The sequence below is a fragment of the Flavobacterium aciduliphilum genome, assembly GCF_003268855.1.
Classification (GTDB): Bacteria; Bacteroidota; Bacteroidia; order Flavobacteriales; family Flavobacteriaceae; genus Flavobacterium; species Flavobacterium aciduliphilum.
Map to the genome: position 1 here is coordinate 1 of NZ_QLSZ01000014.1, position 55,214 is coordinate 55,214.

Here is a 55,214-nt window from a genome sequence, read left to right on the forward strand (position 1 = left end):
CAAATCAAATTTAAACAAAATGAGCCCGATTAAATATCGAGCTCACTATTATCAAAATTAATTATAAATTTGTCTAAACTTTTGGGTCCAGTCTATTTAAAGTTAAATAGCCGCTTTTTTTATCTTAAATAATCTTCTAATAATTAATCTTTATTTCAAACATTTTATCCCAGTTTTTTCCAGTTACAAAAAAAGTTTTGGTCTTTGGGTTATAGGCAATACCATTAAGTACGTCCACGTCGGCTAATTTTGTTCTTTTATTTTCTAAATCAGATAAATCAAGCATGGCTTCGACAGCTCCATTTTTTTGGTTGATTACGACAACAAAGTTTTTTAAGTAAATGTTGCTAAAAATTTTACCGTCAACCCATTCAAGTTCGTTTATGTTTTCAATTTTATTGCTCCCTGAATATACGTTTAAATAGTCTATTTGTTCGAGTGTTTCTGGATTGACTATATGAATTTTTTCAGAACCATCATTATAATATAAGTTCTTTCCGTCATTTGTCATGCCCCAACCTTCCATAGGTTTGTAATAAGGAAGTGTTTTAATTTTTTTGAAAGTATTGACATCATAGACATAACATTCGTTTTGTTTGTAGGTAAGTTGGTAGATTTTGTTGTTTAGAATTGAAATTCCTTCACCAAAAATAGCTTCTGGATATTCCACTTTTTTCAACACTTTACCCGTTTTATAATCTACTTTACGCAAACTAGAAATGCCTTTGGTTCCTGTATCATTTCCTTCACCGTTACCAGTTCCTTCATACAAAGTGTCTTTGTAGAATTCCAAACCTTCTGTATACGCTTGATGGTCGTGAGGATACGTATTTACTATAGTGTATTTAAGTACTTTTGGCGTAATATCTGAAATTAATTCAACTCTAGAAGAATCAACTTCTTTGTCTCCTTCAAAATATAGAGTAGCTTTTAAATTTTTATAACCTAATTTTTCATCAGTCAAGGGGTACGATAATTTTGTATTCCCTTTTAGAGTAGGTAAATTTTTATTGTTAATCGTGTAAACAATACTATCAATTTTTTTATTTTGTAAATTCAGCACATCCAATTCAAGGGTTTCTTTAGGCGTATATTGTGCTTTTAATTTGTTTTCGTTGAAACTAAAGAGGTTTTCGGCTGTTTTTTTGTCGCCGCAACTCATGATGGATAAAGAAGCTAATAAAATGACTGCTAATAGGTTATGTTTTTTCATTGTGAATGATTAAAATTTGCCGTTACAAATGTATTATTTAAGATGTTAATTTCTTGCAAAAAAATAAAAAGATTGTATCTTTGCACTGGCAAGTCCTACACGACCAGCTCCTGCAGAATCCTCCAGGATGGGAACATAGCAAAGGTATGTGGTTGTAGCGGTGCGATGTAGGTCGCTTGCCTTTTTTTCTTTCTGCATTTTCATATAAATCTCTTCTACATAAATGCAATTATCCTGGCAAATCGTTAGATTGAATTTGAAAGAAACATTTTCAATAGCTTATGGAGATTATTCTTTTCGTGATGCGTTGATTGTTTCTTTAAAAAAACACAATGCTATTGGATATGGTGAATGTACCGCTGTCAGTTACTATCATGTCAATTTAAATGATTTTGTACATCAGTTAAAAGCAATTCAACCCATACTAGAGAAAAAAAAAATGTGTACTCCTAAAGAGTTTTACCAAGAACTAGTAGTCCTCCCTATTGAAACTTTTCTCCTCTCTGCGCTTGATTGCGCTTATTGGGATTTGTATGGAAAACTAGAACAAAAAAATTTTTTAGAACTCAATGCGATAACGTCTAATTCAATTCCAGATTCTTCTATAACAATAAGCATAGCTGATGTGGCTACTCAAATAAAAAAAATCACTACGTCAAACTGGAGCCGATTCAAAATTAAATGTAAAGGATTTCATGAAAAGGATATACAAAAAGTGTTAGGGCTTTCTAAAGAAATCGCATTAGATACCAATGGAAGCTTTACAAAAGAAGAAAGTCAGCGATTGGAACATTTAGAATCTGCCAATCATTTTCAATATGTTGAGCAACCCATGGCAGTTGGTTTTGATAATTATTCCGTTTTGACTAGAAGTTCGAATGTAAATTGGATGGCAGATGAAGATTGCCAAACAATTGAGGATTTAGAACATTTACAACCTTATTATAAAAGTATTAATGTAAAATTAATGAAGTGTGGAGGACTAACACCTGCGCTAGAATTGATAAAGAAGGCGAAAGAAATGCAATTTAAAGTAATGATTGGATGCATGACGGAGTCTACTATCGGAATTTCAGCGGGAGCTGTCTTGGCTCCGTTATGTGATTTTGCCGATTTGGATGGAGCCAATTTAATAGCCAATGATTTTGCGATTGGTAGTAGCGTAGTAAGTGGGAAAATTGCTTTAACTGACAAGCCTGGTTTGGGAATCAAATGTATCGTTTAATGTATAATGTATTATGAAATTTCAACCAATTGTTCCTATGATTTGGACCAATGAATTACAAGAAACGGTTAGTTTTTATTGTGATGTTTTGGGTTTTTCTTGTGGTAATTATAATGATGAGTGGGGTTGGGCAGCGATAAACAAAGATGATTGTGAAATGATGATAGCCAAACCGAATATGCATATATCTTTTGATAAGCCTCTTTTTACGGGGTCTTTCTATATTAAAGTTGATGATGTTGAAACGCTTTGGAATACAGTTAAGGATAAAGTTAACATTGTGTATGATTTGGAAGATTTTGATTGGGGAATGAGAGAATTTGCTATTTATGACAACAATAGTTATATGATTCAATTTGGACAAGATTTGTAGAATAAATAAAAACATGAAGTATGAGTAAAGTGGTTTTGATAACAGGAGGATCATCCGGAATTGGTAAATCCATTGGAGAATTTCTTCATAAGAAAGGTTTTGTTGTTTATGGTACAAGTCGTCATCCAGAAAAAATTACATCTTCACAATTTCCATTAATTGCATTAGAAGTAAGAGATGTACAAAGTATTCAAAAGGCAATTACAGAGGTCATTTCAAAATCAGGGAAACTTGATATACTGATTAATAATGCTGGTGTTGGCATAACAGGGCCCATTGAAGAAATCCCTATTGAGGAAATAAAAAACAATTTTGAAACAAATCTCTTTGGACCTATTGAAGTCATAAAAGCTGTTTTACCTCAAATGCGCCTTCAGAAATCGGGAACGATTATTAATATTACATCAATTGCTGGATATATGGGATTGCCCTACAGAGGAATTTATTCTGCCTCTAAAGGCGCTTTAGAATTAATTACTGAGGCCTTGCGAATGGAAGTGAAGCCCTTTGGAATTCAAGTGACCAATGTAGCTCCAGGGGATTTTGCAACCAATATTGCTGCAGGCCGATATCATGCTCCTTTATTAAATGGTTCTGCCTACGAAAGGGCTTATGGTACTACATTGAGTATGATGGATGCACATGTACATAGTGGTAGTAATCCAGAGGAAATGGCTGAGGCAATTTATAAGATTATTCAACATCCAAATCCGAAAATTCACTATAAAGTGGGGGCTTTTTTACAGAAATTTTCTATTGTTTTAAAGCGAATACTACCAGATAAATGGTATGAAAAGATGTTAATGAAACATTATCAATTATAAGAAATTGAGAAAAGCCAATTGAATATAGATTTTCTTTAATTGAATTTGTAATTTTGCACTTTGAAAAACAAACACTTATCTAAATATATAAAGTATGAAATTTTTTATTGACACAGCAAATTTAAATGATATAGCAGAAGCACAAGCTCTCGGAATTCTCGATGGTGTGACTACAAATCCGTCTTTGATGGCTAAAGAAGGCATTACGGGTAAGGATAATATTTTGAAACATTATGTTGCGATTTGTAATATTGTTGAAGGAGAGGTAAGTGCAGAGGTAATTGCTACTGATTTTGAGGGAATGATAAAAGAAGGAGAGGAGTTGGCTGACTTGCACGACCAAATCGTCGTAAAAATACCAATGACTAAAGACGGAATTAAAGCATGTAAGTATTTCTCTGATAAAGGCATCAAAACAAATGTAACGTTAGTTTTTTCAGCGGGTCAAGCTCTTTTAGCGGCCAAAGCAGGAGCGACTTTTGTTTCACCATTTGTGGGACGTTTGGATGATGTGTCTACAGATGGATTAAATTTGATTCAAGAAATTAGAGAAATTTATGATAATTATGGTTATGAGACACAAATATTGGCCGCTTCTGTTCGTCATACTATGCATATTGTCAATTGTGCCAAAATAGGAGCAGACGTGATGACAGGCCCATTATCGGCTATATTAGGATTGGTAAAACACCCATTGACGGATATTGGTTTGGCTCAATTTTTAGCGGATTATAAAAAAGGAAATCAGTAGGAATTGATTTTTTTCGGTAATAAAAGGTCGACTTTAGCTAACTAAGTCGACCTTTTTATTTTAATTCTTTTTCAAAATTGACTTCAAACATATTCGTGAACCCATTATTTATCGTTTGATCTGGGTTTATAATCAATGTTCGATGTACTTTGGTAATGGCCCATTTATTTTTAATATCTTCAAAGTTAGAGCAACGAAGTTCTGTAATTGTACCAAAATCATATTTTTTTAAAGCTCGTACCCATTTCTCTTGATCGTCATCCAAATTTATGGCAATAAATTTATAATCTGGGTGTTTTTTGATTAAAGCCAATACTTTTTTATGAACAGCAAGTAAGTGAGAACTCAATTTTTCTGACCAAAAGAAAAGTACTGTTTTTTGTTTGATTAGTTCATTTGACGAAATAGATTTCCCTTCTTTTGTGGTAAGAAGTACTTCGGGTAATTTTTTCCCTTCGATTAGTAATTGAATCGCATTGCCAATTTTGAGAATTTCATTTTTCTTGCTGGTATCAGTCGAATATTTGTGGTAAATTTCAAGAAACGCTTTATTGTTTACCACATTTTGATCCTCCATCAAATACTTGAAAGCGATATTATTCAGTACGATATTTTTAACTTTTTGATTTTTTATAAGAGTATCTGCAATCTTAAGTTTGTTGATGTTTGTTTTTAATTCTAAATCACAATCTGAAAAGTGATTATGATAGTTTATGGCTCCCACATTATTAAGCATGTGGTCAAGATACATTACAAAAGGCGAAAAATCGGTTAATGACTGATTACTAAAATTAATTGAATTTCTAAAATCGTAATAGTCTTTAGGCAATTTCTCAGTTACATCCTCTCCGGTTCGCATTTTATGTAGAATGGGATAGATTTCTTTTTTGGTGTAATGTGGAAATTTAACTATTCCTTGTGCGTAAACATCAAAATCATCGCTCCATTTAATTTCCTCTTTTTTAGTATTGTAAAACTTTTCGTTTTCCTGATTAATTTTTGAAATGTACGCATTGAATTTGTCGAAAGGATAATCGAATGTCTCAAACATATCGTTTTTATCTTTCTCATTTCGAAGATACATCTCCATTAAGAAGTTGTTTTTTTGGTCCCCTCTACCACAAAAAATTATGGATTCATCAAAATCTTTTCCATCAATATGAACTTTAATGCTGTCATTTTTATCAAAATAGACATATTGGTATTCAGGTTCGCTTTTAAAAGTATACATTCCAGGAGTCAAGGAATCAAATTTGATAAAAAAAGTATTGTCTTTCTTTAAGGGAATAGTATCTAAAACTACATTATTCTTACAGAACAAGATAAAAGGAGTAGAAGGATTAGCTACTTCACCACCAAAATAAGCTACATAATTTTCGTCTGAAAACTCTTTTTTACAAGATGTTATCAATGAAAATAAAATTGGAAAAACTATAAAAATGCTGTTTTTAAACATTTTTTATTTATGAAAAATTATAAAACAAATGTATTTAGATGATTTCTAAAATAATGTTAAGCATTAGTTAAATATAAGTGATAACACTTTATATGTTTATCAATATAAATACAATTATCGAGGAGAAAAGTTTGAAAGTTCTGTATTGATTGAAACACAATTGCTACATTTCACTGCCATATACCATTGCTATAAAACTTTCAATTCCAATCAAAAACATAAAAATACCTGTTATCAAATAACTAACGTCTTTTTTATTTGAAGTTTTGTTAAAGTTGTTAATTATTAACCAAAAGAAACTAATGACTATCAATAAAATTGTAGACAACATATAGAAAATATATAAAATAAACAGCGTCTCCATTTTATTTTACTTTCTTTGTTACGAGTTAATACTTTCTTTGTTTTTATTGAAAATGGGGTGCAAATATAATAATAAAAAAAAAATAATCATTATACGTTTGTGTAATGTTTTTTATAAAGAATTCTGTTAGAAAAAAAAGAATTTTTAAATTTGATTTTTCATTTTTAGCCATTTATTTAACTTTATGAATTATTTAAAATTATCATTATCAATTTTCTTTGTATTTATTTTTACTAATTCTGTTTTTTGTCAGTTAATTACACATCCGGATATTGATCCAATCTTGATTCAACAAAATTATATTAAATGGCTTGATTATAATTCAGAAAATATTTTATTGTCTAGAAATTTCATTCCATTAAATGAGGAGTCACAACAAATAGAAAAGAAAACTTTTTTAGAATTATTAACAACGAGTGCCTATATTCCTTTAGTAATGCAGGCTACAGATGATAAATTATACTACAAATTATACAAGATTCAGCCAACTGCAGATAGTAGTATAAGCGCAACAATCAGTCAGATGGCTTTTGAAGAATTAACTCATTTGAACATGGAAGGGACTGTTTTTCCAAAATTTGATAGTAACGATATCAATGGACATCATATTTCAAATGAGACTTTTAAAGATAGATTTGTCATTATAAAATGTTGGTATATTCATTGTGCAGCTTGTATTAGAGAGTTTCCAGAAGTGAACGATATAGTACGAAAAACCACCAAAAGGAAGGATGTTTTCTTTTTAAGTTTGGCAGAAGATACCCCAGAACAATTAAAAATGTTTCTCAAAAAAAAACCTTTGTTATATGAAGTTGTGCCCAACATGAAACGTTATATGAATGAAACATTACAGTTGAACTCTTTTCCTACACATTTCATCATCAATAAAAAAGGTGTGATTGTTAAAGTAGTGTCTGATGTAAAAAGTTTAAAAGAGGCGCTAATTGAAAATAAGTTACTTTAATACGTTACATATTCTGAAATTTCTAAGCCATAACCAATCATTCCTACGCGCTTCGATTGAAAAGTATTTGTAATAAGTCTTAAATTAGAGACATCGATATCATGCAAAATTTGAGCCCCAATTCCAAAATCTTTAACATCCATTTTGATTTGTGGTGCTTCAGAAATGCCTTGTTCTTGTAACGATTTCAACTCTTTTAATCGATGTAATAGATCTAAAGATTTTATTTCTTGATTGATAAAAAGCATGGCTCCTTTACCTTCTTGATTGATAATTCGAAACATATCATCTAGTTTCTTTTCGGTATTATTGGTTAACATTCCAAGAATATCATTGTTGATTTGAGTCGAATTAATTCGAGTGAGAATAGGTTCTCCTTTACTCCAACTTCCTTTGGTTAAAGCAATATGTACTTGCTTATTCGTGGTTTGTAAATAGGCTCTAAGTCGGAAAGTTCCAAATTTGGTTTCAATTTCAAAATCTTCTTTTTTTATAATTAAACTGTCATGAAGCATTCTATACGCAACCAAATCTTCTATAGAAACTAATTTTAGATTGAATTTTTTTGCCACGTCAACCAATTGTGGTAAGCGTGCCATAGTTCCATCTTCATTCATGATTTCTACGATGACACCAGCCGATTTAAAACCAGCTAATCGAGCAAAGTCAATAGCAGCTTCAGTATGTCCCGTGCGTCTTAATACGCCTCCTTGTTTAGCAATTAGCGGGAAAATATGCCCAGGGCGTGCTAGATCGAAAGGTTTGGTTTGTTCATTAACTAAAGCTAAAATTGTTTTAGCTCTGTCTGATGCTGAAATACCGGTTGTTACACCATGTCCCTTTAAGTCAACAGAAACGGTAAATGCCGTTTCCATGTGGTCTGTATTATTATGAACCATAGCATGCAAGTCGAGTTCTTTACAACGGGATTCAGTCAAGGGAGCACAAATCAAACCCCGACCATGTGTTGCCATGAAGTTAATCATTTCAGGAGTTACTCTTTCTGCTGCAGCAAGAAAATCACCTTCATTTTCTCGGTCTTCATCGTCTACAACAATAATTACTTTTCCTTGACGGATATCTTCAATAGCTTCTTCAATGGTGTTTAATTGTATTTTTTCTGACATTTTTTAGTTGTGTTTTGATAGATTTTGTTCGAGGTTTTGAATAATTTTACTATTGTAAAAATACAGTAAACCATAAAAGGGTATAGCTATTAATAGACTGATTATGATTCCTGGTTCCAAATTTATTTGTGTTTTCATTGCAATCTTTTCCATTTGTTTTTGCGATTTAAAAACAAAAAATAAAAAGAGAATACACATGACCAACCAACCAATGATTACAATTGTGTTTTTTATATAAAATGCGCCTATGCCGAATAAAAAAGTAATACCATATACTAGCAAAAGCATTTTCTGTTTCACGTGGTAGGCTTCAATTTCTAGAACTGGAAGTTCCAAAATGGATTCAGCATCTATTTGTTGTATAGTGTTTTTTTCTGTATTTGGATTGGTTAAGGAGGAAAAGAACGTCTTTAAGGGTTCGGTTATGACATCAAAAGAGATCATTCCATCAATATCATTAATAGCTCTTAGGGTAAGAAAAACAGCTAATGGAGTCAAAATTAGTGAAGACATCCAAACTCCCATAAAGGCACTCATTCCGTTTTCTTGAGCCACTCGTTTTCCGAAAGTATTGACAAAGTGAAAAATAATAAAAATGGCTACAGCAAAAACGATAGGTAATCCAAGCCCTCCTTTTCTTATGATGGATCCTAAGGGTGCTCCAATAAAAAACATCAGAATACATGAAAAGGCAATCATAAATTTATCATATAATGCAATCCAATGTCCGTTGATGTTCTTTTCTTTGTTTTCCATTTCAAAAGTCGAAGCTCCTATGGATAAGATGGTGTTTTCAATGGTATTAGATGCAATTTTTAGTACTTCAATTTTCTGACTTGAATTCAAATCTTGAAATAAATCGGTTGTGGTTATTTTTTTAACGGGTTTGTTTCCATATATTGGATAAAAGCTACTAGTCGCACCCGTTCTTAGGTAGATATTTTCCACATACGATTTTAAATCTTTTTTGTAATTCTGATTTAAAGAATCAATAGTAAATCGAAGTTCATTTATATTCAACATGGTATTTGTATTCGAAATATCAATAGAATTCATGTTGTTTTGATTCAGTTTGGATAAATCAATATTGATGACATCTTTTTTAAAAGTACCTTTAGCAAATGGAATTTTTATTCGGTCTTCAATTTTGTTTGGGATAACATCTTCATAATATGTTCCGTTTGTCAAAACTAATTTGAGAGTATTTGAAGATTCACTACTAATGAGTTCTCCTTTTTCTGCTTTAATAACGGTTGTATTACCTTCACCATTTTCTAATTTCTTATGAATGGTAACTCCTTTTAGAAAATTCCCTTTTTCTCCTATTTTTTTTTCTACTTTTATAGTATAGTTGCCTATTTCACAAAATTGCCCTTCTGTAATAGCCATGGCTGGTTTTACTTGAGCAATATTTCGTCTAAAATTCATGAATTTATATTCAGCATAGGGAATCACGCTGTTTGCAAAAAAGAACGATATAACACTTAAGAAAAGGATGAATAGGGTAATGCTTCTCATCGTTCGTTGAAATGAAATTCCAGACGATTTCATAGCGGCAAATTCATAATTCTCAGCAAGACTTCCAAATGTCATGATGGAGGCAAGGAGAACAGAAAGTGGTAAGACAAGCGGAACGATTCGTGGCATAGAGAAAAGAAGAAATTTCAAAACTAATAGTCCATCTAAATCTTTTCCAGCCAATTCAGAAATAAATAACCAAACGGTTTGAAGAATAAATATAAAAAACAAAATGACAAATACCGTGGTAAATGTAATTAGGAAGGTTTTTAATAGATATTTATCTAATATTTTCACAAAAATTAATCTAATTTATTGATATAATATCCCGGATATTTATTCGCTACAAATGTAAATTGATTTTTTGATAAGGGTTGGTTTGTTTTAAAAGAATTAACAATCAGGGTGGTTTTTGTTCCATTTTTCCCCATTTCAATCAAGTTATAAATAATCTTAGTCTGAATATCAACTCCAACTAATATTTCTTTTCTTTGATCTTTATTACTTGTTGGGGTAAGTTTTATGTATTGAATTTTGCGACCTTTTACATTTTGTAAAATATCCCAAGTATATTTGTAACCGCTATTAAAAAAAGTCAACATTTTTGAGGGTGTAATGGCCTTTTCATCATTGTCATTAATACTCGAAATAGTAACTTCTTCGTCTTCAGGAACAATAGTATAGGTTTTTTTACCGTCAAAAATTTTTATAACACCCATAAAGTTCAAAACATATTTATTGCCCTGTAAAAGAACATTTCCTTTACTATCTTGATTGATGTTCTCCTTAGCATTGTTTAGAGAATATTTAAAATCGATTACAATATTAGTGTAACTTTTTATTTTAGAAGTTACTTCGTCTAAAAGAGCTTTTGCTTTTTTGTCTTGTGCAATGGAGTTACTAGTGAAAAGTAAAAAAAAGAAAGAAAGGATAGCGATTTTTTTTGTATTAATCATTGTTTTGTTCATTGTTTAAAAATTCGTCTAAGGCTACTAAATCAGGAATTAAAACACTTCTCGCTTTACTGCCTTCAAAGGGGCCAACAATTCCAGCTGCTTCAAGTTGATCAATTAACCTTCCGGCTCTGTTGTAGCCAAGTTTTAATTTTCTTTGCAATAATGATGCCGAACCTTGTTGAGCGGTAACAATTATTTCAGCTGCTTCGCGAAACATTGAGTCTCTTTCAGAAATATCAAAATCTAATTTAACACTACTACCTTCTTCTCCAAAATATTCAGGTAAAGTATAGGCCGTAGGGTATGCTTTTTGAGACCCGATATATTCTACAATTTTTTCAACTTCAGGGGTATCCACAAAGGCACATTGAATGCGGACTAAATCATTACCATTTGAGAATAACATATCGCCTCGACCTATAAGTTGATCGGCTCCACCGGTATCTAAAATCGTTCGAGAGTCTATTTTAGAGGTTACTCGAAAGGCAATTCGGGCAGGGAAATTTGCCTTAATCATACCAGTAATCACGTTTACGGATGGTCTTTGTGTGGCAATGATAAGGTGAATTCCAATTGCACGAGCCAATTGTGCCAATCGTGCAATAGGTGTTTCTACTTCTTTTCCAGCCGTCATGATTAAATCGGCAAATTCATCGACTACCAATACAATATAAGGTAAAAATCGATGTCCGAGTTCTGGATTTAGTTTTCTATTTTTGAATTTTTCGTTATATTCTTTAATATTTCGAACCATAGCATCCTTCAGCAACGAATAACGATTGTCCATTTCGATACATAAAGAATTTAGCGTATTGATAACTTTATCATTATGAGTAATTATTGCTTCTTCTGAATCGGGTAATTTGGCTAAATAATGTCGTTCAATTTTATTGAAAAGGGTTAGCTCTACTTTTTTTGGGTCAACTAATACAAATTTGACTTCCGCAGGATGTTTTTTATACAACAACGAGGTTAATACGGCATTCAATCCTACCGATTTTCCTTGCCCAGTAGCTCCAGCCATAAGTAGGTGAGGCATTTTGGCTAAATCAACCACAAAAGTTTCATTCGAAATGGTTTTACCTAATGCAATGGGAAGTTCCATTTCGGCTTCTTGAAAGCGAGACGAACCAATCACAGTTTTCATGGGAACCATTGTTGGATTTTTGTTGGGCACTTCAATCCCAATTGTGCCTTTTCCGGGTATTGGTGCAATGATACGAATTCCTAAAGCAGCTAACGAAAGTGCAATATCATCCTCAAGACTTTTTATTTTTGATATTCTGATTCCAGCTTCGGGAACAATCTCGTATAGCGTTACAGAGGGTCCAACAGTTGCTTTAATTTGTGCAATATCAATTTTATAATTACGCAAAGTTTCAACAATGTTATTTTTGTTATCCTCTAATTCTTGTTGATTTATTGTAATTCCTGTTGTAGCATACTCTTTGAGAAGATCAATAGTTGGAAACTTATAATTTGAAAGTTCTAATGTTGGATCGAAAAGCCCAAAGTCAGCGACCAATTTAGAAGCTAAATTTTCATCAACAAGGTCTTCATCTTGCGCTTTTTCAATAACAAAAGCCTCATCATTAGTTTTAATTATTTCAGGTTCTTTTTTAGAATGATCATTGAAAACAACCTCATTTTTATCACTAACAGGTTGTTTTAATGTAGGTTCTAATTCAATTTCAGAATAACTAGAAATAGTAGGTTTCAACGATTCTTTATTAATTTCAAAAGAAGATGATTTTAGTACAGGTTCTTCTAGGTCATCTTCAAGTAATTCGTCTAAATCATCGTGTGATTCATCGACAGCAAACTCCTCTAAATTATAGTTCGTATTATTTTTATCTGAAGCAGAAAAATCGGATTCATTGAGCTCTTCAGAAATGTCTTTTTGTTTTCGTTCTAAGAATGATTTTATAGTATCGGGAGATAGTTTAATTTTGAAGATAAGATACAATAACGTACCAAATAATAATGCTAAAAGTGCCCCTGTTTTTCCTATATAATCTTGTAAAAAAAGATTCATTTCAAATCCCACTGTACCTCCTAAAATGGGATGGTTTACAGCAAAAAAGCCTAATAAAATTGAAAAAATAAGAATGGCATATAAATCCCAAAACCAAGTAGTAGTTAGTTTTTTTAAGGGTAATTCGAAAATCAAATAAATACCCGTAAGAAAGAATAATTTAACAAATAAAAATGAAGCGATTCCAAAACCATCATAGATAAAAAAATTAGAAATATAAGCGCCTAATTTTCCAAGCCAATTTTCAGCCATTTCATCCCTATTGGCAAGATGATTTACAATGCTTTGATCGTTTTCTCCATAGAGTAGAAAGGATATAAAAGCAACGAGCATTCCAACAGAAGCTAAAACCAAGAGACTTCCAAAAACAAAACGATATTGTTTTTTTAGTTTGCTTGTTTTTTCATTAGAATCTTTCGAATTGGTAGTTTCTTTTTTTGATGTTTTAGCCATTTCTATAGAATTAGTTCATGGGTAAGTTGTTAAATCTTTGGGATATAGATTATACAGCCAATACAAATGGCAGTGGCAGCAGCAAAGAAAACAGCACCTGCTGCAATATCTTTAATAAAACCTATTTTTTCATGATATTCGGGATGAATAAAATCGGCAATCTTTTCTACAGCAGTATTCAATCCTTCAATACCCAATACTAAACCGATAGCTAAAGTTTGAATGAGCCATTCTTCATGAGAGATATGATAGTAAAATCCAGCAACAACCATTAATAGTGCAATGGATGATTGAACCATTACGCTATGTTCTGTTGAGATTAATTTCAAAGCTCCTTTCAAGGCAAATCCCACACTCTTAAACCGACCACTAAGAAAAGAAGTATCTTTTTTAAATTCAGACATAAAGTAGAAATTATAATGCGGCTAGGGCATGGTCATAATTAGGCTCGTCTGCAATCTCAGCCACTTGTTCAGTATAAGTGATTTTTCCTTTTTCATCAATAATAACGACTACTCTTGAATGTAACCCTGTTAGTGGACCATTGCCAATTTCTAGGCCATAATCTTTCCCAAATTGTCCCGTATTGAAATCGGAGAGTGTTATAACGTTTTCTAACCCTTCAGCACCACAAAATCTTTTTTGAGCAAAAGGAAGATCTCTTGAGATACAAAGGACTTTAGTGTTTTCTAAGACATTAGCTTTTGCATTGAATGCTCTTACAGAAGCAGCACAAGTTCCAGTATCTATACTTGGAAAAATATTTAATACGAGCTTAGAACCTAAAAAATCTGCTAATGAAGTTTCTGATAAATCAGCTTTTATAAGTTTGAAATCAGGTGCCTGAACACCAACTTTTGGTAATGTACCAACGGTATCAATCGGATTTCCTCCTAAAGTAATTTGAGCCATTCTAATTTTGATTTAATGCCCAAAATTATAAAAAAAAATCGGAAATGGGAAATTAACTCAAATACTATGCAAGAAACGAAGTTGACATGGTTAGAATAGGGGATAAAGGAATCAAAAGAGTTACTTTTAGAATTTATTTGTTAGTTAAAATCTAAAGATATAAAAATTGCTTAAAAATACTAAAAGACATTAAATAGTAATGATTACCGTTTTATTACGAAAATAAACTTATAGCCTAAAAAAAAAATAATAAATAGATTATTGATTAGTTAAATGGTACTACTTAGTTACTTTATGTAAGGTGAATATCATTGAAGCCAAAAGGAAAAAAGCCCCTGCTTGATGAGTCACTCCTAGCCAAATAGGAACATGTAAAAGTAACGTAGAAACTCCTAGCAAAAATTGAACAAAAACGATAAATATCAATGAATTGATTCCATTTTTTTGAGTTTTTGATAAAGTGTGTTTTCTACTTTTTATAAACAAGGTCAATATTAAAAAAAACACGATATAAGCAAGGGTTCTATGAACAAATTGTACGCCACTTTTTCCTTCTGTAAATCTTGAAATCCAATTGTTTTTCTCCAATAGAATACTATCGTGAAAAAATTGACCATCACTCATTAAAGGCCAATGATTATGGATAAACCCAGCATCTAATCCCGCAACAAAACCACCATATACAATTTGTAATATAATGAAAAATAATGTTACCCGTGAAAGATTACGCAAAGGGAATATGACTTTTGTTTTCTGAGGATAAATCAAATCTAAAGCCACCCAAAGGGTATATGCAAAAATAATAAATGCCCATGTCAAATGTAAAGAAAGTCTAAAATGGCTTACATCTGGGTTTTTTTGTAATCCACTCAACACCATAAACCATCCTATAGCGCCTTGTAACATTCCTAGACAAACTAAAATCAAACATTTTTTTAAAGTTTGTGGGTCTAATTTTTTCTTGATCAAGAAATAAATAAATGGAATGACAAACACAAGACCTAATATACGTGCAATAAATCTATGAAACCATTCCCAAAAATAAATAAACTTATAATCGGCCAATTGAAAATGGTTGTGCACGTTTATTAATTTATATTCAGGAAATTGCTTGTAGGCTTCAAAGGCTTGTTGCCAAGCACTTTCGGTTAAAGGAGGCAATGTGTCAGTTACTAAATGCCAATCGGTCATTGATAATCCAGAACCCGTCAAACGGGTAATTCCTCCTACAACAACCATGATAAATATTAGAATACAGCCCGAAAGAAGCCAATAGATAACAGATTTATTTTGATTCATTTGTATTAAAATTGGATTGCAAAAATAAATAACAAAGTCTAATTATTAACAGAACACATGTTAATAAATTTACAGATTACTCTACTTTTTTTAAACCTAATTTGTGCGCACGATTGAGGACAAAATCCAAAGCGGCTTGATACTCATTGGGAATATCACCTTCTAAAATAGCTTCTTTGACAGCCTCTTTCAAAACACCCACTTCTCTCGAGGGTTTTAAATTGAAAAGTTCCATGATTTCCTCTCCTGTAATAGGAGGTTGAAATTGTCTGATGTGGTCACGTTCTTCAACTTCGATAATCTTTCTCCTAACAATTTCAAAATTATGATGATATTTTTTGAATTTGGCAGGATTCTTTGTTGTAATATCTGCTTCGCAAAGTGTCATTAAATCTTCTACATCTTCTCCTGCATCAAAAACCAAGCGTCTCACTGCTGAATCAGTTACAATATCTTCCGCTAGAACAATTGGACGCGAACTCATCATCACCATTTTCTGAACAAATTTCATTTTTTGATTCAGAGGCATATGTAAGCGTTCAAAGATTTTTTTTACCATTTTTCCTCCAAGAAATTCATGTCCATGAAACGTCCAACCTTGTTTTTTATTGAACTTTTTGGTAGGAGCTTTACCTATGTCATGTAATAAAGCAGCCCAACGTAACCAAACATCCTCAGTATTTGGGCAAATATTATCAACAACTTCAAGTGTATGATAAAAATTGTTTTTGTGGGTATGGCCTTCTATTTCTTCTACATGATTTAGTGCGGTTAATTCAGGTAAAATACGATCTAGAAGTCCTGTTTTGTACAGATGTAAAAAGCCTATTGAAGGTTTGTCGGTAGCTAAAATTTTATTTAATTCATCTACAATACGTTCTCCTGAAATTATAGAAATGCGTTCATTATTTCGTGTAATAGCTTCTAAAGAATCGTTTTCAATTTCAAAATTCAATTGGGTAGCAAATCGGATGGCACGCATCATGCGTAAAGGATCATCCGAATAGGTAATATCTGGATTTAAAGGGGTCTTGATGATTCTATTTTCCAAATCATTAATCCCTTGGAATGGATCAATTAAATCGCCATAATTTATTTTGTTCAATGAAAAAGCTAATGCATTTATTGTAAAATCTCTGCGGTTTTGATCGTCTTCAAGTGTGCCTGTTTCAACCAAAGGATTACGACTGTCGTGCGTATATGATTCTTTTCTGGCGCCTACAAATTCAATATCGATTTCTTTATACCTCAACATAGCGGTACCATAGTTTTTAAATACTTGTACTTTAGGTTTATTAGGAAGTAATTCGGAGACTTTTAAAGCGAGTTCAATACCCGAACCAAGGGCAACAATGTCAATGTCTTTTTTGAAATCCCTCTGAAGCAAATAATCGCGTACAAAACCGCCTATAACATAACTTTCTATGTTAAGTGCTTCACTTGCTTGTGCTATTATTTTAAATATAGGGTTATTTAGTGCTTTGGTGTAATTCATATTTTAGCCACTGATTCACAGATTTTTTTTGTATTATTTTATGATTCTTTTGTATTCAAGTGATGTTTTGTTAAAATTTACTAGAATAGCAAGTCTATGACCTGAAACATGCAAATAATTTAAACATTGTGAAATGTGTTTTTCATGTAATGAGTCTGCAGATTTAAATTCTATGATAATTTTATCTAATACTACAAAATCTGCATAAAATTTATGATTTAGAATGATATCTTTATAATGAACCAAATACTCTTTTTCTCTTTCAAAATGAAAATTTATTTTATTTAATTCGTATTCAAAAGCATCTTTATAGACAATTTCTGAGAAGCCTTTTCCAAGATTTTTATGAACTTCAATTAAAGCTCCAATAATTTTATAAGTATCTTCTTCGTATAAAAATTCAGACATTATATTTATTTTTAATCTGTGAATCTGTGGCTATAAAACTTTATTTCCGAATAATTTTAACCTGATTGTCTAACGAAAGTTTGATAATCGTTGAAGGATTTTTACAAATTTTATCGTGGTGCAAATTTACTACATAGTCGACACCTTTAATAATGTTGGGGCTAATTTCTTTAAAAGTTTTTGGTGTTTCTTGTCCAGAAATATTCGCAGAGGTAGAAACAAGAGGGTGTTTCATACGTTCCATCAATTTGAAACAAAACGGTTCTTTCACCAAACGCACACCAAGAGTTTGGTCATCGGCAATAAGATTTGGCGCGACATTTCTGGGGTTGTCTAAAATTAAAGTAGTAGGTTTTTCAGACAAATCCAAAATCTCCCAAGCTACCTCGGGTATTTGATGAAATACGTTATACATCATTTTTTCACCATTCATTAACACAATCATGCTTTTTGAATCGTCACGTTGTTTCAATGCGTAAATTTTGGCAACAGCTTCAGGATTTGTCGCATCACAGCCTATTCCCCACACGGTATCCGTAGGATAAAGAATGATTCCTCCATTTTTTATAACTTCGTAGGCGTTGTAGATTTCTGTATTCATGGTTTTTTTATATCTGCAAAACTATATAAAATTTAATGAATAGCATTTGTGGCGTACGAATTTGAGTTTGTATTTTGTTTTCACCGCTAATAGTTATTAATAACTTCAATTATTGTGCTTACTTCTTTCTTCGTTAAAAAAGTACTAAAAGGAAGGCTAAGTGTTTCTTTGTGAATTTTTTAAGTGATTTTAAATGTAAATGATTCCATTTCGAATAACACTTTTGTTGATGAGGAGGAAAAGGCGAATGAATTAAGTTTTCAATCCCAATTTGTTTTAAATACTCTTGCAATTCATTGCAGTCAGCAGTTAGGATTAAATATAAATGCCAAATGTGTTCATTTTCTTCCTCTGGATACTGCTGAGGTAGAATGATTTTTGAATTATTTATTGAAATGCAATATTATTCGGCAATGGTCTTTGTTTATTATTTTCGTCCTCTAAATAGGGAAGTTTGATTTTAAGTATCGTGGCTTGGATTTCATCTAAACACGAATTAATCTAGTTTAATAATGCACTACGATTTAAAATATATATTTAAGTAAAGACTTCATTTCTATAGGTTATAGATTTGCAAAAATATTAAACCATAATTATAAAGTACACTATTAAGGAAACAAAATTAAAAAATAGTTAATTGCCAAATTAGTTTAGTTCTTAAATAAAATTAACTTTGTAAAAAATAGTAAAATGAGAATTGTACTTGATCCGCAAATTTTTAATGATCAAAAGTATGGCGGTATTTCCAGATATTACACTGAGATATTTTCTCGATTAGCCCAAAGCGAGGTTGTTAATATTCCTCTATTTCAAACCTCTAATGTGTATTTGAAGGAGAGTGAATTGTTGACACCCAAACAAAAAAGAAATAGTTTGATGGTGGATATAATGTTGAAATTAGGCATTAGTACTCGTTCCATGATTCGTAAAAATCAGGCTAAAATTTTTAATTCTACGCTTATTAATTGGGATTATGACGTATTTATTCCTACCTATTACGACGATTATTTTTTAGATAAAATAAAAGATAAGCCATTTGTGCTTACTGTTTATGATATGATTCATGAATTATTTCCTGAAAATTTTCAAGATAATAACTACAGTGTTTCTGCAAATAAAAAGAAGTTGATGGAAAAAGCAACTAGAATTATTGCTGTTTCCAATAATACTAAAAAAGATATTTTAAAAATATATCCTCATATAGATGCTTCTAAGATAGATGTTATCTATCATGGGGTTTCAATGAAAATTAATACCGAAATCAAAATTGCATTACCTGAGAATTATATTTTATTTGTTGGAAATAGAGCCAACTATAAAAATTTCAGATTCTTTGTTACAGCTCTTAAAGATACGCTTCTAAGTCAACCCAACTTAGTGATTGTTTGTGCTGGTGGTGGTGTATTTTCAAACGACGAAAAAGATTTTTTTAATCAATTAGGGATTTCAGATAAAATTATTCAAAAAGGTTTTAAAGAGGAAGAACTAGGCTTGTTTTATCAAAAGGCCAAATGTTTTGTATTTCCCTCGATTTACGAAGGTTTTGGAATTCCAGTACTCGAATCTATGGCTTGTGGCTGTCCCATTGTTTTAGGAAATCACAGTTCTTTTCCTGAAGTAGCTTCCAATGCAGGATTTTATTTTGATTTGAACAACCCAGTAAATTTGAAGAACAAAGTAGAATTACTATTGAATGATGCATCTTTACGTGATGAATATATTCAAAAAGGATTGGCTCAAGCAAGCAAATTCAATTGGGATAACGCAGCCCAACAATGTTTAGAAGTATACCAAAAGGCTTTAGTATAAAAATATGTATTCAACGCAATCTCCTGTTTTATTTTTAGTATTCAACCGCCCTTCAACAACCGAAAAGGTTTTTGAAGCCATTCGTAAGGCCAAGCCAAAAAGACTTTATATAGCTGCTGATGGGGCAAGAGAAGGAAATGAAAGTGATGTGATTAACAGTCAAAAAGTAAAAGAAATTGTTAGAGCCGTCGATTGGAATTGTGAAGTTAAAACCTTGTTTCGTGAAAAAAACTTAGGCTGTAAATACGCTATTTCAAGTGCTATTGATTGGTTTTTTGAAAATGAACCACAAGGAATTATTCTGGAAGATGATTGTTTACCTTCTCCTGATTTTTTCAGATTTTGTGATGTAATGCTTCATCATTATAATGAGGATGATCGAATCCGATTTGTAGCAGGTAGTAATTTTCAGAAAGGGAAAAAATTCTCTGATGGCAGTTATTATTTTTCCAATTTATCGCATGTTTGGGGATGGGCTTCTTGGAGAAGAGCATGGAAGGATTATGATGTTGAATTGAATAAATACCGAGGACAAGATAACTTTGCTGCGTTTAATACCATTTTCAACAATGAGCTTTTAGCTCATGATTGGAACGATATCATAGAACGTTTACAAAATAATCAAATTGATACTTGGGATTATCAATGGGCAATTACCAATATGTTTAATCACGGTTTGTCCGTAATGCCAAATGCTAATTTGATTTCCAATATTGGTTTTGGTGCTACAGCTACTCATACCTTTGAAAGCAATGGGTTTGATAATTTAGAATATGGAGAACTTGATAAAAATTTAGTGCATCCAACGGTTTTCTTACCTTCAAAAGAAGCCGATTTTTCTACCTTAAGTCGTGAGCATAATTTGGACTATAGAATCAAAAAAATAGCAAGAAAAGCCAAAAGAGACCGATTTAAATTTTGGAAAAAATAACAGCAGCAGATATGAAATTATCAATCATTACGATCAATTATAACAATAAACCAGGTTTAATAAAGACATTCGAGAGTGTTAAAAGTCAATCTTGGAACGAATTTGAATACATTGTTATTGATGGAGGAAGTACCGATGGAAGTAAGGAGTTGATTGAAAACAATTCCCAAATTTCTTATTGGGTTTCAGAAAAAGATTCGGGAGTTTATAATGCCTTGAATAAAGGAATTAAAGCGGCCAATGGAGACTATCTTATTTTTATGAACAGTGGCGATTCTTTTTATAATTCTGATGTTCTTAAAAATGTAATACCTAACTTTACAGGTGAAATAAGTGTGCTTTATGGTAATTCAATGTATTGTAAAGAGGATGGCTATCAAAGAGAAGAAGTTTTTCCTAAAAAATTATCCTTTTCGTTCTTTTATACTTCAGGGATCAACCATCAGGCAGCCTTTATAAAAAGAGATTTGTTTTTTAAATACTTTTTATACAACGAACAATACAAAATTTTTGCCGATTGGGAATTGTTCGTTTATGCAATATGTGCTAAAAATGAGCCTTATTTGCATCTGAATCAAATTATTTGTTATTACGATTTTACGGGGATGTCTTCCAATATGGAAACCTATCATAAGTATTTGTTTGAAAAAAAGGCAACAATAGAAAAGTACTTTCCTTTGTTTGCCGAAGATTATATTTTGATCGATGAATTTCAACATAAACGAATGAAGGATTTGGTTTATATCAAGCAATTTAAATTTCCTTGGTTTATTTTGAAGTCGGTTTCTAAATTAATTCTTATATTTTTACCAAAAAAGAAAAATAACTAGATTGTAGAAGATACAGTCTTTATTTAAGCAATATACAATATGAAAGTAGCCTTAATAACAGGAGTAACAGGACAAGATGGTGCCTATTTGGCGGAACTATTATTGTCAAAAGGATATATGGTTCACGGTATTAAAAGAAGAAGTTCTTTATTCAATACCCAACGAATTGATCATATTTATGAAGATCCTCATATTGATAATCAACATTTCCGATTGCATTATGGTGATTTGAACGACTCTACTAATTTAATCCGAATCATACAAGAAACGCAACCGGATGAAATTTATAATCTTGGAGCTATGAGCCACGTGAAAGTGAGCTTTGATATGCCTGAGTATACCGCTAATGCCGATGGAATTGGGACTTTAAGAATCCTTGAAGCAGTTCGTTTATTGGGGTTGACTCAAAAAACTAAAATCTATCAAGCTTCCACCTCTGAATTGTATGGTTTAGTGCAGGAAGTACCACAACGCGAAACGACTCCTTTTTATCCACGTTCCCCTTATGCGGTAGCCAAACTATATGCCTACTGGATTACGGTTAATTACAGAGAGGCCTATTCGATGTTTGCTTGTAATGGAATATTATTCAATCACGAAAGCCCTCGCCGCGGAGAAACTTTTGTTACGAGAAAGATAACTCGTGGTATTGCTCAAATGGCAATGGGAATGCAAGATACCCTCTTTATGGGGAATATTGATTCTAAACGTGATTGGGGACATGCTAAAGACTATGTTGAAGCGATGTGGTTGATATTGCAGCAGGACCAACCGGAGGATTTTGTTATTTCGACAGGAGTAACTACAACAGTTCGTGATTTTATAATTATGGCTTTTGCTGAGGTAGGAGTTGAATTGGAATTTTCGGGTAGTGATGTAAACGAAATTGCGATTGTAAAATCATCTTCGAATCCAGAATTTGATTTTAAAATAGGCCAAGTGGTAATTCGAATAGATCCTGCATATTTTCGTCCAACAGAAGTTGATTTGTTGATTGGTGACAATACCAAAGCGACTACTAAATTGGGTTGGAAACCAAAATATACTTTAGATATGTTAGTGAAAGAAATGATGGAGGCCGATTTAGAATTGTTTAAAAAAGAAAAGTTTTACAAAGAAAATAAATGGAATTAAATTCAAAGATATTTGTTGCTGGTCATAGGGGTATGGTAGGCAGTGCTATTTTGGCTAACTTAAAAAGTAAAGGCTATACCAATATTGTAGTTCGAACATCATCAGAATTGAACTTGATTAATCAAGATGATGTTGCGAATTTTTTCCAAAAAGAACAACCAGAATATGTTTTTTTAGCAGCCGCTAAAGTAGGAGGTATCATTGCGAATAGCACTTATAAGGCTGATTTTATCTATGAAAACTTGATGATTCAAAACAATGTCATTCATCAAAGTTTTAAAAATGGAGTGAAAAAATTAATGTTTTTAGGTTCTTCTTGTATATATCCAAAAATGGCGCCGCAGCCTATGAAAGAAGAATATCTTTTAACGGGTTTGCTTGAAGAAACCAACGAACCCTATGCCATTGCTAAAATAGCAGGGATCAAAATGTGTGATGCTTATAGAGATCAATACAATTGTAATTTTATTTCGGTAATGCCTACCAATTTGTACGGCTTTAATGATAATTATGATTTGCAAAATTCCCATGTTTTGCCAGCTTTGTTGCGAAAATTCCACGAAGCTAAAATCAATAATGATGATGAAGTTATGGTATGGGGTACCGGAAGTCCATTGAGAGAATTTTTGCACGCCACAGATATGGCAGATGCTTGTGTGTATTTGATGCAACAATACAACGATAAAGGATTTGTAAATATTGGCTCAGGAAAAGAAATTTCAATTAAGGATTTAGCTTATTTGGTTAAAGACATTGTTGGATATCAAGGTAGAGTCACTTTTGATACTTCAAAACCTGACGGAACACCTAGAAAACTTATGGATGAATCCAAGTTGACTCAATTGGGTTGGACAGCATCAATTACTTTGGAAGAGGGAATTAGAGGAGTATATCAAGAGAAATTTTTAAACTAATTATTGCCCGCATTTTCTATAAAATAATTTGAAATGTATAAAAAAATCAAAGTTTACTTTAAAAACAAAAACTTAGAGAAGAAACTCAAAAAAGACAATAAGTTTTTCGATTATCAGATTAACACTCATATTACTTCTGCTAAAACAGTTTTAATTATTGATGATAAACTTCCTGAATTCGATAAAGATTCAGGCTCTAGAAGATTAAATATTATTATTGATATTTTATTGCAAAATCAAGTTAGCGTATTTTTAATTGGCGATTTCAAAGAATACAAATATAAAACAGATTATGTTGCGTATTATAGAAACAAAGGTGTGGTGGTTTATGAACCATCATTAGATGAATCGGGAAAATTAATTACTAAAGAGCTCTTTATTGCTACCATCAGTGATGGTTTAGACTTCGTTTGGCTGCACCGACCACTGATCTTTAAAAAGTACTATACTGTCATAAAAAAGTACAATGCTAAAGTGAAGATTGCTTTTGATATGGTCGATTTTCATTATTTGAGAATGAAAAGAGAGTCAGAATTAAAAAACAACAGTAAGTTGCTAGTAGAGGCCAATAAATTTCTTGAAATTGAATTAAATAATGCTCGTTTGGCTGATGAAATTATTGTAATTTCAGAAACTGATAAAGCCAACTTTGCGGCATACTTTCCTGAGGTGTCCAAAATGAAAGTCATTAGTAATATCCACAATTTTATTAATGATAATCATAATTTTAAAAGTTTTGACGAGCGAAAAGGATTGCTTTTCGTTGGAAGTTTTGATCACTTGCCTAATGTGGATGCGGTGAGCTATTTAAAAGATGAAATTATGCCTTTGATATGGAATACAAATCCTGATATTCAATTGACTGTAGTGGGAAGTAATCCTCCACAACATATATTGAATTTGAATACGGACTATTTCCGAGTATTAGGTTATGTTGAGGATTTAACAGAATACTTTAACACGTCTCGACTATTTATTGCCCCTTTGCGATATGGAGCAGGAATTAAAGGGAAAATAGGGCAAAGTATGGAGTTCGGATTGCCTTTAGTTACCACAGATGTAGGTGCAGAAGGATTTGATTTTGGAACTCTTTATCATACTATGGTGACCAATCATAGCGAATCCTTTGCACAATTAGTGGTGAACATGTATACGGATAAAACTTTATGGAATTCGGTTAGTGAGAATTCTAAAAAAGTATTGGAACCATTCTCGCTTTCACAAACCACTCGTACCATTATGAGTATCTTGAATTAGTTTTTTAATTCAAATACTCGATCAACCCATGCTTTAATAGTGTATTTGTTGTATATTTCGTCCGACAAAGGCTCATAATTCGATTCGAAAAACTCCTTTGGAATTATTGGATTATTTTCATCCAATATGAATACGTTATTTGGAGAGTAAAAATCATAGTCCTTTATCGATTGATTGCTGGTGATGATTTTTTTCTGATAAGCCAGGGCTTCAAATATACGGAAACTCAACCCGTTTTGGTTTTTTCGAATCAAATCCAAAAAGATTTTCGATTCCTCCAATTCCTCCAATAAATCATTTAAAAAAATATTTTCAGTTGTAAATTCAATATTAGAATTGATGTTTTGTGGACGTTTTTTTCCAACAACAATAAATTTGAATGAGATGTTGTGGATGGAACAATAATCTGCTACCTTATTCATTAATCCCAAACGTTCGTCAATGGAAGAAATAATAAACAAATCATTGCGGTACACTTTGTTTGGGTTCAACTCTTTTTTGTTGAGATAAATATAGTTGCTAATAAGCTCAAAACCGAACTTTTTAGCGTCGTTTTGATCAAATGTGTATATTTTGTCAAACAAATCAACTAAATGGTTTATAGGGAACCTATTGGTACTGTCATAGATATAAGTGAGATATTTGTTGCAGCTTTGTTTGATTTTAAGATGTGCTTTTTTGCTAATTCGATCTGGTCTGATGGTCAAAATGATGTCTTGGTGACCATATTGATTCAAATGGTGCAAGATAAATTCTTCAGTTTTTTCTCTTTTTATATTTTTTCCTAAAAAAACTTTACTGAAAAAGTTACTCATTTTTTCTCCAAAAGAAGCATAACGATAGTAATATTTGGAAATGTCAATATGATGAGCCTCAATCCCTCTGGACTGTAATTCCTTTATAATATTTGCATCAAAATCAAAATAATCAAAACTAATCAGGGTGATTTTCATAGTAGTTATGATTTAATAACAGCATTTAATTCGGCTAACATTTGCTTTGCAATAACCTCTTTAGTAAAATTTGCTTTCAGATGTTCGTAGCCATTTGTTACCAATTCATTTCGTAAACTAGGATTGGAAAGAATTTTTATTACCGCTTCAGCAAAATCTGAGGCGTTTTCTTTTTCACATAATAATCCCGTTTTGTTTTCTATAATAACTTCAGGTATTCCACCTGCTCGTGTAGCTACAACTGGAACTTTACAAGCGTTGGCTTCTAATAATACTCCTCCAGTAGGTTCTAATTTGGAAGTAAATAGAAATAAGTCAAATTCAGGAAATAGTTCAGGTACATCTTTTCGGAATCCTAGAAATGCGAATCGCTCAGTTAAACCTTTTTGAGCAACATAGTCTTTAATTTCTTGTTCTAATTCTCCTTTTCCTATTAAAACGAATTTGCAATTTGGTAGTTTTGAAGCTAAGATTTCAGCGGTGTTTACAAAGGTTATATGGTCCTTGAAAGGAACAAAGGCTGCAATGTTTCCTATAATAATGGTATCAGCATCCCAACCTAATTCACGATGAAGTATGCCCGTTTTTTGAGTTTTTTGGAATTCAGATAAGTCGGTAGCACTTCCAACTATTGACAGACGTGTATGATCTTTTATCGCGGACAATAATATCGTTCGAACTGCTTCCGAAACGCAAACAATTTTCTTTAAAACTTTATAATTGTATTTCCATTTTCGGAAAAAGTTAGTGTCTACCTTTTTAATAAGGGTTCTAAAAAACACCATAGGAGTTTTCCAACCATAAATTAAAGAAGATAGTACACATAAGGTATGTGCGGTGCTGTTGTGAATTAATACAACGTCAATCTTTTCTTCTTTAATGATTTGGTTGATTTTTTTCATCCATTTCAAATCGTATTCAGATTTGAATTCTAAAGTTTGAAAATTATAGTTTCTTTCAGCTGCTATTTCTGATAATCGAGTGTTTGGTGTACACAAAAGTACTTGATGTTCTATTTGATCATTAAATTCATCATAATAATACACAATTTGTTGTTCATGACCTCTCCAAACATTGGAGGCTGTTATTTGTAATAATCTCATAATGAATTTTGGTTATTCTATTTTTCTATAAAGCATCCACAATTGTAAGTATCTCTTAAATACGGAAAAGGAATGCACATAAGCTAGAATAAATCCTTCTTTTCCATCTAAAATACCCAGTCGAAAGATGTATTGCCATAAAAAACGATACAACGGACGAAAGATTAAATGATACACATTGGGTTTTACTTTCTTTAAATATAAATTTTCTGCTTGTAATTTACTGTACAAATTGAGTTTGTCGTTGTAGTTATCAAAATTTTTGTAGCTAAAATGATTAACACCATTTTTTAATACACTTACATTTCCATTGGCTTTGACTTCTTCGTGAACCAAATTACCATTGTATTGACAATAATTTTTATTAAACAATCGAATGGCTTTATCATTTTGCCAACCGCCAAAATGAATGCGTTTTCCCATAAAATAAAAGTGCCTTTTTACAAAAAAAGCAACTTTTGATTTAGGATTATTTACCGTAGCTAAGATTTCTTTTTCCAAATCTTTCGTAATGACTTCATCTAAATCAAAAAAAAGAATCCAATCATTTTTAGCCTGACTTATGGCGAAATTTCGTTGATCGGAAAAATTGGTAAAAGCCCGTTCAATTACTTTTATATTCATTTCACGAGCTAAAGAAACGGTTCGGTCACTACTATACGAATCAATAAATAGAATTTCGTCTACAAAAGACAAACTTTCGATATATCGCTTTACATTTTCTTCTTCATTATAGGTAATAGCTAAGGCAGAAATTTTAGGTATCGCTGAATTTTCACTCATTTTAATATGAAATATGAGACAAATATAATATTTTTACCGCAATAGTCATTTCCTAATTTAGTATTGTGTCAAGATTGCCCATTTTAATGTATCATAATCTCTGTGCAAACGAGACAGAAAGTATTGATTTAACAGTATCAGCTTCAAAGTTTGAAGAACAATTGGCGTATTTGAAACATAAAAAATTCAACTCTTATTTTATTTCAGAATGGGATCGAATGGATCTAAAACACAAAAGAAATGTCATCATTACTTTTGATGATGTAACTGAAAATCAGTTGGAGTATGCGGTTCCTTTATTAAAAAAATACGGATTCAAAGCTACTTTTTTCATTCCTTTTGGGTATGTGGGTAAAACCGACTTATGGAATGCTGAAAATACTGTTCCTCAAAAGATTATGACTGTTGAACAATTAAAATTATTGGATGCTTCTGTTGTTGAGTTAGCGCATCATTCGTTTTTTCATAAAAAATATAGCACACAAACGGAATACGAAATTCAAAAAGATTTTGACTATAGTTTTGCTTACATCAAACAAAATGATTTAAGGGTTTATCCTGCTTTGGCTTATCCCTATGGAAATTACCCTAAAAAAGGAAAGGAGAAAGAAGAATTTTTCAAAATTTTAGAAAGAAACAATATTAAAATGGCCTTCAGAATTGGGAATAGAGTCAATAAAGTACCTTTAAAAAATAAATTTGAAGTCCAACGTATTGATATCAAAGGACAAGACAATCTTTTTCTTTTTAAGTTGAAGTTACGACTTGGAAAACTAAAATTATTTTAAATTTTTATCAAGTAAAATCATTTTTACGTAACGTGAAAATACACCATAAGCATCTATGGTTGCTACGGCTAGCCCAGGCACACCATCTAAAAAACCTTTACGAATGATGTAGGTGTGGAAAAAACGGTAAAAGGGTTTAAAAACAAGATGGAAATAACGTGCCGACTTATTTTTTTCTTTACTCATTTTGGCCTGAAACCAAGCATAAGAATCTTTCTTCTTAATGTAATGAAACAAACCTTTATACGTATAATGAATCATGAAATTTTTAAGGATTCCTGCCTCTCCTTTATGAATGAGTTTTTCATGGACATCCCCTTCAAAATAAACCGAATCGTTTTTGACCAATCGTACCACTTTATTTTCAGTGTGATATAGAAAACGATTCATGTAAAAATGTGGGAAACGGAGCTTGTAGGCATCATATTTTGGATTTTTAAGTGTTTCAAAAATCTCATGTTTTAATTTTTCGGTCACGCGTTCATCGGCATCAACAAATAAAATCCAATCTCCAGTAGCCTGTTTTATGGCTTCATTTTTCTGATTTGAAAAATTATCGAAGGCCCTCTGAATAATTTGACAATCGAATTTTTTTGCAAGAGTTAAAGTGTTATCAGCACTGAATGAGTCAATTATAATTATTTGATGCGCAAAAGATACGGCATGAAGACAATCTTCTATGTAGTTTTCTTCGTTATAGGTAGGAATTATGACCGTTATTGTTTGCATAGGAATACTTCTATTTTCCAAACGTATAAAAAAAAAATTATCTTTGCAACGTCATGCAAAAAGATATTTCAGTTATCATCAGTACTTATAATTCTCCAGAATGGTTGAGAAAAGTGCTTTATGGATATAACACTCAGACATACAGAAATTTTGAGGTAATTATTGCCGATGATGGTTCGGATGAGCGTACCCAAAAAATTATAGAAGAAATTCAAAAAGAAGTTTTTTTTCCTATATTACACGTTTGGCATGAAGACAACGGTTTTCAAAAGACAATAATATTGAATAAAGCACTTCTTGCTTCCACGACAGCCTATATTTTAATGACTGATGGCGACTGTATTCCAAGAGAAGACTTTATAGAAGAACATATTAAATACCGTGAAGAAGGCTATTTTTTATCGGGAGGGTATTACAAATTACCTATGAATATTTCTAAAAGTATTACGAAAGAAGATATTTTTTCAGGTCAATGTTTCGACTTGTCATGGTTAAAAAAACATGGTGTACATCATTCCTTTAAAAATAGCAAGCTCTACAATAATAGCTTTAAGAGTTGGTTACTCAATTATTTAACCCCAACGACTCCAAGTTGGAATGGACATAATTCTTCTGGTTGGAAATCAGATTTTTTAGCGGTAAATGGATTTGATGAACGCATGCAATATGGGGGAGAAGACCGTGAGTTTGGCGAACGTTTAATCAATTTAGGTATCAAAGCCAAACAAATTCGTTATTCTACAGTGTGCATTCACTTGGATCACGAACGTGGTTATGTTAAACCAGAAATGATTCAGAAAAACCTAATGATTCGTAAAGAAACTAAACAACAAAAAAAGACCTGGACTGAATTTGGAATTAAAAAAAAGCAATTAATCTAAATGTCTTTTTAGAAAAACGGTCAATTCAGGAAGTATCATTTCAGGTGTAAGTTTTAAATATAATTCCCTCGGATTTTTTTCGATTGATTTGTTTTGTTCATAAGACAATTCATCAATGGCATGAGGTAAAAAATCTAATAAATGCACCGATTTATGTATTATTCCGTCCTCGAAGCTACTCCAATCGTCTTTGTTAATATAAGGTGAAAAAATAGTAAATGTCGGTTTGTTCAAGGCTTTTGCAATGTGTACCGTTCCTCCTTCATTAGAAACTAACACAGCACATTGATTCATAAGTACCGCAAAATCTCGAATCGTAGGAGCATAAACATCTAAAATAATATTCGCTTTATTTTGACATAAAGTATAAATTTTGTCTGCTTCCGTTCTTTGGTTTGGAGCATAATTAAAGAGCAAATAGCAATTAAACTGCTCCGCAATAGCATCCACAATTTGAGCAACATATTCATATGGCATTGATTTTTGAGGCGTACTCCCTAGAATGCCTAACACGATAATTTTTTTGTCTTGATATTTTTCGGGTACTCGAAATTGTTCTTCTTCTGGAGTAAGAAAAATTTTAGGCTCAAAAGTAATCGTTTCAAAAGTGTCAACTTGCTGTAAAAGATGAATTCGATCTTCAATAGCTTTTCCACATGGTTTCGTTTTGTTCTCCAAAATAGCTACAGGATGGGTGTAATAACCTAAATTTCCTATTTTTTTACGACTTTTATGCCCTACAGTTTGCTTAGCGCCTCCAAATTTACAAATTAATCGACTTTGTAATTTTGAATAGGGATCAAATATAATGTCGTAATGTTCTTTTCTTACGGCAGCAATGGTACGAAGTAAATTTTTAAACTTTTTTAATTCCTTTTCATTGATAGAAATGAGTTTATCAATATTGGGATTATTTTTGATGACACCATGGGTAAAATCATAGGCCATTAAATGAATTTCACTATCAGGATATTTCATTTTATAATTGTTCGCAATCACCGAACTGATGAGTACATCGCCAATTCTCTTATTCTGGATAATCAATATTTTCTTCATACAATAATTTCTCGGTGCAAAATACTATTTTTGTATCGTTAACCCAAAAAAATATTATAGTGTTTGTAAAAATCCATTCAAAATATGCTGACCAAAGTGAGGCTGTAAAACGTTTAGTTGCAAATTTTTTGAATTCGGGAGAGTTAGTGGTGCAAGGAAGTCGTAACGCCATCAAGACTAATTTTTTGGGTGAGGAGAAAGTAAGTATTAAATTTTTTCAAAAGCCTAGTTTTTTAAAGGCAATTATGTATTCTTTTTTTAGAAGTACTAAAGCCAAACGGTCCTACGAATACGCCAATTATTTGATTGAAAATAATATTAATACTCCATTTCCTATTGCTTATGTTGAATTTAAAAATAGATGGGGGCTTTTGCAAGAGAGCTATTATATTTGCAAGCATATAGCGTACGATTTTACGATTAGAGAACTCATTCACGACCCGTTATTTCCTGATAGAACTTCTATTTTAGAACAATTTACAATATTTACATTCCAACTCCATGAAGCTCGAGTTCATTTTCTAGATCATTCACCTGGAAATACGTTAATAGTAAAAAAAGGTCATCAAAACTTTGATTTTTATTTGATTGACTTGAATCGGATGACATTTGAAAACTTATCTGTAGAAAAGAGAATGGATAATTTTAAAAAGATGTGGCTTTCCAAAGCAATGGTGAAAATTATTGCTAAAAAATATGCAGCATTACTTCCCTATGATGAGTCAAAACTTTTGGAATTACTCATGAAAAGTTCTCAAGATTTTAAAAGAAAAATTACGCGTAAAAAATACTTGAAGCGAAAAATAGGAAAGAAATAGGACATCAAATAAAAGAAAAATCCCAATTAAGGGATTTTTCGTTTTTATGAAAAATCGGATGTCTAGGTATTAAACAGCAACATCGTACTCTCTTAACGCATCGTTTAACGAAGTTTTTAAATCGGTGCTTGGTTTTCTTTTTCCTATGATGAGTGCACAAGGCACTTGATATGATCCTGCTTCAAAATGTTTGGTATAACTCCCAGGAATTACCACCGAACGTGTTGGCACATAGCCTTTATATTCTACAGGCTCACTTCCCGTAACATCAATAATTTTGGTGGAAGCAGTTAAGCACACATTAGCACCTAAAACGGCTTCTTTTTCGACACGAACGCCTTCTACAACAATACATCGCGAACCAATAAAAGCTCCGTCTTCAATAATTACAGGAGCTGCTTGTAACGGTTCCAAGACACCGCCAATACCCACACCACCACTCAAGTGAACGTCTTTGCCAATTTGGGCACAACTCCCCACGGTAGCCCAGGTATCTACCATGGTTCCTTCATCAACATAAGCACCAATATTAACATAACTTGGCATCATAATCACTCCTTTAGAAACATATGCGCCATAGCGTGCCACCGCAGGAGGAACCACACGAATTCCTTTTTCGGCATATCCCGTTTTGAGTAGCATTTTATCGTGATATTCAAAAATGCCTACTTCATGAGTTTCCATTTTCTGAATGGGAAAATACATCACCACCGCCTTTTTAACCCATTCGTTGACAATCCAACCTTTTTCGGAAGGCGTTGCCACTCGCAATGTTCCGTTATCTAAAGCATAAATAACTTCTTTAATAGCATGTATTGTTATTTCTTCTTTCAACAATTCTCTGTTATTCCAAGCGTTTTCAATTATTGATTGTAACTGTTCCATCTGTTTGTAATTTTTACAAAGATAATTCTTTTTGAATGATTTTTTCTTTTAGGAAAAGCAATTTAATGTTTACTACATTTGCAAAAAATTAAAATAAGCATGATAGCAAATCCGAAATCATCACAATACATTCTGATTCTATTTTTTTTCGTTACATGGTGCTGGTGTCAAAATAAAGAAACTAAAACGCCTTATAGTCCGCCACTATCAGCAGAGGTTATGGTAGGTACTGATCATGTTTTTTTTCAAACGATTGTTAACAAACCCATTTCAAATGATGGCAAATTGGGATATTCCTTTGTGACCGCACTCAATACAGAATATAAAGTTGGAGACGAGAGTAAGCAAGTGGATCTTATGGTTCCTATTGCTCTAAATTATAAGTTCTATAAAGGAATAGCACTTAATGCAGGTTTTGCAATGAATCCAGCTTTTGGGAATCGACCCTTTGTAGGGTTTAGATATGTCAAAGCAAATGATACTTGGGTTGTAGTGGTAGTTCCGAGTTTGTACGTTGCTGATCATAGTTATTATGAATCTTTAGCGTCATTAGAATATACTCCTAAAATTTCGAAAAACCTAAAATTATACTCCAGACTACAAGGTTTGTATAGTTTCGAAACTAGTACGGGAGCGCATGACAGAAGTTATGTCTATCTACGTTTCGGACTGAATGCTTCAAAATTTGCTTTTGGTCTAGGCTATAATTGGGATTCGTATGGTCCCTATAAAGTACTAAAATCTAATGTTGGACTTTTCTTAAAATCGACTCTTTTTTAATATGCCGAGAATTATTGCCTTAGATTACGGAAAAAAAAGAACAGGAATAGCAGTTACAGATGAGCTTCAAATAATAGCTTCCGGACTCACAACAGTAGCTTCTGATGGAATATTTGATTTTTTAAAAAAATATTTTGACACTGAAAAGGTATCGAAAGTTCTCATTGGCGAACCGAAACAAATGAATGGACAGCCTTCAGAAAGTAGTTTATTAATAGAATCCTTTGTTCAAAAGTTTAGAGAAACCTTTCCCTCTGTAGAGGTCTGTCGATGGGATGAACGATTCACTTCAAAACTGGCTTTTCAATCTATGATTGACAGCGGACTTAAGAAAAAACAAAGGCAAAATAAAGCTCTAGTAGACGAGATTGCGGCTACGATCATGCTTCAAGAATACTTAACAAGAAAGATGATTTAGTGGATAAATTAAATAATATTAAGTTAGTTGTATCCGATTTGGATAGCACATTATTGGATTCTCATCATAATTTGCCTGATGATTTCTGGGACGTTGAAGCGCAATTGCATCAAAGAAATATTTTGTTTGCAATAGCTTCTGGAAGACAATTTTATACTATTAAATCTTTATTCTCAAAGGGCTCAGACCGATTATTGTTTTTAGCAGAAAATGGGACGTATGGAAGTTATCAAGGCGTCGAACTTTTTACAATTCCTTTGACTCGTAATGAAGTTGTTGAGTTTATAAAAGTGGGACGAACTCTTTCTAAAGCCTATCTCGTCCTTTGTGGCACAAAAAGTGCTTATGTAGAAAATACCGAGGCAACTTTTCTTGAAGAAGTAAAAAAATATTACACCCAATTAGAAATTGTATCCGATTTGACCCAAGTTTCTGATGTAATTTTGAAAGTTACATTATGTGATTTTGATGCTGTTACTACAAATAGTTTTAAAAAGTTTCAGAGTTATCAAAACGATTATAAAATAGTGATCTCTGGGGCAATTTGGTTAGATATTACCAACAAGAAGGCTCACAAAGGCAAGGCGATTGAATTTATTCAAAAGAAATTCAACATCACTAGTGCTGAAACGATGGCGTTTGGCGATTATTTGAATGATTATGAAATGATGGAACAAGCGTATTATAGTTTTGCCATGAAAAATGCTCATAAAGAAATTGTTGCAATTTCAAATTTTCAAACCAAAGACGATTGTGAGCATCAAGGTGTAACCAAAACGATTAAGGAATTGTTGCTTTAAACTTTTCTTAAGTAAGAATAAGCCATGATAATAAATCGAAAAAATCACTATTTTTGCAAAAGAACCTAATTTAATACCCAAGATGATTTTACCTATTGTTGGTTACGGCGACCCTGTGTTGCGAAAAGTGGGAGCTGAAATAACTCCTGATTATCCCAATTTGAAAGAAATTATTGCCAACATGTATGATACCATGTACAATGCTTATGGAGTAGGATTGGCAGCCCCGCAAATTGGACTTCCTATTCGTTTATTTGTTATCGATACCGAACCTTTTAGCGATAGTGAAAATTTATCTGAAGAAGAACAAACATTATTAAAAGGCTTTAAAAAAACATTTATTAATGCCAAAATGATCATCGAAGAAGGCGAAGAATGGGGGTTTAATGAAGGGTGCTTGAGTATCCCAGATGTTCGTGAAGATGTTTACAGAAACGAAAAAATTATACTTGAATATTTTGATGAGGAATTTAATAAAATAACATCGTCATACGACGGATTAATTGCACGCGTAATTCAACATGAATACGATCATATTGAAGGAATTTTGTTTACAGATAAAATTTCGACATTAAAACGTACCTTGATAAAAAAGAAGTTACAAAACATTATGGATGGTAAAGCAAGACCCGATTATAAAATGAGATTTTGTAACAAAAAAAGTAGATAAGGTGTACTAAAATACAAAAAAATCCAAAATCATAAAATAGATAATTGTTGGTAATATTGGCAAAAACGGTTTGATTATTGGAATTTTATTTAGTTATATTTGCCCCCGAAAAAAAATGTAAACATGAATATAGAAAAAATTTTATCAATTTCAGGAAAACCAGGTTTATTTGAATTAAAAATCCAAACACGTTCAGGTTTTGTAGCGGAATCATTGTTGGATGGAAAGAAAATTACGGTAGGAATGAGAAGTAACGTGAGTTTACTATCTGAAATCTCAATATATACATACAGCGAAGAAAAACCATTGGCCGATGTTTTTAGAGCCATTGCCCTAAAAGAAAATGAAGGTCCTGCTATTTCTCATAAAGAAGATAACCTAGCCTTGTTGTCATATTTTAAAGAAGTTTTACCCGATTATGATGAGGATCGAGTTTATGTTTCGGATATTAAAAAAATTATCAATTGGTACAATTTGTTACAATCTAAAGGGTTGATTTCAAAAGAAGAACCAAAAATCGAAAATGCCGAAGCTATAAAAGAACAAGTAGTGGAAGAGGTAAAAGAAAAGAAAACCACTAAAAAAACGACTAAAAAATAATAGTTGGTATTTTTATAATAAAATGGAATCCTGTTATTTAATTATGTAGCAGGATTTTTTATTTTTACAAAAATCTAAATTTATGAATTCAAGAGAACAACAATTGAATGCTTTTAACAGACTGCTAGATATCATGGACGATTTACGTGCTAAATGCCCTTGGGATCAAAAGCAAACCTTTGAAACGTTAAGACATCTTACAATTGAAGAAACGTATGAATTGGGTGATGCCATTTTGAATAATGATGTAAACGAAATCAAGAAAGAATTGGGCGATTTATTACTTCATATTGTGTTTTATTCAAAGATTGGAAGCGAAACAAATGATTTTGACATAGCAGATGTTGCTCATGAAATATGTGAAAAATTAATTTTTAGACACCCTCATATTTATGGCGATGTGACAGTAGAAGATGAAGAAGAGGTAAAGCAAAATTGGGAAAAGCTAAAATTAAAAGAAGGAAAAAAATCTGTTTTGGAAGGTGTTCCTAAAAGTTTACCCGCTTTGGTTAAAGCAACTCGAATTCAGGATAAAGTAAAAGGAGTAGGTTTTGATTGGGAAGAGCCCCATCAAGTTTGGGATAAGGTTCAAGAAGAATTAGAAGAATTACAACAAGAAGTGGAAAAAAATGAGATCGATAAAATAGAATCTGAATTTGGAGACGTGTTGTTTTCATTGATTAATTATGCTCGTTTTTTAAAGATTAATCCTGAAGACGCTTTGGAACGTACTAATAAAAAATTCATCAAAAGATTTCAATATTTAGAGAAAAAGGCGAGTGAGATTGGAAAGGCGTTATCTGAAATGACTTTGGCTGAGATGGACGTTTTTTGGAATGAAGCAAAAAAACTTTGATAAGCATCTTTTTAGTCATATCGTAGCAGTTATTGACAAGTGGGGTATTAGATGATTTTATTAAGAAATCAAATTTTAATTCTATGATAGAAGGTGTCTCAACTCTTTCACAAATTACTGCTTCCGTGGCGCTAGAAAAAGCTTGGAATTGGAAAGAAGGATATATTCAAAATCTTGATAAGAATAGAAAATTGGCTACTGAAATTATTAATAATTCTTCATTATTACAAACGAGCTGTCCAGAAGCAACTTTTGTAATTTTTCCAAAAATAATCTGTGACATATCCAGTGAGGAATTTGTAAAAAAAGCTTTGGAAAAAGGAAAAGTAGCTATAGTTCCAGGAAGTGAAAGTTGGATTGGTCCAGGAGCACAAGGTCATGTAAGAATTTGTTTTTCTACGGCTACGTCGATATTAGAAGAAGGATTACATCGAATTTTGCATTCGTTTTAATTCTTTGGACGTTCTACAAATTCGAGAGCCTCTAGACTGACTTTTGATGTGAAAATCCCATAATTAACAGTTGCCTTGTTTCGTTCAATAGCGTCAATCGTTCCTACAGATTTTCCATCAATCATTCTGACACGATCGCCAACAATAGGAATCACTTTTGGTTTGTTCTCTTCCGCTATTTTTGCTTTTTGTTTCTTTTCTTTTTTTACTTTACGAATTTCTTCTACTTTAGTATTCACTTCTTTTACAATAGCTTCTACAATCTTTTCTTTTTCCTTTTTTTCTTTAACAGAAACTTTTTTCTTTTTTGAATTTTCAATTTCAATAATTTTTAAAAACTCACCAATAATAACTTTTTTATCTTTTTTAGTAAAGTAATGTTCCGAAAGATCGTCTAGTTTTTGCCCTAGATAAATGAGACGTTGATTGGAATCATATAATTCTTGGTATTTTTCTAATTTATCTTGAATGCGAGCATTAATGTGTTCCATTCGCTTGCTTTCTTCTCGTGCTTTATTTTCTTCCTCTTTTAGAATTAAAGATGTTTTTTCAAGTTTAGAACGTTCTTTTTGAAGCGTGGCTATGGTTTTATCAAAACGTACTTTTCCTTTTTCAATTTTCTTTTTCGCACGATTTATTAAACCATAAGGAATGCCGTTTTTTTGAGCTACTTCAAATGTAAACGAGCTTCCAGCTTGACCTAAAACAAGTTTGTACATGGGCTCTAACGATTTTTCATCAAAAAGCATGTTGGCATTTGACGCAAAAGGAAGTTCATTAGCAAGAATTTTTAAATTGGAATAATGCGTGGTAATGATACCGAAAGCTTCTCGATGATAAAATTCTTCAAGAAAAGTTTCGGCCAACGCTCCTCCTAGTTCGGGGTCAGAACCTGTTCCAAACTCATCTATTAAAAACAAGGTTTTGGCATTACATCGTTTCAAAAAGTAGTTCATGTTTTTGAGTCGATAACTGTAGGTACTTAAATGATTTTCAATAGATTGATTGTCTCCAATGTCAGTAAGAATTCGATCGAATAAAAAAGTTTCACTGCGCTCATGAACGGGGATTAAAAAACCACATTGAAGCATGAGTTGGAGTAGTCCTACCGTTTTCAATGAAATCGTTTTTCCTCCAGCATTTGGTCCAGAAATTACAATAATTCTATTTTCATTTTTTAATTCTATAGTTTGAGGAAATGTAGGCTCGTTTTTACTTTTATTGGTTAAAAATAAAATAGGATGGTAAGCATCTCTAAAAAAAAGTCTTTTGGTATCGGTAATCTTAGGGAGAATAGCATTAATCTTATAAGCGTACTTTGCTTTTCCAGCAATTACATCGATGTCACTCAAAAAGTTTTGATATTCCATCAAGAGTTCATAAAACGGACGAATATCATGAGTCAGTCTTCTTAATATTTTCGTAATTTCTTCTCGTTCTTCATACTCCAAATTGGATAATTCTCTTGAGTATTTCAAGGTAGTTTCGGGTTCAATATAAGCGATACTTCCCGTTTTAGAACTCCCCATTATAGAACCTTTCACTTTCTTTCTATACATAGCCAACACCGCAAGCACTCGTCTATTGTCTACAATGCTTTCCTTAATATCATCGAGATACCCAAGACTGTTGTATTGGCTTAAAGCCATACCAAAACTCTGATTTATTTTTCCGCGTACAACTGTAATGCTACGACGTAAATCGAGAAGTTCTGGAGAGGCATTGTCTTTAATGATGCCGTATTTATCGACCACTTCATCTATTTTCTGAATGATGCTTTTGGTGTAAACAACTTGATTCGCTCTAGTTTGTAATTTAGGGTAATACTCTTGAAATTTTTTTAAAAAAAGGATGAGTTGATTAGCTGTTTCAGAAAGTGTGGCAATTTTCCGAAAAGTAATAGTTTCCAAGAAGCTGTCTTCAATAGATAACATTTTCAAGTCATTAGTAAGCGTCTCAAAACCATGATTGGGAAGCGCATTATTATTCGAAAAACTTGAAAGATATTCAGAGGTTTGGAGCAAGACGTCCATCAATTCTTCTTTATCCTTTATGGGTGAAATACCTAGGGATTTTTCTTTTCCAATTTCGGTAACACATAATCCGGAAAGTGTATGTAAAACCGTATTAAATTCTAAATCTTGTAGGGTTTTGTCGTTTATCGAAATCATAATAAAAATTAGAATTTTCAAAGTTACAAAGGATGAAACTCAAAAAGCAATAGATTTTTATATTTTTGATAAAAAAAAACAATGAATGTTAAAATAGAACCGAGTTGGCATCAAATACTCAGCGAAGAATTTGAAAAGAAGTATTTTCAGGAGCTTATTTCTTTTGTCAAACATGAATATGCTTCGCAGATTTGCTACCCCAAGGGAAGTCAGATTTTTTCTGCTTTCGATTTTTGCCCATTCGATCAAGTGAAAGTAGTGATTATAGGTCAGGATCCTTACCATGGTTTTGGACAAGCAAATGGTTTGTGTTTTTCTGTTTCTGAGGGTATTCCATTTCCTCCATCGTTAATAAATATTTTTAAAGAGCTTGAGAGTGATTTGGGACAACCTATTCCAAGTTCAGGAAATTTAGAACGTTGGGCAAATCAAGGCGTTTTATTGTTGAATGCCACCTTAACCGTACGTCAATATGAAGCGGGAAGTCATCAAAATAGAGGATGGGAAACATTTACAGATACAGTAATTCAGCGCCTTTCCGATGGAAAAAAAGATGTTGTCTTTTTACTTTGGGGTGCCTATGCCAAGAAAAAAGGACAAAAGATAGATAGAAGTAAACATTTTGTTTTAGAAACGGGACATCCTTCTCCCTTGAGTGCCAACAGAGGGTTATGGTTTGGAAACAAGCATTTTAGTCGAACCAATCAATTCTTATTGGAACAAGGATTACAACCAATAGCATGGTAAAGATATGATGGGTTGGTTTTATTCAAGAAAAATCAATAACCGTTTTGTAAAGTTTGCTAATCTTGTAGAACAAACTTCTTTGCTAAAAGAGCTTAGTGAAGACGATGACATTCCAAAATATGCAACCCATTTAATTTATTTATCAAAAGCAGATCGAACCTATGAAATAGAAGAGAAAATTCTAAAATCTATTTTTTCTAAAAAACCAAATAGAGCCGATATTTATTGGTTTTTTCACATCAATCGAACTAACGAACCTTTTACACTAAACTATGAGGTTATAGAACTTCTCGATGATAAGGTTATCAAAATTGTATTAAATATAGGCTTTCGTGTTCAACCTAAAGTAGAATTGTATTTCAAAAAAATAGTACAAGATTTGATGAGTAAAAAAGAATTGAACTTACACATTCGACCCGATGGTTCTACAAAATATAATGACGAACCCGATTTTAAATTTGTTATTATTGAAAAATTCCTTTCCGCTGAAAATGAATTTGCTCTAAAAGAAGGGTTTTTATTACACTCTTATTTTTGGTTAAAACACTTATCTTTGTCCGATGCAAAGGCTTTTGGATTGGATAAAAGTGATGTGTTAATTGAAAGTGTACCCATAGTTTATCAGCCAATATCAAATTTACATTTAGAACGAAAACAAACAAACTAACAAATAAATGAAAACTAAGATAATTTTAATAGGGCTGTTCTATTCAGCACTTTCTTTTGCACAAATCGACACCACCAAAGTCAAGGTGCCTTTTGAAGGTATGGATCAAACGTGGCAGAATGGTTCCGATAGAAGAACCAATCCTTCATTATTGGCTACAAAATATTTTACAGGGAGTGTGATGCTCGATGCCAATTATACACATTCTTTTAATAATCCAAATGACAATACCGTAGTGGGGTCTACTGTTTTGGCTCGTAATAATGAAATGCAAGTTTCTAGTGCTAATTTGGGTGGCGAATTTAATTATGAAGGGGCACGGGCTAAAATTATGATGCAATTTGGAACTCGTTCAACAGTGGTACCAAGAAACGATTATAGTGTATATCGTGGGCAATACGATATGTCAAATATGTATCGCTATTTATCAGAAGCCTATGCTGGGTATCATTTCAATAAATGGTATGGTATTAATGTGGATGCAGGGATGTTTATGTCGTATATTGGTTTGAATTCCTATTATCAAGTCGAAAATTGGGAATATCAGGCTTCATTTACCTCCGATAATACGCCTTGGTTTTTTAATGGACTACGCGTACAAATGTTTCCCACAAAAAAATTAAAACTAGAAGCATGGATGATTAACGGTTGGCAAAGTTATGGACGATTCAACAGTATGCCTGGTGTAGGAGGAAATATTACATGGTGTCCGAATGAGGCTGTAAAAGTATTGACAAATGACTATTACGGAACGGATGCAGCAGGTTTACCTGGTAGGAAAAGATTTCATTCTGATAACAGCCTCCTTGTTCGCTATTACAACCAACCCAAAGCGATGGGTATTAGTAGAATGGCTTTTTCTTCCACATTCGATATTGGTTTTGAAAAAGGAGAAGGCGTAGGAGGTTTTAACGGAACAGATTCCAATCCTGCACAATATTTCTTAAGTGGCATGGTATATCATAGAATATGGTTTAATAAAAATCAATTTGCATGGACGCTTGGTGGAGGCATCATGACTAATCCGGGAAGATATTTGGTTCTTTTACCTACAGGGGATGCTAGTCCACTTCCAAATCCAAATAATCCAACTCAAACAGAAGGAACTCATCCTTTTGATACTAGTGCAGGAACTCAATTTAAGGGTTGGGATTGTTCAACTAACTTTGATTGGATGCCCAATCAGAGTATAACATTTAGAGTAGAATTTGTACATAGAGAAGCTAATGTTCCTTATTTTGCAGGAAGCGGTGGAGTAACATCGCCAACGGGTTACACTACGACAACATTGCCAACAGATTGGCAACCCGATTTAGTCAAAATGGAAAACCGAATTATTTTTGCAGTATTATTTAGAATTTAATAAGTAGGGTATCGTTTGTTTAGGTTGTTTTTCTCTTCAAAAAAGAAACCAAAAAATAGACGATACCAATTCCAAATGTATACCAAAATAGATCACTCCATAAAAAACCTTCGCCTAATATATAATGTCCTAGAGTTGTATTTCGTATGGATAAAATCCATTCGGATTTGTATAACTGTTGGCATTCGATACTGTAACAAAAAAGGAGCGCAAACCCAAATGCGGTTTTAAGACTTTTATGAATTAAAATCAAACGCATTCCAAAGTAAATCATGATGGCATACAATGTGTCGCCCGTAAATAATGGAATTATGTTTGTTTTTCGTGACAAAATTCCTAGTAGAAGGGTTGTCCAAAAAAGAAAAAAATAATAGCGTCTTTGTAAAAACATCTTTTTAACAATCGGCAACATTTACAGCTACCGCCAATCCACCCTCTGATGTTTCCTTGTACTTAGAGTTCATGTCTTTGGCCGTTTGCCACATGGTATGTATTACTTTGTCTAACGGAACTTTTACGTTTTTTGCATCTGTTTCAAGAGCCAATTCGGCAGCATGTATCGCTTTTATTGCTCCCATTGTATTGCGCTCGATACAAGGAATTTGAACCAATCCACCAATAGGATCGCAAGTAAGTCCTAGATGATGTTCCATGGCGATTTCGGCTGCCATTTGTACTTGTTCTGGAGTTCCCCCCATAACCTCACACAATGCTGCAGCTGCCATAGCCGAAGAAACTCCAATTTCAGCTTGACATCCACCCATAGCTGCAGAAATGGTAGAACCTTTTTTGAAAATACTGCCAATTTCACCAGCGACCATTAAAAATTGTTTGATTTCTTTTTCATCGGCTTGATGGTTTTCAATTACTAAATAATACATAAGTACCGCAGGAATTACTCCAGCACTTCCATTGGTTGGTGCAGTAACCACGCGACCCAATGCTGCATTAACTTCATTTACAGCTAAAGCAAAACACGAAACCCATTTGAGAATTTGTCTAAATTTTACTTCAGTTTTACGAATTGTTTCAAGCCATTCTTGTGGGGTGCTATAATTCGATAACCCGATTAAGTTTTGATGCATATCGAAAGCCCGACGACGTACATTTAAACCACCGGGAAGTACCCCTTCACTATGACATCCTATATACATACATTCAAGCATCGTCCTCCAAATGCGCATCAATTCGTCATGAATTTCACTTTCACTTCTCGTGGACTTCTCATTCTCATATACAATCTCGGATATTTTTTTGTTTTGAGCCGAACAATACGCAAGCAATTCTTCTGCATTTTGAATCGGGAAAGGGAAAGCGCATGAAGTTTTAATGGTCTTTTGGGTGTGGTTATGTTCTTCTTTTACGATAAATCCACCACCAATGGAGTAGTAGGTTGAAGTATATTCTTTGCTAGAAGTAAAGGCAGTAAATGTTATACCATTGGCATGAAAAGGTAGAAAATTTTTATTAAAAACAATATCTTTTTCAATATTGAACGGAATTAAAAACTGGTTTCCTAAGTTGAGTTGAAGAGTCGTTTTTATGGAAGTAATTATTTTGTTAATGTTTTCAATAGGAATATATTCAGGGTCTTGACCACTCAAACCTAACATTATTGCCAAATCAGTAGCATGACCTTTACCAGTTAATGAAAGTGAGCCATATAAGTCGATTTTGATATAATTTATTAAATCAAATTTGTTGTTATTTCGTAATTCTTCTAAAAACCGTTCTGCGGCACGCCAAGGTCCTAAAGTATGCGAACTTGAAGGGCCGATACCGATTTTTAACATGTCAAAAACAGAGATACATTCTTCCATAGAGTTAGTTTAGTTTGTGTGACAAATATAAATGAATAACAATAAAATATTTAATTTCAGAAACAGATAAATAAGGTTTGGATGATTTCAGAGTTCTTATCTGGTTGGACATTGCATAATTTTTAGTTTAAAATGTCATCTTGTCATATTACGTGTTTTAAAAACTGACAATTTATATAGATTTTTTCCTTGGCACAATCCTTGACATTTGGGAATTGAGCGTAAAACTCTGCTCACTCTTAGAGGAGCAATCAAAAAAAATAAATTAAGGAGATAAAAAAATGGGAAAAATTATTGGTATCGATTTAGGTACAACCAACTCTTGTGTCGCAGTTATGGAAGGTGGAGAGCCAGTGGTAATTGCTAACGCAGAAGGAAAGAGAACAACACCATCTGTCATTGCATTTGTTGACGGTGGCGAGATCAAAGTGGGAGATCCAGCTAAAAGACAAGCGGTGACCAACCCAACTAAGACTATTGCTTCTATCAAACGTTTTATGGGTAACAAATACTCAGAAAGCGCAAAAGAAGCTTCGACAGTTGCTTATAAAGTTGTGAAAGGAGATAACGATACACCTCGTGTTGATATCGACGGAAGACTTTATTCACCCCAAGAATTGTCCGCGATGACACTTCAAAAAATGAAAAAAACTGCTGAAGATTATTTAGGTCAAACAGTTTCAGAAGCAGTAATTACTGTACCTGCTTATTTTAATGATGCTCAACGTCAGGCAACTAAAGAGGCGGGAGAAATTGCAGGTTTGAAAGTAATGCGAATTATCAATGAGCCTACTGCAGCTGCATTAGCTTATGGATTGGATAAGCAAGGGAAAGATCAAAAAATAGCGGTGTACGATTTAGGAGGAGGTACATTTGATATATCAGTTCTCGAATTAGGAGACGGAGTATTTGAGGTATTGTCTACTAATGGAGATACACACTTAGGAGGAGATGATTTCGACCAAGTAATTATTGATTGGATGGCTAACGAATTCAATTCGGAAGAAGGAATTGATTTAAGATTAGACCCAATGGCATTACAACGTTTGAAAGAAGCTGCTGAAAAAGCAAAAATTGAGTTGTCCTCTTCAACACAAACAGAAATTAATTTACCTTATGTAACTGCTACGGCTACTGGACCAAAACACTTAGTTAAAACCTTAACTCGTGCAAAATTTGAACAATTATCAGAAAATTTAGTAAAACGCTCTATGGAGCCTGTTGCTAAAGCCTTGAAAGATGCGGGCTTATCAACTTCTGATATTGATGAGGTAATTTTGGTGGGTGGTTCTACTCGTATTCCTGTTATTCAAGAACAAGTAGAAAAATTCTTCGGGAAAAAACCATCAAAAGGAGTAAATCCTGATGAAGTTGTTGCGATAGGTGCTGCTATTCAAGGTGGGGTTTTAACGGGTGATGTGAAAGATGTATTGTTGCTTGATGTGACTCCTTTGTCTTTAGGAATTGAAACTATGGGTAATGTGATGACCAAATTAATAGAAGCGAACACAACTATCCCAACCAAAAAATCACAAGTATTCTCTACGGCTGCGGATAACCAACCAAGTGTGGAAATTCACGTTTTACAAGGTGAAAGAACAATGGCAGCTGATAATAAAACGATTGGTCGTTTCCACTTAGACGGCATTCCGCCAGCACCAAGAGGTGTACCTCAAATTGAAGTAACTTTTGATATAGATGCGAATGGTATCATCAAGGTATCTGCAACAGATAAAGGAACAGGGAAATCGCATGATATTCGTATCGAAGCGTCTTCAGGATTGACACCAGAAGAAATTGAAAGAATGAAGAAAGATGCCGAAATGAATGCAGAAAGCGATAGAAAAGCCAAAGAAAAAGCGGATAAATTGAACGAAGCAGATAGTATGATTTTCCAAACAGAAAGTCAATTGAAAGAGTTAGGTGATAAATTATCAGACGAACACAAATCGGGTATTGATAGTGCTTTGACCGAATTAAAAGCTGCGCATCAATCACAAGATTTAGATGCTATTCAAAAAGGTCTTGATGCCGTAAATGCGGCATGGAAAACAGCTACAGAAGCTATGTATGCACAAGGTGACGCTGGTCAAGCTCATGATGCACAACCTCAAGCTGATGCTAGTGGCGACCAAACTCAAGATGTAGATTTTGAAGAAGTAAAGTAATAAAATGATCTAGCCCTAAAATAATTTAGGGCTAGATACTTACAAAAAAATCCTAAGAGAATATCTTAGGATTTTTTTTGTGGGGAGAGCAGGATTCGAACCTGCGAAGACTTAGTCAGCAGATTTACAGTCTGCCCTCGTTGGCCGCTTGAGTATCTCCCCCCGCCGTTTCAGGTTGCAAATATAACAACACTTTTTAGGTTTCCAAATTTATTTTTTGGTTAAATGTAGCTTACTCTTTTAATGCTTTGGCAATGAATAATCTATAATAAAAAAATTATTTTAAAAGTTCGCTAATTTTAGTTCTTAGGGCTTCACCTCTTAAATCTTTGGCAATGATTGCCCCTTTTTCATCAAGAATAAAAGTCGTTGGGATTTGCTCTACATGGTATAATTTAGCGATAGGATCATCCCATCCCTTTAAATTAGAAACTTGCACCCAAGTAATTCCGTCTTTTGCAATAGCTTGTTTCCATTTTGTAGCATCATCATCTAATGAAACACCAACAATGTTTAATCCTTTATCATGAAATTCTTTATAAATAGCAACAACATTTGGATTTTCTTTTCTACACGGTCCACACCAAGAAGCCCAAAAATCAAGTATTGTGACCTTTCCTAATGATTTTAATAGACTTACGGTTTGCCCATTGGGAGATTTACTTGAAAAATCAGGGGCAAGAGTGGGCGCAGAATTGGTTGCTGCCGTTTCAGTACTATTTTTTTCAAGTAATTTTATTTCTTTCTGTAATTCTTTACCAATTTTTGAATTTTTGAGTGAGGCATCAAGGTTATTAAAGTCCTTTTGGAAAGCATCTAATTTAAAGTTTGGAGACTTTAACTGACTTTTCAATAATAATAGCGATATAAATGCCTCTTTGTTTTCTTTAGGATAGTTTGAAACAAAGGTTTCCATTTCTTTTTGAAGTACAGAAAAACCTTTTTTTAGATTATCAATAGTTGCTTGATCTTTCTTTTGTTGAGCCATCATCAATTTCTGAAAATTCGCATTTTGATAAGCCACAAGCTTTTTCTGAATTCCATTCATTTGAGTATTGAATTTCTGAAATTCATCATTGTTATAGGTGCCGCCTATCTCAGACTTCCAAATACTATCTTTATCTACAGTTACTTCAATGGCACCACTTTCTAGAATAAAGGGAATAGGCTGCTGTAATCCTTTAATAAAAAGTACCATCAAATTAGGATCTTTAACCTTTCCTTTAAGTTCGAATTTTCCATCTTTAATTTTTGTAGAATCAACATTTACTACAATACCTAATTCATTTTGTTTTTTGATAATTACAGTTTTACCATTTGCAATACCTTTCGCACTACCTGTAAGTAAGAATTCACCATCGGCTACCTTTTTACAACTTACAAGAGCAAAAAGTATTGTAACCAAACATACTATTTTTTTCATTTTTCAGTTTTTTTATTTGGGCAAAAATATCCAAAATAAATGAATTTAAGCAATTTATAAGAATTGTTTTGTTCTTTTTGTAAATTATGTTTATTAATTTGTATTGATTTTTAATATCTATTAATAAAACCTTAAGTTTGTTGAATAATTATCATATTATGAAAATAAAAACACTACTCGTACTTTTCTTTTTAAAAAGTATATTTCTTCAGGCTCAAATTGTAGTTAACGAATTGGATGCTGATAACCCTTCTACGGATGATCATGAGTTTGTTGAACTTAAATCATCAACTCCTTATTTTCCATTAAATGGTTATGTTATTGTATTTTATTCGGGAACCAATACAGGTTTAGTAAAAACAAGTTACAAGGCTATTGATTTAGATGGGTACACAACAGATGTAAATGGTATAATACATTTTGGAAATGCTGCCGTTTCACCTTCACCAGCAGGTACATTTCCTGCAAACACAATATATAATAATCCAAGTGGAGTAGCTGTATATCTTGGGAATGCAACCGATTTTCCTACAGGAACTGCTGCTACTTCTACCAATTTAATTGATGCCTTGTGTTATACCAATAGTACAACGGTTCAACCTACAGCTATTATGAGTGCCCTAGGTTTATCTACTTCAGTATATGATAATCAGAGTACATATACTGCTACGAAATCTATTCAACGAAAAAATGATGGAACTTATGAAATAAAAACCCCAACACCTGGAATGAATAATGATGGTTCAGGGGTAGTATTAAACTATTTAACGATGTCTACAACTGTAACTAGCATTACAGAGGGGCAAGATTTAACAATAACATTTACAGCTTCTCAAGCTGTTACAGGAACCGCTGTTACTATTGATTTTACGTTAGATAATGAAACTTTCAATACGAATGACTATACAGGAACTCCCTCGGTTACTATTCCTGTAGGGGCAACAAGTGGGAGTACTACGATACATATTGTAAATGATGGACTTAATGAAGGTGATGAGGAGTTAAAAATTTATATTAATCCAATTCCATCAGGGTACAATTTGTATAATAATAATGTGATTATTCGTGTCAATGATATCAATTTTACGACCTTACCCTTTGGAACTCCAGCAAATCCGACACATGGGATTGTGACCAGCTCAGCTCCGACAGGTTATTATAGTTCGCTTGAAGGATTGTCTGGAGCTGCTTTAAAACAAGCTTTACAGGATATTATTTCTAATCCTTCAATAGTAAGAGTACATAACTACGATGATATGTGGGAACTACTCAAAACCGCTGATCAAAATCCGGAAAATAGTAATCAGGTATGGTTAATTTATACAGAAACGCCCCGTTCTAAAATAGATTATCAAAATGGGAGTAGTATAGTAGGAAAATGGAATCGGGAACATATTTATTGCCAGTCAAGAGGAAATTATGCAGCAGGAACGGATTATATAACACCCAATGCAGATGGAATCAATTTATATACGTTAACGACTGGGGCTAATGATATTGGAGCTGGAGTATGTGATGCGCATCATATTCGGGCCGTTGATGGACAAGAAAATTCTTCTCGAAATAATAGAAATTATGGTGTAGATTATAACGGACCCACAACAACACCAACGACAACATGGAAAGGAGATGTAGCAAGAGCTTGTTTTTACATGGCTGTTCGATATAATGGACTGAGTGTTGTTAATGGAAACCCAACAGACGGAACCATCGGTCAAATAGGTGATTTAGCTACGTTACTTACTTGGAATCACTCTGATAGCGCAGATGATTTTGAAATGAATCGAAACAATTACATTTATACTTGGCAAAAAAATAGAAATCCCTTTATTGATTACCCCGATTTGGCCGATTTTATTTTCGGATCTAGAGTTGGAGAAGTATGGCATGCCTCATTAGCAAACACAAAAAATCCGCTTTCTAAAGCCTTTGTGTATCCAAATCCAACGAAAGATAGAATTTATATTTCAGACATTCAAGAGGATGCAACAGCTACCTTATATTCGCTATTTGGAGAAAAACTTTTAGAAAAGAAAATAAACACTAATGAAAGTCTTGATTTATCTAATTTTTCCTCAGGAGTTTATATCTTAAAAATCGTATCTGAAACAAATTTTACAGAATTTAAAATTAGTAAACAGTAAAAAACATCTGTAATGGAACTTACTTCCCAATACAAAAAATTAAAAGACCTGATTAATCAACGGTTTAGCATGGTCTTGTGACTATAATGGTGCCAACAATCAGCTAAATAACTGCAAAAATCAGAAATAATAAGAAAATCGCAACAAGTTTAAATATTTATTGTAACTGGTTTCATAATTCTACTATTTACCTTTTTTCCACCACTTTCGGCAGGTTCCCATTTTGGCATTTTTTTGAAACACTCAATTATGGCTTCCTCATACAATTTAAGTTCTTTTTTAGGATTATCAATTTTAACATCTGTAATACTGCCATCTGCTGTTACTGTAAATGATACTCTATATCGAAGATTATAATTTTCAGTTTCATTACTGTTTGATGATTTTGGCAAAATCAAATTTTGCTGAATGTATTTAATATATGCTGATTCACCACCTTTAAAGGACGCATCTTTCTCTACCACGCTGTATACTTCGTTATCTTCCTTTGTTTGTGTTTCATCATCATCGCTTTTAAATACTGGTCTAAAATATTCTCTCAACAGTAATTCAGACAATATATCGGCATCTTTTCCACTAATACGTGATACAAATCGAGTATCATTATCCGAAGGTCTTAAAATGAAATATAATCGTGTCTTATCTCCACCTGATAAATTGGCGAAATACTTAAAAAAAGTTAATCTTAAATCCGCATCATTTTTAATTTCTTCAATCCTTTTCTTTATGACACTTTTGGTATTCATTTCATAAATATTACCACCTAATGCCTCAACAACCAATTGAGTATAGTTAGTTGAGTAACGACTACCATTTTCAATATCAATTTGATTTTTACAAAATGCTATAAACTGGTTTATTGACTTTTGTTCTGTTGAAGTTGGTTTATAATGTTCGATTTTAACAGGAGGTTGCCAAGGCAGAATTGTAGTTTTTCCATAATCTGTCTGTATTGTATCTACCTCTGAATATTTGGGTGCAATAAAGGGCACAGTAGTTATTTCTTCCGTCTTAGCCTTCTTTGAAGGCTTTTTTTGTGCTAGTAAAACTGAATTGCTACACACTAAAAGAAGACATACTAAAGCATAGTTTACTGTTTTTTTCATGTTTAATCCATTTGATTTTCCAAAGGTATAAAAATGGAATTAACTAATCATGCATGATTAGAGTAATCATAAATGATTAGGTGAATTTTACACCAATCAGAAGAGCATCAAATTGATAAATACACGCGACCAGAATTATTTAAAGAAATTTGGCAAGCACTTGAAAAAGTTGCGTGAAGAGAAAGGTATGTCGCAAGAGGAATTAGCTAATTGTGCCGATGTTTCTCTGCCTCAAATTACACGAATTGAAAGAGGTGTTGTAAACCCTACTTTGTGTACCATAAAAGCATTAGCGAACGGATTAGAGATAAAGACCAATGGTTTATTTGATTTTGAGAATTAGCTAACCATTTAGGCACAGTAGTAAGCACTTTTTTATAAAACACTTTTTATAAATTAATTTTCAATTGTCTTTAAACGGATTTTCATCTGCTTTTTTACTTTCATACTCTGAAATTAATTTTATGAATATCTCCCCACCGTTATTGAAATACTTTTCAAAAAAAACTTTAGTCCCAATAGGCAAAAATTCTAAAGATTCAGCATTTATTTTCTTGATGTTAAATTCTGGCAATTCAGAATAAAAAGAATTTTTTTGAATATCCTCGATGTAGTTTGCGAGATTTTTGTCAGAGATGCCATCGGGATATTGTATTCTTAAAAACTCGTCTTTTGTAATAAGTTGAACTACTTTATCTTTCTCACTTTTTAATTGTTCAGGACCAAATATTGGATTAATGATGATTAATTTTTTAGAGGTTCCTTTTACTGAATCAATTAAGAGATTGTTTATGTAGGGGTCAAAAAAGCTATATCCAATTACGAAAATGTAACTCTTTTCTTTTAACTTGGTTCTGAAATGTTGTATCAATGTAAAGAATGGCTCAACAGAAAATGTTTTTGTGCCCTGACCAAATATTAAATAAGGAGAATGCTCATCTTCAATATGTCCTTTATCTTGTTCGTTTAGTTTTTCTTCCTCTTTAAATTCACCACTGTCAAGCCTTACCCAATCTAAAGAGCCATGAAGTTTGTAAAGATTAATTCTACCAAAATCAATTGGCTCTTCTTCAAATCCTCTCCACTCTCCGCTTACAAATCCTCTCCAAGGTTTATTATGATTTTCTGTAAAATAGTTTTCAATTACCATATAGTAGTCTTCAACAGGTATATATTCTTCATTACTCAATCTTGCAACTTGTAATAGTTGAGAAATTGAATTTTGAATTTGAAGTAAAGTTTCAGTATGTATCATGAGTTCCCTTTTGACAAATTCCTCAAAATTGACCTCAATAGTATCCTGTCTTTTCTTGTTTACCTTATATGCTCGGGAAGCACACCTGTGACTACAATACTTTGTTGTTCTTTTTTGAGCAACGAATTGTGTTCTACAGAATAAGCATATTCTGTTGTACTGGCGTGATGATGTCATATTAAGCGGACATAAGCATACCTTAAGTGGACATAAGCGGACAAGCTAAATTTTGACGTTTAAATCTTAGTCACAAGTAGTCACAAACGGCTTGTTTTGTGACCAAATATATTCAATATATTAGACACAAATAACAAGAAAGTGCAAAAATAGGAAGAAGGTTTGTTTATAACAAGCTGATTTTCATTGCTTTTCATTGCTTTTTGTTGCAGATGTTTTCGATAGTTATTTTCCAATACAGAAATTCGCAAAAATGTTACCTAACAATTCATCATTAGTAACTGTTCCTGTGATTTCTCCGAGGTAATAAAGGACTTGTTTGATGTCTATAGCTAATAAATCGGAAGAGAGTTGTGAATCAATTCCCCAACGTACCTTTTGTATTTCTTCAAGAGCTTTTAGTAAAGCGTCATAATGTCTTGAATTTGTGACTATTGTTTCGTTATTTCTAAGGACACCCGAATTGATAAAAGAAAAAAGTTTGTTTTTAAGTTCGTCAATTCCCGATTTGTTTTTAGCGCTAATAAAGAGTGAGTTTGAGATTTGAGATTTGAGATTCGACATTAAATCAGCTGTCATTAAATCGGTTTTGTTAAAGAGAACCAGCAAGGTTTTTAACGGATACTGGTTTTTGATTCGTTCCATTTCAATTTTGAGATCTTCAATACGGCTAACGTTCAATGTAGAACTGTCTATTAAGAATAGCACGACTTGTGCTTGATCCATCTTTTCGAATGTTTTTTTGATCCCGATGTTTTCCACAACATCATTTGTTTCGCGAATTCCAGCCGTATCAATAAAGCGAAAACTAATACCATCAATAATCAATTCATCTTCTATGGTATCACGCGTGGTTCCTGCAATTTCTGAAACTATTGCCCGTTCTTCATTTAGAAGGGCATTTAATAAAGTTGATTTCCCTACATTAGGTTCGCCAACAATAGCAACCGGTATCCCGTTTTTTATGACATTTCCTAACGCAAAAGAATCGATTAAACGTTTGAGAACAAATTCAATGCGTTCTACTAACGTTTTGAACTGACTTCTATCGGCAAATTCGACGTCTTCTTCGGCAAAATCCAATTCCAATTCAATAAGTGACGCAAAATTGAGTAATTCTTCACGCAATTTTCCTATTTCATTACTAAACCCACCCCGCATTTGTTGCATGGCAATTTGGTGAGATGTTTCATTATCAGAAGCAATTAAATCGGCAACCGCTTCGGCTTGTGATAAATCCAATTTTCCGTTCAAGAAAGCTCTAAGAGTAAATTCACCTGCTTGCGCCATGCGACACCCTTTTCGTAACAATAATTGGATAATTTGTTGCTGTATAAACGTCGAACCATGACATGAAATTTCGATAACATCTTCTCCTGTATAGGAATTGGGATTTCTGAACAATGAAATTAAAACTTGGTCATAGATTTTAGTACCTTCTCTAATTGTACCCAAATGAATTGTATGTGTCTTTTGTTTGGTAATGTCTTTTCCTGAAATGGATTGAAAAATTTGGGAAACCACTGCAAACGCGTCTTTTCCCGATACCCGAATGATAGCCACAGCTCCAGCACCTGAAGGCGTCGCTAGTGCCACAATAGTTTCTTGATTTATCATAGGGCAAAAATACATATTTAAATTATTTTAGATGTATATCGATTAAAGTATTAAAGCAAGTACTAATTTTATTCTATTTGTAATTTATAAGAAAAATCATGTTTTATATTCTTAGAATTTAATACCTTTATAAAACAAATTCAAAATCTTCTTTCTATCATGAAAAAAATATTGTTTCCCACCGATTTTTCTAGCATAGCGAATAATGCTTTTGTACATGCTTTAGGGCTAGCCAAGCTCATACGTGGAGAGATTATTTTGTTACATACCTATGAGCTTCCTATTATTGATAACCAATTTGAACCTCAAAATTATAAGCAAATATTTGATTCATTAAAGCTAACTAATTTTGAGCGTTTTAAAGAAGAATTACCGAAACTTCGTGCTATTGCAGAAGCAAATCATTGTGAGCATATTATCATGAGCCAAATTTTAAAAGATGGCGATTTGATGCATATTATAAAAGAAGTTGTTGAAAGCGAGTACATTGATTTTGTAGTTATGGGAACCTCAGGAGCTTCTGGTTGGAAAGAAATGTTCTTAGGGACCAATACGGGTGAAGTCATTTCAAATTTAAGAGTCCCTGTGTTAAGCATTCCAGAAGGAGCTAAGTATACTAAATTGTCTACGTTTGGTTTTACAACTCGTTTTAGAGATAAAGATAAAGAAGCTCTTAGAAGAGTGGTAAAGATAGCTAAACAAGCTGGGGCTACAGTGAAATGTTTGTATGTTGAAACAAAACATTCAGACAACAGTCAGACGATATATAATGAATGGAAAGAGGCTTTTAAAGAGGAACCAGTACAGTTTTTTATTATTCCGAGCAATGATGTTAACAGTACTATCGAAGAATTTATCATTCACCAAGAAATTGATTTACTTTGTATGTTAACCTATAAAAGAAATTTTTTTCAGTGGCTTTTCACTACTAGTTTTACAGAAAAAATGTCCTATCATAGTGCTATTCCTATTTTGGTATTGCATGAATAACAAAAGAAAAGCCGTCTATTTTGCACTGCCCCCAAAAAGTTAGACACTATTTTGGGGGTATTTTTATGGAAAGAAAAGTCAAGTATGATTATGCATTTAAGTTAGAATGTGTAGAATTAGTTTTAAAGAAGCATTATTCTTGTGA

At 32.7% G+C, this 55,214-nt stretch carries 53 protein-coding genes, 1 tRNA gene and 1 other RNA gene; 29 read left to right on the forward strand and 26 right to left on the reverse strand.

Going from position 1 to position 55,214, the window contains the following annotated elements; genetic code table 11:
- Positions 1-136 precede the first annotated feature (136 nt).
- Entirely contained in the window at positions 137-1,213 is a 1,077-nt protein-coding gene (locus CLV55_RS12025) for a glutaminyl-peptide cyclotransferase (protein WP_112114051.1), read from the reverse strand.
- Positions 1,214-1,299: 86 nt separating this feature from the next.
- On the opposite strand from CLV55_RS12025, the gene ffs reads away from it, so the two are divergent.
- The 5 genes from ffs to fsa all read left to right on the forward strand — a co-directional run bounded on the left by ffs (position 1,300) and on the right by fsa (position 4,386).
- Positions 1,300-1,397, forward strand: an RNA gene (gene ffs / locus CLV55_RS12030) — signal recognition particle sRNA small type.
- A 39-nt stretch (positions 1,398-1,436) separates the two neighbouring features.
- The gene (locus tag CLV55_RS12035; RefSeq protein WP_112114052.1) at positions 1,437-2,438 is read left to right on the forward strand and encodes an enolase C-terminal domain-like protein; all 1,002 of its coding nucleotides are present in this window, start codon (positions 1,437-1,439) and stop codon (positions 2,436-2,438) included.
- Positions 2,439-2,451: 13 nt separating this feature from the next.
- Positions 2,452-2,811, forward strand: coding sequence for a VOC family protein (locus tag CLV55_RS12040; protein ID WP_245902725.1), 360 nt, complete (start codon positions 2,452-2,454; stop codon positions 2,809-2,811).
- A gap of 20 nt (positions 2,812-2,831) precedes the next feature.
- Positions 2,832-3,635 (forward strand): SDR family oxidoreductase, encoded by an 804-nt coding sequence (locus tag CLV55_RS12045; RefSeq protein ID WP_112114053.1) that lies wholly within the window; start codon positions 2,832-2,834, stop codon positions 3,633-3,635.
- Between the two features lie 94 nt (positions 3,636-3,729).
- Complete coding sequence (gene fsa / locus CLV55_RS12050; RefSeq protein ID WP_112114054.1) at positions 3,730-4,386, forward strand: fructose-6-phosphate aldolase; 657 nt, start codon at positions 3,730-3,732, stop codon at positions 4,384-4,386.
- Positions 4,387-4,441: 55 nt separating this feature from the next.
- On the opposite strand, the gene CLV55_RS12055 is transcribed toward fsa, so the two are convergent.
- Positions 4,442-5,842 carry a TlpA family protein disulfide reductase gene (locus CLV55_RS12055; RefSeq protein WP_112114055.1) on the reverse strand — a complete coding sequence of 467 codons (1,401 nt, stop codon included), beginning with the start codon at positions 5,840-5,842 and terminating at the stop codon, positions 4,442-4,444.
- A 548-nt stretch (positions 5,843-6,390) separates the two neighbouring features.
- On the opposite strand from CLV55_RS12055, the gene CLV55_RS12060 reads away from it, so the two are divergent.
- Complete coding sequence (locus tag CLV55_RS12060) at positions 6,391-7,170, forward strand: TlpA family protein disulfide reductase (RefSeq protein ID WP_112114056.1); 780 nt, start codon at positions 6,391-6,393, stop codon at positions 7,168-7,170.
- On the opposite strand, the gene ribB is transcribed toward CLV55_RS12060, so the two are convergent.
- The 10 genes from ribB to CLV55_RS12110 form a co-directional block, all read right to left on the reverse strand.
- The gene (ribB, locus tag CLV55_RS12065) at positions 7,167-8,297 is read right to left on the reverse strand and encodes a 3,4-dihydroxy-2-butanone-4-phosphate synthase (protein ID WP_112114057.1); all 1,131 of its coding nucleotides are present in this window, start codon (positions 8,295-8,297) and stop codon (positions 7,167-7,169) included. The genes CLV55_RS12060 and ribB overlap by 4 nt on opposite strands.
- Before the next feature lie 3 nt (positions 8,298-8,300).
- Entirely contained in the window at positions 8,301-10,112 is a 1,812-nt protein-coding gene (locus tag CLV55_RS12070; protein WP_112114058.1) for an LptF/LptG family permease, read from the reverse strand.
- A gap of 5 nt (positions 10,113-10,117) precedes the next feature.
- The gene (locus tag CLV55_RS12075; protein ID WP_317048376.1) at positions 10,118-10,771 is read right to left on the reverse strand and encodes a LolA family protein; all 654 of its coding nucleotides are present in this window, start codon (positions 10,769-10,771) and stop codon (positions 10,118-10,120) included.
- The gene (locus CLV55_RS12080) at positions 10,764-13,259 is read right to left on the reverse strand and encodes a DNA translocase FtsK (RefSeq protein ID WP_112114060.1); all 2,496 of its coding nucleotides are present in this window, start codon (positions 13,257-13,259) and stop codon (positions 10,764-10,766) included. The genes CLV55_RS12075 and CLV55_RS12080 overlap by 8 nt, the downstream gene beginning before the upstream one ends.
- Before the next feature lie 29 nt (positions 13,260-13,288).
- Positions 13,289-13,663 (reverse strand): diacylglycerol kinase family protein, encoded by a 375-nt coding sequence (locus CLV55_RS12085; protein ID WP_112114061.1) that lies wholly within the window; start codon positions 13,661-13,663, stop codon positions 13,289-13,291.
- Between the two features lie 10 nt (positions 13,664-13,673).
- Entirely contained in the window at positions 13,674-14,171 is a 498-nt protein-coding gene (tpx, locus tag CLV55_RS12090; RefSeq protein ID WP_112114062.1) for a thiol peroxidase, read from the reverse strand.
- 279 nt (positions 14,172-14,450) lie between these two features.
- Positions 14,451-15,470 carry a COX15/CtaA family protein gene (locus CLV55_RS12095; protein ID WP_112114063.1) on the reverse strand — a complete coding sequence of 340 codons (1,020 nt, stop codon included), beginning with the start codon at positions 15,468-15,470 and terminating at the stop codon, positions 14,451-14,453.
- 76 nt (positions 15,471-15,546) lie between these two features.
- The gene (locus CLV55_RS12100; RefSeq protein ID WP_112114064.1) at positions 15,547-16,965 is read right to left on the reverse strand and encodes a CCA tRNA nucleotidyltransferase; all 1,419 of its coding nucleotides are present in this window, start codon (positions 16,963-16,965) and stop codon (positions 15,547-15,549) included.
- A 33-nt stretch (positions 16,966-16,998) separates the two neighbouring features.
- On the reverse strand, positions 16,999-17,373 hold the full coding sequence (locus tag CLV55_RS12105; protein WP_112114065.1) for a GxxExxY protein: 375 nt from the start codon (positions 17,371-17,373) through the stop codon (positions 16,999-17,001).
- Positions 17,374-17,413: 40 nt separating this feature from the next.
- Positions 17,414-17,974, reverse strand: a complete 561-nt coding sequence (locus CLV55_RS12110) for an L-threonylcarbamoyladenylate synthase (protein ID WP_112114066.1) — start codon at positions 17,972-17,974, stop codon at positions 17,414-17,416.
- Between the two features lie 690 nt (positions 17,975-18,664).
- Here CLV55_RS12110 and CLV55_RS12120 point away from each other — a divergent pair.
- The 6 genes from CLV55_RS12120 to CLV55_RS12145 are packed head-to-tail and all read left to right on the forward strand — an operon-like array spanning position 18,665 to position 24,849.
- Positions 18,665-19,783 (forward strand): glycosyltransferase family 4 protein, encoded by a 1,119-nt coding sequence (locus CLV55_RS12120; protein WP_112114068.1) that lies wholly within the window; start codon positions 18,665-18,667, stop codon positions 19,781-19,783.
- 4 nt (positions 19,784-19,787) lie between these two features.
- Positions 19,788-20,714 (forward strand): glycosyltransferase family A protein, encoded by a 927-nt coding sequence (locus CLV55_RS12125; RefSeq protein WP_112114069.1) that lies wholly within the window; start codon positions 19,788-19,790, stop codon positions 20,712-20,714.
- Positions 20,702-21,544, forward strand: coding sequence for a glycosyltransferase family 2 protein (locus CLV55_RS12130; RefSeq protein ID WP_245902726.1), 843 nt, complete (start codon positions 20,702-20,704; stop codon positions 21,542-21,544). Before CLV55_RS12125 ends, CLV55_RS12130 begins: the two co-directional genes overlap by 13 nt.
- Positions 21,545-21,583: 39 nt before the next feature.
- A complete protein-coding gene (gene gmd, locus CLV55_RS12135; protein WP_112114070.1) occupies positions 21,584-22,678 on the forward strand; it encodes a GDP-mannose 4,6-dehydratase in 1,095 nt (364 codons plus the stop codon).
- Positions 22,669-23,592, forward strand: a complete 924-nt coding sequence (gene fcl, locus CLV55_RS12140; protein ID WP_112114071.1) for a GDP-L-fucose synthase — start codon at positions 22,669-22,671, stop codon at positions 23,590-23,592. The genes gmd and fcl overlap by 10 nt, the downstream gene beginning before the upstream one ends.
- Positions 23,593-23,625: 33 nt before the next feature.
- Entirely contained in the window at positions 23,626-24,849 is a 1,224-nt protein-coding gene (locus CLV55_RS12145) for a glycosyltransferase (RefSeq protein WP_112114072.1), read from the forward strand.
- On the opposite strand, the gene CLV55_RS12150 is transcribed toward CLV55_RS12145, so the two are convergent.
- Genes CLV55_RS12150 through CLV55_RS12160 form a run of 3 tightly spaced genes read right to left on the reverse strand, consistent with a single transcriptional unit; the run spans position 24,846 to position 27,688 of the window.
- Positions 24,846-25,802 carry a hypothetical protein gene (locus CLV55_RS12150; RefSeq protein ID WP_112114073.1) on the reverse strand — a complete coding sequence of 319 codons (957 nt, stop codon included), beginning with the start codon at positions 25,800-25,802 and terminating at the stop codon, positions 24,846-24,848. The genes CLV55_RS12145 and CLV55_RS12150 overlap by 4 nt on opposite strands.
- A 5-nt stretch (positions 25,803-25,807) precedes the next feature.
- Complete coding sequence (locus CLV55_RS12155) at positions 25,808-26,905, reverse strand: glycosyltransferase family 4 protein (RefSeq protein WP_112114074.1); 1,098 nt, start codon at positions 26,903-26,905, stop codon at positions 25,808-25,810.
- A 12-nt stretch (positions 26,906-26,917) separates the two neighbouring features.
- Positions 26,918-27,688 carry a glycosyltransferase family 2 protein gene (locus tag CLV55_RS12160; RefSeq protein WP_112114075.1) on the reverse strand — a complete coding sequence of 257 codons (771 nt, stop codon included), beginning with the start codon at positions 27,686-27,688 and terminating at the stop codon, positions 26,918-26,920.
- An 86-nt stretch (positions 27,689-27,774) separates the two neighbouring features.
- Here CLV55_RS12160 and CLV55_RS12165 point away from each other — a divergent pair, with 86 nt between their 5' ends.
- Positions 27,775-28,476, forward strand: coding sequence for a polysaccharide deacetylase family protein (locus CLV55_RS12165; RefSeq protein WP_112114076.1), 702 nt, complete (start codon positions 27,775-27,777; stop codon positions 28,474-28,476).
- Here CLV55_RS12165 and CLV55_RS12170 read toward each other — a convergent pair.
- Positions 28,468-29,205 (reverse strand): glycosyltransferase family 2 protein, encoded by a 738-nt coding sequence (locus CLV55_RS12170; RefSeq protein WP_112114101.1) that lies wholly within the window; start codon positions 29,203-29,205, stop codon positions 28,468-28,470. The two genes, CLV55_RS12165 and CLV55_RS12170, sit on opposite strands and share 9 nt — an antisense overlap.
- A 53-nt stretch (positions 29,206-29,258) precedes the next feature.
- Here CLV55_RS12170 and CLV55_RS12175 point away from each other — a divergent pair, with 53 nt between their 5' ends.
- Positions 29,259-30,086 (forward strand): glycosyltransferase family 2 protein, encoded by an 828-nt coding sequence (locus tag CLV55_RS12175; RefSeq protein WP_112114077.1) that lies wholly within the window; start codon positions 29,259-29,261, stop codon positions 30,084-30,086.
- Here CLV55_RS12175 and CLV55_RS12180 read toward each other — a convergent pair.
- Entirely contained in the window at positions 30,078-31,142 is a 1,065-nt protein-coding gene (locus CLV55_RS12180) for a glycosyltransferase family 9 protein (RefSeq protein WP_112114078.1), read from the reverse strand. The genes CLV55_RS12175 and CLV55_RS12180 overlap by 9 nt on opposite strands.
- A gap of 59 nt (positions 31,143-31,201) precedes the next feature.
- On the opposite strand from CLV55_RS12180, the gene CLV55_RS12185 reads away from it, so the two are divergent.
- Complete coding sequence (locus CLV55_RS12185; RefSeq protein ID WP_112114102.1) at positions 31,202-31,960, forward strand: lipopolysaccharide kinase; 759 nt, start codon at positions 31,202-31,204, stop codon at positions 31,958-31,960.
- Between the two features lie 69 nt (positions 31,961-32,029).
- Here the strand turns inward: CLV55_RS12185 and CLV55_RS12190 are convergent, their stop codons facing one another.
- Entirely contained in the window at positions 32,030-32,845 is an 816-nt protein-coding gene (locus CLV55_RS12190) for a 2,3,4,5-tetrahydropyridine-2,6-dicarboxylate N-succinyltransferase (protein WP_112114079.1), read from the reverse strand.
- Positions 32,846-32,944: 99 nt separating this feature from the next.
- On the opposite strand from CLV55_RS12190, the gene CLV55_RS12195 reads away from it, so the two are divergent.
- The 7 genes from CLV55_RS12195 (at position 32,945) to CLV55_RS12225 (ending at position 37,421) form a co-directional block, all read left to right on the forward strand.
- Entirely contained in the window at positions 32,945-33,625 is a 681-nt protein-coding gene (locus CLV55_RS12195) for a DUF481 domain-containing protein (protein WP_112114080.1), read from the forward strand.
- Position 33,626: 1 nt separating this feature from the next.
- The gene (gene ruvX, locus CLV55_RS12200; protein WP_112114081.1) at positions 33,627-34,043 is read left to right on the forward strand and encodes a Holliday junction resolvase RuvX; all 417 of its coding nucleotides are present in this window, start codon (positions 33,627-33,629) and stop codon (positions 34,041-34,043) included.
- Positions 34,043-34,843: a Cof-type HAD-IIB family hydrolase gene (locus CLV55_RS12205; RefSeq protein ID WP_245902727.1), complete on the forward strand. Its 801-nt coding sequence runs from the start codon at positions 34,043-34,045 to the stop codon at positions 34,841-34,843. The genes ruvX and CLV55_RS12205 overlap by 1 nt, the downstream gene beginning before the upstream one ends.
- Before the next feature lie 82 nt (positions 34,844-34,925).
- Entirely contained in the window at positions 34,926-35,513 is a 588-nt protein-coding gene (def, locus tag CLV55_RS12210; RefSeq protein WP_112114082.1) for a peptide deformylase, read from the forward strand.
- A gap of 123 nt (positions 35,514-35,636) precedes the next feature.
- Positions 35,637-36,113, forward strand: a complete 477-nt coding sequence (locus CLV55_RS12215; protein ID WP_112114083.1) for a DUF5606 family protein — start codon at positions 35,637-35,639, stop codon at positions 36,111-36,113.
- An 82-nt stretch (positions 36,114-36,195) separates the two neighbouring features.
- The gene (gene mazG / locus CLV55_RS12220) at positions 36,196-36,969 is read left to right on the forward strand and encodes a nucleoside triphosphate pyrophosphohydrolase (protein WP_112114084.1); all 774 of its coding nucleotides are present in this window, start codon (positions 36,196-36,198) and stop codon (positions 36,967-36,969) included.
- A gap of 83 nt (positions 36,970-37,052) precedes the next feature.
- Positions 37,053-37,421 (forward strand): aminotransferase class I/II-fold pyridoxal phosphate-dependent enzyme, encoded by a 369-nt coding sequence (locus tag CLV55_RS12225; RefSeq protein WP_146739569.1) that lies wholly within the window; start codon positions 37,053-37,055, stop codon positions 37,419-37,421.
- On the opposite strand, the gene CLV55_RS12230 is transcribed toward CLV55_RS12225, so the two are convergent.
- Positions 37,418-39,592, reverse strand: a complete 2,175-nt coding sequence (locus tag CLV55_RS12230) for an endonuclease MutS2 (protein ID WP_112114086.1) — start codon at positions 39,590-39,592, stop codon at positions 37,418-37,420. The two genes, CLV55_RS12225 and CLV55_RS12230, sit on opposite strands and share 4 nt — an antisense overlap.
- Positions 39,593-39,673: 81 nt before the next feature.
- Here CLV55_RS12230 and CLV55_RS12235 point away from each other — a divergent pair, with 81 nt between their 5' ends.
- The 3 genes from CLV55_RS12235 to CLV55_RS12245 are packed head-to-tail and all read left to right on the forward strand — an operon-like array spanning position 39,674 to position 42,369.
- On the forward strand, positions 39,674-40,339 hold the full coding sequence (locus CLV55_RS12235; RefSeq protein WP_112114087.1) for a uracil-DNA glycosylase: 666 nt from the start codon (positions 39,674-39,676) through the stop codon (positions 40,337-40,339).
- 4 nt (positions 40,340-40,343) lie between these two features.
- Entirely contained in the window at positions 40,344-41,006 is a 663-nt protein-coding gene (locus CLV55_RS12240; RefSeq protein ID WP_211306496.1) for a KUP/HAK/KT family potassium transporter, read from the forward strand.
- A gap of 7 nt (positions 41,007-41,013) precedes the next feature.
- Positions 41,014-42,369 carry an outer membrane beta-barrel protein gene (locus CLV55_RS12245; RefSeq protein ID WP_112114088.1) on the forward strand — a complete coding sequence of 452 codons (1,356 nt, stop codon included), beginning with the start codon at positions 41,014-41,016 and terminating at the stop codon, positions 42,367-42,369.
- A 19-nt stretch (positions 42,370-42,388) separates the two neighbouring features.
- On the opposite strand, the gene CLV55_RS12250 is transcribed toward CLV55_RS12245, so the two are convergent.
- Together CLV55_RS12250 and CLV55_RS12255 are read right to left on the reverse strand one after the other, a co-directional pair.
- Positions 42,389-42,760 carry a ribosomal maturation YjgA family protein gene (locus CLV55_RS12250; protein ID WP_158527040.1) on the reverse strand — a complete coding sequence of 124 codons (372 nt, stop codon included), beginning with the start codon at positions 42,758-42,760 and terminating at the stop codon, positions 42,389-42,391.
- A gap of 4 nt (positions 42,761-42,764) precedes the next feature.
- Positions 42,765-44,189 carry an L-serine ammonia-lyase gene (locus CLV55_RS12255; protein ID WP_112114090.1) on the reverse strand — a complete coding sequence of 475 codons (1,425 nt, stop codon included), beginning with the start codon at positions 44,187-44,189 and terminating at the stop codon, positions 42,765-42,767.
- A gap of 281 nt (positions 44,190-44,470) precedes the next feature.
- Here CLV55_RS12255 and dnaK point away from each other — a divergent pair, with 281 nt between their 5' ends.
- Positions 44,471-46,357, forward strand: coding sequence for a molecular chaperone DnaK (gene dnaK, locus CLV55_RS12260; protein ID WP_112114091.1), 1,887 nt, complete (start codon positions 44,471-44,473; stop codon positions 46,355-46,357).
- An 80-nt stretch (positions 46,358-46,437) separates the two neighbouring features.
- Here the strand turns inward: dnaK and CLV55_RS12265 are convergent.
- Positions 46,438-46,519, reverse strand: a tRNA-Tyr gene (locus CLV55_RS12265).
- Between the two features lie 115 nt (positions 46,520-46,634).
- Positions 46,635-47,780 carry a TlpA disulfide reductase family protein gene (locus tag CLV55_RS12270; protein WP_112114092.1) on the reverse strand — a complete coding sequence of 382 codons (1,146 nt, stop codon included), beginning with the start codon at positions 47,778-47,780 and terminating at the stop codon, positions 46,635-46,637.
- Between the two features lie 158 nt (positions 47,781-47,938).
- Between CLV55_RS12270 and CLV55_RS12275 the strand changes: the two genes are divergently transcribed.
- On the forward strand, positions 47,939-49,924 hold the full coding sequence (locus tag CLV55_RS12275; RefSeq protein ID WP_112114093.1) for an endonuclease: 1,986 nt from the start codon (positions 47,939-47,941) through the stop codon (positions 49,922-49,924).
- A 149-nt stretch (positions 49,925-50,073) separates the two neighbouring features.
- Here the strand turns inward: CLV55_RS12275 and CLV55_RS12280 are convergent, their stop codons facing one another.
- Entirely contained in the window at positions 50,074-51,030 is a 957-nt protein-coding gene (locus tag CLV55_RS12280) for an energy transducer TonB (protein ID WP_112114094.1), read from the reverse strand.
- A gap of 112 nt (positions 51,031-51,142) precedes the next feature.
- Between CLV55_RS12280 and CLV55_RS12285 the strand changes: the two genes are divergently transcribed.
- Positions 51,143-51,373 carry a helix-turn-helix domain-containing protein gene (locus CLV55_RS12285; RefSeq protein WP_245902728.1) on the forward strand — a complete coding sequence of 77 codons (231 nt, stop codon included), beginning with the start codon at positions 51,143-51,145 and terminating at the stop codon, positions 51,371-51,373.
- Between the two features lie 60 nt (positions 51,374-51,433).
- On the opposite strand, the gene CLV55_RS12290 is transcribed toward CLV55_RS12285, so the two are convergent.
- On the reverse strand, positions 51,434-52,285 hold the full coding sequence (locus CLV55_RS12290; protein WP_158527041.1) for an SIR2 family protein: 852 nt from the start codon (positions 52,283-52,285) through the stop codon (positions 51,434-51,436).
- Positions 52,286-52,687: 402 nt separating this feature from the next.
- Positions 52,688-54,079 carry a tRNA uridine-5-carboxymethylaminomethyl(34) synthesis GTPase MnmE gene (mnmE, locus tag CLV55_RS12295; RefSeq protein ID WP_112114097.1) on the reverse strand — a complete coding sequence of 464 codons (1,392 nt, stop codon included), beginning with the start codon at positions 54,077-54,079 and terminating at the stop codon, positions 52,688-52,690.
- A gap of 159 nt (positions 54,080-54,238) precedes the next feature.
- On the opposite strand from mnmE, the gene CLV55_RS12300 reads away from it, so the two are divergent.
- A complete protein-coding gene (locus tag CLV55_RS12300) occupies positions 54,239-55,069 on the forward strand; it encodes a universal stress protein (RefSeq protein WP_112114098.1) in 831 nt (276 codons plus the stop codon).
- Positions 55,070-55,214 lie beyond the last annotated feature (145 nt).

What these genes read in the sequence shown, in the direction of transcription:
- CLV55_RS12025 (WP_112114051.1), bottom strand. Translation starts at nt 1,213, where the DNA reads ATGAAAAAACATAACCTATTAGCAGTCATTTTATTAGCTTCTTTATCC.
- CLV55_RS12145 (WP_112114072.1), top strand. Translation starts at nt 23,626, where the DNA reads ATGTATAAAAAAATCAAAGTTTACTTTAAAAACAAAAACTTAGAGAAG.
- dnaK (WP_112114091.1), top strand. Translation starts at nt 44,471, where the DNA reads ATGGGAAAAATTATTGGTATCGATTTAGGTACAACCAACTCTTGTGTC.
- gmd (WP_112114070.1), top strand. Translation starts at nt 21,584, where the DNA reads ATGAAAGTAGCCTTAATAACAGGAGTAACAGGACAAGATGGTGCCTAT.
- CLV55_RS12085 (WP_112114061.1), bottom strand. Translation starts at nt 13,663, where the DNA reads ATGTCTGAATTTAAAAAAGATACTTCTTTTCTTAGTGGTCGGTTTAAG.
- CLV55_RS12235 (WP_112114087.1), top strand. Translation starts at nt 39,674, where the DNA reads ATGAATGTTAAAATAGAACCGAGTTGGCATCAAATACTCAGCGAAGAA.
- CLV55_RS12105 (WP_112114065.1), bottom strand. Translation starts at nt 17,373, where the DNA reads ATGTCTGAATTTTTATACGAAGAAGATACTTATAAAATTATTGGAGCT.
- CLV55_RS12075 (WP_317048376.1), bottom strand. Translation starts at nt 10,771, where the DNA reads ATGATTAATACAAAAAAAATCGCTATCCTTTCTTTCTTTTTTTTACTT.
- CLV55_RS12125 (WP_112114069.1), top strand. Translation starts at nt 19,788, where the DNA reads ATGTATTCAACGCAATCTCCTGTTTTATTTTTAGTATTCAACCGCCCT.
- tpx (WP_112114062.1), bottom strand. Translation starts at nt 14,171, where the DNA reads ATGGCTCAAATTACTTTAGGAGGAAATCCGATTGATACCGTTGGTACA.
- CLV55_RS12240 (WP_211306496.1), top strand. Translation starts at nt 40,344, where the DNA reads ATGATGGGTTGGTTTTATTCAAGAAAAATCAATAACCGTTTTGTAAAG.
- CLV55_RS12035 (WP_112114052.1), top strand. Translation starts at nt 1,437, where the DNA reads ATGCAATTATCCTGGCAAATCGTTAGATTGAATTTGAAAGAAACATTT.
- CLV55_RS12150 (WP_112114073.1), bottom strand. Translation starts at nt 25,802, where the DNA reads ATGAAAATCACCCTGATTAGTTTTGATTATTTTGATTTTGATGCAAAT.
- CLV55_RS12290 (WP_158527041.1), bottom strand. Translation starts at nt 52,285, where the DNA reads ATGATACATACTGAAACTTTACTTCAAATTCAAAATTCAATTTCTCAA.
- CLV55_RS12225 (WP_146739569.1), top strand. Translation starts at nt 37,053, where the DNA reads ATGATAGAAGGTGTCTCAACTCTTTCACAAATTACTGCTTCCGTGGCG.
- CLV55_RS12230 (WP_112114086.1), bottom strand. Translation starts at nt 39,592, where the DNA reads ATGATTTCGATAAACGACAAAACCCTACAAGATTTAGAATTTAATACG.
- CLV55_RS12120 (WP_112114068.1), top strand. Translation starts at nt 18,665, where the DNA reads ATGAGAATTGTACTTGATCCGCAAATTTTTAATGATCAAAAGTATGGC.
- CLV55_RS12060 (WP_112114056.1), top strand. Translation starts at nt 6,391, where the DNA reads ATGAATTATTTAAAATTATCATTATCAATTTTCTTTGTATTTATTTTT.
- def (WP_112114082.1), top strand. Translation starts at nt 34,926, where the DNA reads ATGATTTTACCTATTGTTGGTTACGGCGACCCTGTGTTGCGAAAAGTG.
- CLV55_RS12095 (WP_112114063.1), bottom strand. Translation starts at nt 15,470, where the DNA reads ATGAATCAAAATAAATCTGTTATCTATTGGCTTCTTTCGGGCTGTATT.
- CLV55_RS12270 (WP_112114092.1), bottom strand. Translation starts at nt 47,780, where the DNA reads ATGAAAAAAATAGTATGTTTGGTTACAATACTTTTTGCTCTTGTAAGT.
- CLV55_RS12155 (WP_112114074.1), bottom strand. Translation starts at nt 26,905, where the DNA reads ATGAGATTATTACAAATAACAGCCTCCAATGTTTGGAGAGGTCATGAA.
- fsa (WP_112114054.1), top strand. Translation starts at nt 3,730, where the DNA reads ATGAAATTTTTTATTGACACAGCAAATTTAAATGATATAGCAGAAGCA.
- CLV55_RS12300 (WP_112114098.1), top strand. Translation starts at nt 54,239, where the DNA reads ATGAAAAAAATATTGTTTCCCACCGATTTTTCTAGCATAGCGAATAAT.
- CLV55_RS12190 (WP_112114079.1), bottom strand. Translation starts at nt 32,845, where the DNA reads ATGGAACAGTTACAATCAATAATTGAAAACGCTTGGAATAACAGAGAA.
- CLV55_RS12245 (WP_112114088.1), top strand. Translation starts at nt 41,014, where the DNA reads ATGAAAACTAAGATAATTTTAATAGGGCTGTTCTATTCAGCACTTTCT.
- ruvX (WP_112114081.1), top strand. Translation starts at nt 33,627, where the DNA reads ATGCCGAGAATTATTGCCTTAGATTACGGAAAAAAAAGAACAGGAATA.
- CLV55_RS12100 (WP_112114064.1), bottom strand. Translation starts at nt 16,965, where the DNA reads ATGAATTACACCAAAGCACTAAATAACCCTATATTTAAAATAATAGCA.
- mazG (WP_112114084.1), top strand. Translation starts at nt 36,196, where the DNA reads ATGAATTCAAGAGAACAACAATTGAATGCTTTTAACAGACTGCTAGAT.
- CLV55_RS12040 (WP_245902725.1), top strand. Translation starts at nt 2,452, where the DNA reads ATGAAATTTCAACCAATTGTTCCTATGATTTGGACCAATGAATTACAA.
- CLV55_RS12195 (WP_112114080.1), top strand. Translation starts at nt 32,945, where the DNA reads ATGATAGCAAATCCGAAATCATCACAATACATTCTGATTCTATTTTTT.
- CLV55_RS12170 (WP_112114101.1), bottom strand. Translation starts at nt 29,205, where the DNA reads ATGCAAACAATAACGGTCATAATTCCTACCTATAACGAAGAAAACTAC.
- CLV55_RS12055 (WP_112114055.1), bottom strand. Translation starts at nt 5,842, where the DNA reads ATGTTTAAAAACAGCATTTTTATAGTTTTTCCAATTTTATTTTCATTG.
- fcl (WP_112114071.1), top strand. Translation starts at nt 22,669, where the DNA reads ATGGAATTAAATTCAAAGATATTTGTTGCTGGTCATAGGGGTATGGTA.
- CLV55_RS12110 (WP_112114066.1), bottom strand. Translation starts at nt 17,974, where the DNA reads ATGAATACAGAAATCTACAACGCCTACGAAGTTATAAAAAATGGAGGA.
- CLV55_RS12045 (WP_112114053.1), top strand. Translation starts at nt 2,832, where the DNA reads ATGAGTAAAGTGGTTTTGATAACAGGAGGATCATCCGGAATTGGTAAA.
- CLV55_RS12255 (WP_112114090.1), bottom strand. Translation starts at nt 44,189, where the DNA reads ATGGAAGAATGTATCTCTGTTTTTGACATGTTAAAAATCGGTATCGGC.
- CLV55_RS12280 (WP_112114094.1), bottom strand. Translation starts at nt 51,030, where the DNA reads ATGAAAAAAACAGTAAACTATGCTTTAGTATGTCTTCTTTTAGTGTGT.
- ribB (WP_112114057.1), bottom strand. Translation starts at nt 8,297, where the DNA reads ATGTCAGAAAAAATACAATTAAACACCATTGAAGAAGCTATTGAAGAT.
- CLV55_RS12180 (WP_112114078.1), bottom strand. Translation starts at nt 31,142, where the DNA reads ATGAAGAAAATATTGATTATCCAGAATAAGAGAATTGGCGATGTACTC.
- CLV55_RS12080 (WP_112114060.1), bottom strand. Translation starts at nt 13,259, where the DNA reads ATGGCTAAAACATCAAAAAAAGAAACTACCAATTCGAAAGATTCTAAT.
- CLV55_RS12250 (WP_158527040.1), bottom strand. Translation starts at nt 42,760, where the DNA reads ATGTTTTTACAAAGACGCTATTATTTTTTTCTTTTTTGGACAACCCTT.
- CLV55_RS12175 (WP_112114077.1), top strand. Translation starts at nt 29,259, where the DNA reads ATGCAAAAAGATATTTCAGTTATCATCAGTACTTATAATTCTCCAGAA.
- CLV55_RS12165 (WP_112114076.1), top strand. Translation starts at nt 27,775, where the DNA reads ATGTATCATAATCTCTGTGCAAACGAGACAGAAAGTATTGATTTAACA.
- CLV55_RS12160 (WP_112114075.1), bottom strand. Translation starts at nt 27,688, where the DNA reads ATGAGTGAAAATTCAGCGATACCTAAAATTTCTGCCTTAGCTATTACC.
- mnmE (WP_112114097.1), bottom strand. Translation starts at nt 54,079, where the DNA reads ATGATAAATCAAGAAACTATTGTGGCACTAGCGACGCCTTCAGGTGCT.
- CLV55_RS12215 (WP_112114083.1), top strand. Translation starts at nt 35,637, where the DNA reads ATGAATATAGAAAAAATTTTATCAATTTCAGGAAAACCAGGTTTATTT.
- CLV55_RS12275 (WP_112114093.1), top strand. Translation starts at nt 47,939, where the DNA reads ATGAAAATAAAAACACTACTCGTACTTTTCTTTTTAAAAAGTATATTT.